The organism is Geodermatophilus sp. SYSU D00742 (assembly GCF_054049935.1).
Genome location: NZ_JBJGYJ010000011.1, coordinates 57,672 through 114,234 on the forward strand (window position 1 = coordinate 57,672; position 56,563 = coordinate 114,234).

A 56,563-nucleotide genomic window follows, 5' to 3' on the forward strand; every position below is an offset into this window, starting at 1 on the left:
GACATGGAGCTCAGCGCGCCGCGCTCGACGCACGCCTGGGCGTAGTCGGCCCAGCGCGCCTCCTCGCGGGCGTCGGTGATCTCCCGGATCTCCTCGCCGACGGCCGCTTCCAGGCAGGGGCCGTAGCCACGGCCGTACTGCGACTCGTCGAGGTCGAGGGCCAGCTTGCCGGTGAAGGCGGCGGTGGTGGCCTTGTCGTTGACCACCAGGCTGACCGAGGCCTCCGCGACGCCGGGGATGACCCGCTTGGCGAGGTCGGCGACCTTCTGCAGCATCCCGTCCAGGGAGGTGTCGCCGAAGGACAGCCGGCCGAGTTCGGCGAAGGCGTCATGGACGTCCATTGGTCCAGACGACCCCTGGTCGTGGACGGGGCTCATGGCGGTCCGCTCTGGTCGGGTCCGGCCGGTCGACGAAGGGTCTCGACCCCGGAGTGAGTCGCCCGTGGCGGGTGGCCCGTGATCCGCTGGGCCAGCCGGATGACCTGTCAGGAGCCGCTGGTGCGGCCCAGCCAGCAACGTACTCGCCCGTCGAGGTCCCGTCCCGGAGCGGATGGAGCCTCGCGGCACATCCGCCGGGTCCGCCCCCCCCCGCGGATGTGCCATCTGCCCAGGTCACAGGTGCGTAGCGTCCACGGTCCGTCCCGCCGGGTACGGTTTCACCCGAACGGCGCGGCTGGACCGGTTGCTGTAGCGCTTCCTGCGCCGGCCCCGGCCGTCAGCCGGGCAGCCCGGCCAGGAACTCCTCCGCCTGCTTCCGACCCGCCTCGAACAGCTGGCGGATGAACGCCGGCCGGCGGTCCAACTTGCTGGCCAGATCGAGGTCGATGCCGAGATCGAGCGTGAGCTCACGGATCTCGATGCGCCGGTACGGGGCTCCGAGACGATCGGCCCACTCGTTGACCTTGCCGATGAAGTACAGCTCCTGCTCCAGCGAGAGGTTGCCGGCCAGCTCGTTGCGCCGGTCGGCGATGTCGCCCACCGTCTTGGGCACGGTGGCCCGGCCGCGCGGATTGATCCGGATGACCCAGAGCTCGTCCGGGCGGGCGTCGGGCAGCTCGCGCAGCGGCGGGTTCTGGCTGAACAGCCCGTCCCAGTAGTACCGGCCCTGCTCCTCGACGGCGCGGAAGAGCAGCGGAACGGCGGCCGAGGCGAGCACGGCGTTCACGGTGATCTCCCGGCGCCGGCTGGAGAAGGCCGTGAAGGCGCCGGTGAGGACGTCGGCGGCGCCGACCAGCAGCAGCGGCTGGTCCTCCGGCGGGGACTCCTGCAGCCGGGCCAGCCGCTCGACGTCCACGTGATCGGTCAGCAACTCGGTGAAGGCGCCGCCGACGACGTCCGGATAGGCGTAGGGACTGACCGTCGGGAGCGACACCCGTCCCTCCAGCCGGGCCAGACCGACCAGCCAGGCATTCGCCACCTTCCCGCTCACCGTGGTCGCCGCGTTGGCCTCCCAGAAACGCTCCAGCAGCCGGCCGGCCTCGACCGCGCCACCGGTGAGCAGGCCGTACCAGGCCAGCAGAGCGCAGACCGCCCCACCCGAGGTGCCCGACAGCGCTACGACCCGGTGGTCGGTGTCGGCCAGCAGACGCTGCAGCACTCCGCCGGTGAACGCGGTGTGGCTGCCACCGCCCTGACAGGCGATCGCGACCGTTCTCATCTGTGCCGCCTCCCCCGGTTGGGGATCCACCATCTCGCGGACGGCCGCGTCCTGGGGCATCAGTCGCCGCCGAGGAGGTCCGGCGGTGGTTTCCGCCCTGGAGCGCTCACTGCTCGACGGCCGGGTCCGCGCACCGGAACGGCGCACCGTCCGAGACCGCCGTGCTGGTGGTCGAGGACCGCTGCCCCGGCCGCTGTCGACCCGGCCCTTCGGGCGACCGCTCACCCGTGGCTGTGCGTGACCAGCGCTCAGGAGGTCTGACAGGAACGTCAGCCCGAGCCGGTGGGTCCAGAGCCGTTCTCGCCCCGATCGACCGCGCGCGGTCAGCCGGTGGCGAGGCGCACAGGCTGGTCGATGCCCGTGAGGGCGTGTCGCGCCGCGTCCTGACTGTGTCCGCGGTGCGCGGCCGTCATGCGAAGCGTCAGAGCCCGGTCCTGAGCCGCGAGGGCGTCGACCAGCTGCTCGTGCTCCTCGGTGATCCCGGCTGCGTCCGTGGTCGCGACGTGCAGCATGCGACGGGGCGCCGACGAGGCCCAGCAGCGCTCCGCCTCCGCCAGGTACAGATCCGGTGGCGACAACCGCAACGTCCGCAGGTGCAGGTCGCTGTTCAGCCGGTTGACCACTGTGAGGTCACCCGCCGCCGCCGACCGCGCCATCTCGGCGTTGATCGCCCGGAGCTCGGCGACCTCGTCGTCCGTGGGCCGGCGTGCCGTCCGCAGCAGCTCGGTCTCCAGGAACTCGAGCAGGGTCGGGCTCTGCGCGAGGGGTCGAGGGAGCACGTGCCGTCGACCCTGACCAGGCACGGCGACACGGCGGCCCCCGATGGACCAACGGACAGCAACGCGGAGACGACCAGCTCCCCACCTCCCGGGCCAGACACCGCAGGCGACCCGTGCGCACGGAACCCCGCAGTTCCGCCGGTGGGACCGCGGCGTGGCCGTGGTGCCCGGCGGCGTACGGTCCGGCCATGCCCGATCCCCTCGCGGGCGCGGACCCGGCTGCTGCCCGGGGAGCAGCCGACCCGCTGGACGCCCATCCTCTGGTGGCCGGTGCCCGCCACCTCGCCGGCGACCTGCTCGGTGACCTCGGCGACCGGTGGCGTCACACCCAGGCCGTGGCCCACCGGGCGACCACCGCAGCGCCGGCCGTCGACCCCGGTGATCGGCCGGTGCTGATCGCGGCCGCGTGGTTGCACGACATCGGCTACGCCACACCGCTGCGCCGCAGCGGCTTCCACCCGCTCGACGGAGCCTGGCACCTCGCCGACCACCACTGGCCCGCACTCCTCACCGGCCTGGTCGCGCACCATTCCGGCGCCCGGTTCGTCGCGGCGGTGCTCGGGCTCGGCCCGTACCTGCAGCGCTTCGACGACGGGCGGTTCACCAGCGGGCCGCTGGCCGACGCCCTCGTCTACGCCGACCAGACCACCAGCCCCGCCGGCGAGGCGGTGGACGTCGACGAGCGGCTCGAGGACATGCTGCACCGTCACGGAGCCGACAGCCCGAACGCCCGCGCGCACGACCAGCGGGCCCCGGTCATCCGCGCTGCCGTCGAGCGCACCCGTACGCGTCTCCAGCTGCTCGCAGGTACCGGGGCGGGCGCCACCCGCGGCGACCGGAGGGGCGCGCGGATGAGGGCAGCGACGCACAGGCGGTGACGCGGGGCTCATCGGCGGCGTCCGGACGGCCGGTGCGATCGCGTGCGGCCCGGACCGCCCGTCCTCCCGCGCGCCGACCACCTCGGCCACGCCGACACCGCGATGACCACCGCCTCCCCACCGCCGGGCCCGGGGTGAGGTCGGGCAGAACGGCGCCCGGGTCGCCGGGGGCATGCCGCCGTCAGGTCGGGCAGCACCGGCACTCCTCCAGCCCTCCTCCGGCGCGCGTCGGGGGACGTGACGGCCGTCGAGCGCTCGGCCCGACACGCCGCGACATCCCCGGCCCATCGCCGGATCGCCGCCCGGAGTTTGCGGTGCCGACATCTGACGGGCCGACCCTTGTGGCATGACGGCCAACCCGTACGTGATCGGCACGCATGTCGCGTCCCTGGAGCACGACCCGCGCCGAGACGGCCGGGACCTCGATCGCAGGGTCGACGTGGCTCACGCGGTGGCCCGGCCGGTCGTGGACGGCCTGGCAGCATCGATCTGCGGCGTGCTCGTCACGGCGATCGCGGACATGGACTGGCGCGACATCCGGACGGTTCCGCGGTGCGGGGAATGCGAGCGGATCACCGCATGACTGCGACGGGCGGCCACTCACCCTTCGCCGGACTGCAGCGGCAGGAGCTGCTCGTGCACGGGCGGGCTGCTCGCCGGAACCGGCCCTCCAGCGGGGCGGCGTCGCCCACCACGTGAAGGGACGGGGCGCCGTCCGCACCGAGCCGACCGGACGGCTCGACCCGGTCGCGGTCCGGGCACGGGCGGACCGGGGGCACACTGACCGAGTTCCAGCCGACCAGCCGCTCCCCCGACCACCGGACGACGATGTCGTCGGTGTCGCAGTGGCACTCGAGGTCCTCCGCTCGCGGGGCACCTCATGACCTCGCGGCCCGCGCGATGGGCCCGGATGTGACCGACAGCGTGGACGGGAGGCGGAATGGACGGCGAGGCGCTGCTCGACGTCGCGGAGCACACGGCCATGGAGCTGGCGTCCACCTCCTGGGAGCAACCGTTCGGCCCGGACTGGGACGTCTTCAAGGTCGGCGGGAAGGTCTTCCTGCTCACCACCCAGGTGCCCGGCCGCGCGGTGGTCACGGTCAAGTGCGAACCGGACGTCGCAGCGGAGCTGGTCGCCGCACATCCACACATCTCTCCCGGCTACCACATGGACAAGCGGCACTGGCTCAGCGTCTGGGCGGGTGCGGACGTCGCGGAGGACCTGGTCTGCGACCTCGTCGAGAACTCCTACCGGCTGGTGGCCGCAGCCCTGCCCCGCGCCCGTCGGCCCGCCACGGCCGCCGTCCGGCCCAGGACGGACGTCTTCAGGCTCCGCTGACCACGCAGGTCGCCGGAGCGCCGGGCGCATCGTCGACCGGTGCGGGAGCGCCGCACCGGGCCCCGGTGTCCGGGAGGTGGCCGGCGACGTGCCGCCGAGCGGACCGAGGTGGACGCCGCCGCTGCCGCAGGAACAGTGCGGTCGCGGGGCCGACGGACGAGCGCCCCACCGTGGTGCTGTGGCCCGACACGTTCACGAACTCCTCCGCCGACGCCCCGGGACGAGCCGCCGTCGAGGTGCTCGAGGCCATGGGGTCCCGCGTCGTCCTGCCGGCGGACAGCGTGTGCTGTGGGCTCACCTGGCACTCCACCGGCCGGCTGGACAGAACGCAGAAGGTCCTGCGCGACACGCTCGCGGTGATGGAACCGCTACTGGAGGCGGGGTACCCGGTCATCGGGCTCGAGCCCTCGTGCATCGTCATGCTCCAGGAGGAGGTCCTGGGGATGCTCCCCGACGATCCCCGCGCCGGCGGGTCGCCGACGCTGGCCACGACGTTGGGCGCCTTCACCGCGCGGCACCTGGACGCCGGAGGGCCGTGCCCCTCCGGCACCCTGGGGACCGATGCGGGAGCGGCCGCGGCGGTCTGCCAGGTGCGCTGCCACCAGAAGGCGGTGCACGGCTACGACGCCGAGCTGCGGGTCCTCGCCGAGTTCGGCGTGGACACCACGGTGGTCGGCGGCGGCTGCTGCGGTCTGGCGGGGAGCTGGCGCTTCGAGCCGGGGCACTACGACGTGTCGCAGGCCCTGGCCGAGCGCGCACTCTTTCCCGCCATCCGGGCCGCCTCCATCGACACCATCGTGCTGGCCGACGGCTTCAGCTGCCGCACTCAGATCGCCCAGGGCACCGACGCGGAAGGTGTGCACCTGGCCCAGGTCCTCGCAGCCGCCCTCACGACCGAGCCCACCGACGCTCACCACCGGAAGGGGAGACGGCGTCCGGGGCGCAGCCGACGGACGACCGCCTCCTGGGCCGAGCGGCAGGCACCGTGCCTGCTGGCGGTGGTCACACCGCCTCGGGAGGCGGTCAGGGGCCGTTCCCGATCTCTCCGGACACCGCCTCTGAGCTGCGGTCTTCCGCTGTCGGGCTGGCAGGGTGGCGGCCCGGGTTGCGGAGACCGGGCGAGAGCTGGGGTATCGGCTCGACGCTGGCGGGCATGGCTGGCTCCTCGCGCCGACAGCGATGCAGGCGGCACCGGCACCGTTCGACGCGATCGGTTCGAGCCCCCCAGCGATCGCGGTCAGGTCGTGGCTCCGGTGGATCCGGCCGAGTAGACGCACACCGCTGGCATAGGGTGCCCGGAGATCAGCTTCCCTCCCAGGGCTGGAGCCCCGTTGGACACAGCTCTCACCGATCCCCATCAGGCTGTGGTGCTCGTCGTCGACGTGCAGAACGACTACTGCCACCCCGAGGGCACGCTCGGCCGGCGCGGGGTGGACTGCGCGCAGGCGCTGGCCGCCGTCGAGCGGATCGGCGCACTGCTGCCGGCGGCCCGGAACGCCGGCATCCCGGTGCTGCACGTGCACACCCAGCACTCGCGGTGGACCGACACCCCGGGGTGGCGCCGCCGAGGACTGGGCGGCACGACCATCGAGCCCGAGACCGACCCGATCGTGGCGGCGGGGGGCTGGGGCGCCGAGCCGTACGGGGACCTGGTCGCCCCCGAGGACTTCACCTTCGTCAAGCACCGGTACTCCGCATTCGCCTTCACCCCGCTGGAGCTGGTGTTGAGCGCGCTGGCCCGCCCGACGCTGGTGCTGGTCGGGCTCACCTCCGACGTCTGCGTCCGGGCCACCGGCGTCGATGCGGTGTCCCGTGGCCACCTGGCCGTGCTCGTGGGCGACGCGACGGCCACGGTCGGGGTGATCCCGCAGGCCACCGCCTGCGCCGAGTTCGCCGCCACCATCGGGCCGGTCGTCACCAGCGCCGACCTGCTCGCCTCGTGGGCCCTTCCGACGGAGTCGGCCGCCGGCGCTCCTTAGACTCGGCCTGTGGCGATCAGCGAAGATCGGGCGGCACAGACTGTCGCCCCTCACCTCGCCCACCTGCCCGGCCACCTGATCCGCCGGGCCAGTCAGGTGCACAACGAGATGTGGACGCGCTATGTGCCCGGCCCGGTCTCGTCGGTGCAGTACGCCGTCCTGTCGACCCTGGCTCGCCACGAGCCTCTCGACCAGGCCAGCGTCGCCCGACTGACCGCGCTGGACCCGGCGAGCACGCACGCCGTGGTCCACAGGTTGAAGGCAGCCGGTCACCTGACCATGCAGCGGTCCACCGAGGACGGCCGCCGCTTCGAGTTGCGGCTCACCGACAGCGGTCGGGTCCTGTACGGAACGGTCGAACCGCGGGTGCAGGAACTCGCCAAGGCGCTCAGGGACCGGTTGCCCCCGGCGAAGACCACGGCCTTCCTCGAGCTCCTCGAGGAGTTCATCGCCGCTCCGTGAGGCCGGGCTTTGAAGATTTGTTGACGTACGAACCTTCGACCTGTTCAATGAGCCGCGTCACACGACGGGCCCTGATGAGACGCGGCCGACAGGCCGATCCATCTACCGCAGTGTCGGCAGCCCCGCCCGAACGAGCCCCCGCTCGACCGCTCGCGCGCCTGTCCATGTCCCCACCCAGGAGGGCCCACGACGATGTCCACACAGCCGGCTGACCGGGACTCCCTGCACGACCTCGAGTTCGGTCTCTTCGACTGGATCGACGCACACCCCGGGATGACGGCCGCCGAGGTCTACGACGCCCGGCTGCGGGTGCTCGCCGAGGCCGACCGGAGCGGGTTCTCCACCTACCACATCGCCGAGCACCACGGGACGCCGCTGGGCCTGGCGCCGTCCCCGTCGGTGTTCATCGCCGCCGCCGCCCGCGAGACCGAGCGCATCCGGCTGGCACCGACCACCTTCATCGTGCCGCTGTACGACCCCCTGCGGCTGGTGCAGGAGATCGGCATGCTCGACCAGCTCAGCCACGGCCGGCTGGACGTCGGGGTCGGGAAGGGCTCCTCCCCCATCGAGGCGGCCATGTTCGGGCTGACCGCGCCGGAGACCGCGGAGCGCTTCGAGGAGCTGTTCCCGGCCATCGTCGAGGCGATGGAGACCGGCCGGTTCCGCCGTCCCAGCGCCGAGGGGGCTGCGGGCGAGGAGATCCCCCTGCACGTGCCGGTGTACCAGCGCCCGCACCCGCCGCTGTGGTACCCGTCGTCCAACGCCGCCTCGATCCCCCGGCTGGGCGACCAGGGCTACAACGTGCTGTTCGGGTTCGGCTTCGCCTCCCCGCCGTTGGACGTCGTCCGCGAGCAGAGCCGGGTCTTCTTCACCCACTTCCGGGAGTCCGCCGAGCGCGGCACCGTCCGCTACAGCCTGCCCGGGGTGACGCCGCGCTTCGGCATGCTGCGCCACGTCCTCGTCGCCCCGACCGACGAGCAGGCCGCCGCCATCGCCCGGCCGGCGTTCGACGCCCACTACGAGAGCTTCACCCACCTGTGGCGGCTGCACGGCAGCGACCGCTTCACCGGCCCGCTCGACTTCGACCAGCTCGTGGCCGAGCGCAAGCTGTTCATCGGGTCCCCCGAGACCGTCGCCTCCCAGGTCACCGAGGCGACGACCGTCGGGGAGATCAACTACCTCGCCGGCGCCTTCGCGTGGGGCTCCCTGGACGTCGACTCGGTGCTCTCCTCGGTGCGACTGTTCCGCGACCGGGTCATCCCGGCCGTCCGGTCAGCGAGCGCGCGAGAGGCCGTCCTCACGCACCCCACGTCCGGCACCGCCTGAACGCCTCCGCCGGAGTCCGCTCCACCCCGGCTCGACCGTCACCCGCACCACACACGCCATGCGATCCGCCCACCGTCGAGAGGCTCTCCATGTCACGTCTGCGCCTGACCGTCCTCCTGTCGTGCTCGGTGCTGCTCGCCGCCTGCGGAGGCGGTGACGACGGCGAAGCCAGCGGCGCCGGGACCGTCGACTCCCCCCGCCAGGTCACCGTCGGCGTCATCCCCATCGCGGACGTCGCCCCCCTCTACCTCGGCGTCGACCAGGGCTTCTTCTCCGACCGCGGGCTGGACGTCGAGCTGGTGACCGGCCAGGGCGGCGCCGCGCTGGTGCCCGCCGTGGTGAGCGGCGAGCAGGACTTCGCCTTCAGCAACACCCTGTCCCTGATGGTCGGCCGGGAGGCCGGGCTTCCCCTCCGCGTCGTCGCACCGGGCAACGCGTCCACCGGCGACCCCTCGACCGACTTCGGCTGCGTGCTGGTGCCGCCGGGGAGCCCGCTCCAGTCCGTCGCCGAACTGGCCGGCAAGCGGGTCAGCACCAACACGCTGAACAACATCAACGTCGCGGTCATCCGTGACATCGTCGACCGTGCCGGAGCCGACTCCTCGACCATCGAGTTCCTCGAGATCGCCCACCCCGACGTCCCGCAGGCCATCGCCGGCGGACAGGTGGACGCCGCCACCTCCGTCGAGCCGTTCAAGACGATCGCGCTGCAGCAGGGGGCGCGCTGCCTGTCGAACGTGTTCGCCGAGGCCCAGGAGGAGCCCCTGCTCATCGGCGCCTACTTCACCTCCGAGGAGACCGCGCAGTCCGACCCCGAGCTGGTGGAGGCCTTCGTGGCCGGCCTGCAGGAGTCGTTCGCCTACGCCACCGAGAACCCCGAGGAGGCGCGCGGGATCCTGGGCAGTTACACCGAGCTGAGCCCCGAGCTCGCCGACGCCATCACGCTGGCGACGTGGCCGCAGGAACTGGAACGGCAGTCGTTCGAGTACATGTCGGAGGTCGGTGCCCGCTACGGGATCCTCGACACCCCGGCCGACCTCGACGCGCTCCTGCCGGCCGAGTGACACGCCGCGCGCAGCCGGTCGTCGGCGACGGCGACCGGGAGGACCGTCGAGTGACCACCACAGCGTGGACGACCACCAGGAGGACGCCGTGACCGAGCCATCCCCCGCGACCGTGGACCCGGGCACCGTCGTCGTCGTGACCGGTGGTGCGCGCGGTATCGGCGCAGCCCTGTGTCGGCACCTGGCCGCGGAGGGCGCGGTCGTGGTCGTCGCCGACCTGGCCGACGGGACTGCCCTCGTGGACGAACTGACCGCGGCCGGGCTCGAGGCGTCCTCCGTCCGGACCGACGTCGGCGACGAAGCGGCATGGAGCCACCTGGTGGACACCGTCGTCGAACGCCACGGCCGCGTCGACGCCCTGGTCAACAACGCCGGGGTCTACCACGACCTGGGCGGGAAGACCCCCTTCACCGACATCGCGGTCGAGGACTGGGACCGGGTCATGGCGGTCAACACCCGCGGCGTCTGGCTCGGGATGCGCGCCGTCCACCCGGTGATGAAGCGGCAGGGCTGGGGGCGCATCGTCAACATGGCGTCCTCGACCGTGCACATGGGCGTCCCGTACTTCGCCCACTACACCGCGTCCAAGGGAGCGGTGATCGCCCTGACGCGGAGCGTCGCCCGGGAGGTGGGGGCCGACGGCATCACGGTGAACGCCGTGGCCCCCGGCCTGGTGGAGACCGAGGCGACCCGCGCGCTCAACGATCCCGACTACCTCGCCGCATCCGCCGGCAGACGGGCCATCCCGCGCCCCATGGTCCCCGAGGACCTGGGGCCCACGGTCTCCTTCCTGTGTTCCCGCCGGAGCGACTTCATTACCGGTCAGACACTGGTCGTCGACGGCGGGGTCACCTTCGTCTGAACAAGATCCGTCCCACTCCCCGGAGAGGTGCTGCTGGCAGCACCACCACCGGAGAGAGACCGGTCGCCGAAGGCAGGCAGGTGTTCCCGTCACTGGCTGCCGCCGTCCAGCTCCGTGGGACGGCTCCGGGGACTGCGAGTGGGATCCGTCACACGACAGACAGCACGAGCCTGAGCGATGAGGAAACGCATGACGACGCCCGACCTCCCGAAGTCCCCTCTCGGGACGCCGTCCCTGCCCGGCAACCCGGGTGAGCCTGCCGAGGGTCACCGTCCGGTCGACGGGGTGACGGTGTACCGCGACGTCGTCTACGCCGAGGTGGCCGGGCTCGAGCTCCGGTTGGATCTGTACCTTCCCGACGCCCGTCCCGCTCCACTGTCCCTGTGGCTGCACGGTGGCGGCTGGATGCGTGGTTCCCGAACGGATCGGGCCGAGGAACGTCTCGTTCCCATGGCCCGCACGGGCGTCGCGGTGGCCGCGGTCCAGTACCGGCTCAGCGGTCAGGCCGTCTTCCCCGCACAGCTCGACGACGTCCGTGCAGCGATCCGGTGGCTTCGGGCACACGCCGGCGAGTACGGCCTGGACGCCGGCCGGATCGGGGCGTGGGGCGCCTCGGCCGGCGGCCACCTCGCCTCTCTGGTGGCCCTCGTCCACGACGAACGGGACGCCGAACTGGGTGACTCCTCCATCCAGGCCGTCGTCCCGTGGTTCGCCCCGTCGGACCTGCTCCGGATGTCCACCGACGTCCCCGAGGGGCCGCGACCGCCGTTCCTGAGCGGACCGATGCCGGAGCCGCCGCACGAGGCGCGGCTGCTGGGCGTGGAGGCTGCGGCGTCCCGGCCGGATCAGGCCCGCGCGGCCAGCCCGGTGACCCACGCCCACGCCGGAGCGCCGCCCTTTCTCCTGGTCCACGGAGACAGCGACGGCCTCATCCCGTCCCAGCACAGCCGCCGCCTGTACGAGGCGCTGCGCGCGCAGGGCGCCGAGGCGAGCCTGTGGCTGCTGCACGGTGCCAACCACGAGGACCCAGGCTTCGAGGAGCCGGCGAGTCTCGCCGCGGTCAGCGGCTTCCTGCGGGCCACGCTCGCTGCTGACGGACAGCCCTCGTGCGAGGAGCGGTAACGGACGGCGCCGATCACGCGATGCTGCAACGGTCAGCGCCTCCGCCTCCCTGTCGATCCACCCGCCGATGGTCCTGGTCTCCCTCGACCGGGGCTCGGACCTACCGGCTGTCGTCCGCGACACAGGACGTGTTGGCGTCCTGACCGACCTCGGCGCCGTGCGCCAGGCCCCGCAGTCCTACGAGGAGCCGCGCAAGCCGCACACTGCACGCCGGGTCCAGCGGGCGTGGCTGCTCGACAGGGTCTTCCACCACACCCCGCGCCGCTGCGGCCGATGCCGGACGTCGTGGTCGCCCACACGCCCTCCCTGCAGAGGGCCGCCGGCCACTCCAACGCACGCGAGATCAACAAGCAGCTGGCCCTGATCGAGGACTGAGGCCGTGCGCATCGCCATCGGAGACACCACCGCCGCGACGAGCTCGTCGCGGCAGCCCGCGCCGTCGCCACCGCCACCCGCGGCGCCTGGCCTACTCGTTCGGTGACGACCTCGGGGGCCCGGACCGCATCCTGGGCCTCGAGACCCGGGCCGACCGGGCGGCGCTCGACGAGCACGTGGGACACGACCACACCGCGCAGTTCCTCGACGTCACACCCCCGCCTCGTAGCCGGCGAGCCAGCCATGGCCGGTCACGAGGTCGAGGGCACTTCAGGACCCGGTAAGGAGTGCAGTTCGATCGCGATCACCGGCGGGTGACGTCCCGCCCGGTGGTGTAGCTGGTGGGACGTCACCCGCAGCGGCCGCTCCGGTCACGGACTCCCGGGCCCGCGACATCGATCAGCATGGCCACCGGTGTTCGCTGGTCCCGGAGGCTACTCAGGCCTGCACAGCGGCCCTCCGCGACGCCAGCGCGGTGACCGCCACCGCGGCCAGGCCCGCCGCCGCGAGCGCTGCGAGGCCGGGCTCGCCGGCACCCGACGTCGACACGGCGACGCCCAGCAACGCCCAGCCCGCCGCGAGGGTGAACCCCAACTGGCCGCCGAACAGACGTGCCCCCGCGCAGGCGGTCAGCGCGGCACCGGCCACCAGCAGCGCCCAGGCGGCGGTGGCGTCACCGGGCAGCAGCGTGGCCGCGTTCAGCCACACAGCCGCCGCGCTCCAGCCGGTGTAGACGCCCAGCGTCCCGCCGAGCAGCACCCGTGTCAGGCGGTCGGCCGGTGTGCGCAGCACCGCCCGTAGGCTCCACGTCAGCACGCCGAGCATCACAAGGAACACCGGGAGGGTCAGGGCCGGTGCCGTGGCGGCGGCCAGCAGCCAGACGACGAAGCCGATCTGGGCCAGCGCCACGGGTACCTGCACCGCCGGCCACGGCGCCCGGGTGGCTCGACGCAGCGGCAGCCCCCACAGCGCCGCGGCGACCGAGCCGAGGACGACCACGCCCCAGACGGCGAAGAACGGGCCGGGCGGCACGACCACCGGATCCGTCCCGCTCCCCTGGTCGAACCCGGCGACCAGGGGGCTCCCCGCCTGCACCAGGGCCGTGCCCAGCAGCAGCCACCGTGCCCGACGACCACGACCGGCCGGCACGGACTCCTCCACAGCCCCTCCCCTCACCCGAGCGGTCCGGGTACCCGCTTCCTCTCTCCTTCGCACGGCGACGGGTGCACAGATGCACGTGATCTCGCGGTCCGTGGCACGAGCGCCAACGGTGCAAGGGCCTGCATCGGGCCCCGGTCGGTGGGGCTCAGCGCCGCAACAGGGCGCCCGGCGCGGTCTCGGTGACCGACCGCTGGGCGTCGGCCGGCGCCACGCGGCGGGTGCGCAGGGCATCCGCCGATCCGACGATGAGCCAGGCGAGGGCGACGACGGCCCGGTCCGCGGGAAGGTCCACGCGGAACTCGCCGGCCTCCTGGCCGCGGCGCACCAGCGCGCGCAGCCGGTCCTCGGTGCTGCGGGCCTGCTCCAGCAGCCGGTCCCCCACGACCTCCTCGGCGGCTGCAGCACCAGCAGGCCGTACCGGGGAGCCAGGGCCACCAGGTGTGCGAGCACCCGGCGAGGGCCTCGGCCGCCGACCCCCGTTCGGGCTCGGCCCGGTCCATCCCCTTGGTGCAGGCGTCCAGGTCCCGCCGGGACAGATCGGCCACCAGCTCGGCCCGCGAGGGCCGGCCGGGGGCCAGGTGGGGGCCGAGGCCGCCGTGGGCGGCGCCCCGGTCGACGGCCGGGGTGGGTGACCGGTCGACGGTGGCGTCGCTGACATGCAGCAGCCGCCCGGTGCCGGCGGTCTCGGCGGTCACCCGCACCGGCGGCCGGCCGGGCCGCGGTCCGCCGGACGCCAGCTCCGCGAAAGCCAGCAGCAGCCGCTCGATGTCGTCGGCGCCGCCCGCGTCCCTGCAGGTCATCGATGCCACGACCGGCCGACGCCGAGGATCCGCGGTCCACCCCGCCGAGGGGCCGCCGGTGGGCACGTGGAGGTCAGCGCCGCGGCGGGTGGCACGACGTCGTGCTGTGCCGTGCGGATCACCCGGGACATGACCGGCCGCCGGACCGCGCACAGGAGTCGTGGGGAGTGCGTCCGCCGCCGCCCGGCTGCTGCGGCGGAGCCCGGCCGAGCCGGTCGACCGCAACATCTGGATCGCGCTCCCCGAGCTGGGCGGCAGGATGTTCCACAGCTTCCTGCTGCCGACGACGACGAGTTCGACGACGACGATGCGGACCGGGACCGGCTGCGCTTCCTGGCCGAGGTGAGCGAGGCCCTGATCAGCACGCCGGACAGCCGCGAGTCGGCGACGAGGCTCGCCGAGCTGGTGGTGCCGCGGCTGGCCGACCGGGCGATCGTGGCGATGCTCGGCGAGGACGAGCGACCCACCGGGGAGGGGGCTCGCGCCCACCGGGACCCGGCCCGCCGCGCCGACCTCGACACCTACCTCGACGGCCGGGGTGCGCGGCACTGCCGACGACTTCCCGCTGCCCGCCGCGCTGCTCACCGGCGAGCTGACCGCCGAGGAGCTGCCCTCCGATGGCCGGTGGCACGGCCGGAGCCCGGTCCGGATGTGCCTCGTCGCCCGCGTCAACGAAGGCACGTCGAAGGCAGGATCGGGAGCAAGAGCCCTCTGACCAGGGAGAGGTGACGCAGGGATCCCCTGCCGTCAGGCTGATCGTGCGGATCCGATCCCCGTCACCCGCGGTGGTGCAGGCACCGTTCACAGGTCTCCCGCGACACGTTGCACGTTCGGGTGTCTGCGGCGCCGCCCGCGCAGGTTCAGTCCCTGTGGACGGCCGGGGTGTGCGACGACATGTCCGGTCCCTTCCTGTGCGAGTCCTCTGCGACGGCGTCCGGATGTTGCGGTTCGGGATCGGCAGCTGCGGCAGGCGGCATCCGCTGCGTGTCGAGTGCGGCGTCCAGGATGGTGCTGCCTGGGCCGCGGTCGGGGATGCCGGCGCCGCACCCAGTCGGTGCCGGTCGCGCAGCTGCCCGGGTCAGACGAAGCGAGTGTGCGCTCGGGGCAGGGTCACACCGTCGACCTCGATGTCGACCTTCTCGTTGTAGAAGGCGACGAGGCCGGCGATCGGCAGGAGCTGTCGGGTGGGGAAGGAGTAGGACCAGGCGATGTCCTGGTAGGCCTTCGGGGTCTCACCCTCGACCCGCAGGGACCAGTAGTCGGAGGTGACTCCCTTGTACGGGCATGCCGTCCGCGTGTCGGTGCCGACGAGTTGCTCGAGGGCGACATCGGTGCGGTGGATGTAGTAGCGGGTGAGCAGACCGGTCTCGAAGACCAGCACGGGCCTCGTGGTGTCGGCGAGCAGGTGAGCGTCCAGGTGCACGCGGACGTGGCGGTGCGACGGCAGCGCGTCCACCCGCACGTACGGATTGCGGGGATGGACGAAGACCTGCTCGTCCTCCTCGTACCAGGCGTCGAGGGCGTCCCAGTCGAAGCGGGCGGTGCCGGCGATCCCGCAGACCGCGTCGGCGCCGTAGACGCGCACGCTGGCTGGACGTTCCTGGCTCCCCGCCCGCAGACCGTACCGGCGGGCCGCACCGCGCTGGAGGCGCAGCTCTCGGCCCTCGTCGACCAGCACCGCGTCGTCGACGTCCTCCAGCGGGATGTAGTACTGGGGATAGTAGGGGAACTCCCAGACATAGCGCGCACGGACGGAGTCGAGGACGGTGCGGCCACCCAGGGTGGCCCTCACCCGCCGCGGTGCCGGCTCGATGCGGCCGGCCTCGGCGGCCATGACGGGGTAGTCGCGAGCTGGTGTTCCTGACAGGTCAGGCATGACTCCTCCAGGAGGTCTGCTCGTCCCGCGGCCCGGCGAGCCGCGGTCACGTCGACGGGTCGAGGTCGGCCGCGCCGAAGGGGACGTCGAAGCGATCGCACCAGACGACGACGCTCGTGTAGGCGGTGCTGTCGACGTCGGAGGGGACGGCGTAGTTCTGGTTGCCGACGTTGCCCTTGAGCGGGCCCAGGCTGACGTGGTCGTCGTCGAAGGCCTCGTCCGGGCCGAGGGCCGGGTTCTTGGTCAACCAGACGACCAGCACCGGGCCGTTCGACGTGGCGAACCCCTCGAACCGGACCATCACCCGGCCGTCGGGCAGGCGGAGGAGGCGAGCGGTGCCGACGGTCTCGTGCTCGCGGGAAGCAAAGCTGCCCGAGGCCAGTTGCAGGGGCCGTGCCGCCGCTGTCGAGGCGGGCGATCCCGCAGCCGGCGACTCCGTGGCGGCCACGCCGGGCAGCACCTCGTCGACCCGCTGGTCGTACAGGAGCCTCTGGGGCTGGAACCAGACGAACGTCGCGGCAGCGAGGACGGCGAGCGCGCCAGCCAGCCACCCCCATCGCCTGCGCCGCACCGGGAGGCGGTCCCGGGGTCTGCCGGAGCGGGTGGCCGGCTGCTCCATGCGGTCGGCGACTTCATCGGCACGGGTCATGACCGGTGTCCTCCGCTGGGTGTTCGGTGTCGGGACAGGCGCACTCGGTGAGGCAGGCGCCGCGCCGGGCGTCGAAGGGTCAGGCGGCCTGCAGGATGTCGCCCGACGGGACGCCGGAGGCGGCCGCGAAGGCGTAGGGGTGCGCGAAGGCGTAGCCGGCCCGATCGGGATCGGCCTGCAGTTGGAGGCACACCCCGGAGCTCCAGTTCCAGACGACGACCACCGCGTCGCTGGTGCGCTGGTCCCAGAACAGCGCCACCTCGACGGCGCCCTGCTCGCGGCGGGCCAGCTCGAGGAGCCCGGACCCCTTGCTCGTGCTGCTGGACATGACCACCACTCCTGACCGTCTTCGACGCTTGCCCGTGGCGACGCTGCCTTTCCACTTCGTGAGTCGGAGCACCAGCGCGGTGGTTACACGACCGGGCCGCCGAGCTCTCCGCTCGTCCCGGCCCACCGCAAGCCCCGGCTCCCACTGCCGCGCGTGGACGTGGGGGCCCGACGAGTCGGGGCGCTCGAAGGGCGAGAGCGCCCGGTGGTGATGAAGGGTTCCGGACCCATCCCCGATCCAACGGGCGTTGCGACGGCGGGACGGGCAGGCGGCGGATGTGCCGGTCACGCAGGACGACACCGCACCGACGCTGTCGTCCGCGCGGGCCGCCCTCGCGGCGATCGCAGCGACAGGCCAGCACGCGAAACGCCCGCGATCGAGCCTGGACAGCACCCGTACGGACCGCCGACCGGCGGCGTGCACGGGAAGGGGCGCGAGCGTGAGTCACCGTGACACCGAGCGGAGCACAGTCCGGACCGCGGAGGGTGCGGCGGACCGGATCGGCCTCCGGTGACCGGCCTGCTGGCGGACGCCTTCGTCCCCGCTGACGCCGGCTTCGCCGCCGTCGTCGGCGCCCGTCCGGCGCTGTCCGTCCTGGCCCGGTGCGACGCGCACGAGGGCCCGACCTACCGTCCCGAGGACGACGCGCTCTACGTGACCACGGTGCCGAGCGGCCGGCCGCCCGCGGCACTGATCAGGCGGATCGGTCTCGACGGCGACCGGGCGGACCTCGGAGCCGAGCGGGGAAGGGCCGTGCCGGGGACTGCCGTCATGCCGAACGGCATGACCGTGTGGGGATCCCGCCTGCTGGTCTGCGAGCAGGGCAGTCCGGACTCCCCGGCGCGGCTGTCCGCCCTGGACCCCCGGAGCGGCGCCACCACGGTCGTCGTCGAGGACTGCGACGGGCGTCGCTTGAACTCCCCCAACGACGTCGTCGTGCGCCGAGACGGGACCATCTGGTTCACCGACCCGTCGTACGGCCACCTGCAGCACTTCCGGCCGACCCCCGAGCTGCCCGATGCGCTGTACCGGTGCGACCCGGTGACCGGGCGGCTGCAGATGGTCGCGGACGACCTCGACAAGCCGAACGGGCTGGTCTTCTCCCCTGACCAGGCCATCCTCTACGTCGCCGACAGCGGGGCGGTGCAGGAGCCGGGCAGCTTCTACCCGGACCGGCCTCACCACGTCTACGCCTACGACGTCGTCGGGGGGAACGCCCTCGGTTCCCGGCGGGTCCTCCACGTGACCAGCACGGGCACCCCCGACGGGCTGGCCGTCGACGAGGACGGCCGCATCTACGTGTGCTGCGCCGACGGCGTCCGGCTGCTCACCCCCGACGGGACGCTGCTGGGCCGCATCGCCGTCCCGGGCGGCGCGGTCAACCTCACCTTCGGCGGTCGTGATCGCGACCGGCTCTTCATCACCGCGGACACGGCCGTCTGGGTGGCCGTCCTGAACACGAGAGGAGCGTGACCGCCATGACCACGGTCGGCACGCGCAAGGTCCTGGACGGCGGCGGTGTCGACGCCGTGCTGACCGCCGCGGAGAAGCACGCGACGGAGCACGGCTACCGGGTCGTCATCGCGATCGTCGACGCGTCGGGGCGGTTGCTCGCCCTGCGGCGCACCGAAGGCACCCAGGCCGCGAGCGACCAGGTGGCCATCGACAAGGCCCGGACCGCCGCGATCTTCGTCCGGCCCAGTCGGGAGATCGAGCAGCAGGTGAGCGACGGGCGGCTCGGTGCGCTGGCCCTGCACGGCGCCCGGGCACTCACGGGCGGTGTGCCGCTGACCGTCGACGGCGAGGTGGTCGGCGCGATCGGCACCAGCGGCGAGACCCCGGACCAGGACGAGTCGGTCTCCGCGGCGGGCGCCGCCGCGGCGGTGAGCGCGCGCGAGGTGCCGGCGTTGAGCCGCGCAGCTGCGCAGGTTGCCGTCCAGGCGATCGCCGACGCGGCCGCGGCCCGCGGCGTGTCCCCGGTTGCTGCGGCGGTCGACGCCGGCGGCGACCTGGTCCACCTCTGGCGTCCTGACGCGGCGCAGGTGGCCAGCGTGGCCGTGGCCACCGACAAGGCGCGCACCGCGGCGATCTACCGTCGGCCCAGCCGCGACTTCGAGCGGCAGGCCTCCGGCGGGCGCCCCTCGGCCCTGCACCTGGCCGGCGCCGTGCCCCTGCAGGGCGGCATGCCGATCGTGGTGGACGGCCACGTCGTCGGTGCGGTCGGCGTGAGCGGCGCGTCCTCCGCGGACGAGGACCAGGAGCTGGCCGAGATCGGCCGGGACGCGGGGCAGCGAGCCGCCTCCGGCGCGGGCGTCCAGGATGCCCTCCACATCTCCGCGGAAGAGCTCGACGAGAGGTTCCGGCAGGGTGGCCTGCTCCTCGACACCGACCGCTACAAGGTCGACGCCGGGCGGCGCGCCGCACCGGGAGCGGTCGAGTACCACGCCGCCGTGGTCGACGTCATGCGGGTCGTGCAAGGCAGGGCCACGGTGGTCACCGGCGGCACGATGCGCTCCGCTCGTGAGGTCGGCCCGGGTGAGCTGCGCGCCGAGTCCATCGACGGTGGGACCGCGCACGACCTCCGCGAAGGCGACGTCCTCGTGGTGCCGAACGGTGTGCCGCACCAGTTCATCGACGTCACCGACCCGTTCCTGTACTTCGTGACCAAGGTCGTGGCGTAGCCATGGCAGCTCCCCCGCTACCGATCAGCCACACCCCGACGGGCAACCTCCCCCGACCGACGCAGCTCCTTCCCGGCGCCCCGGCCGCGGTGGTCGACCTGCAGACCGACGAGGGCGCCGCATCCACCGGGACGACCTGGCGGTACAGCGACGCACGGGTCGAGGAGATCGACTTCGTCGAGGTGGGTTCGCCGACGGACCCGCTCGGCCCGGGGGACACCCCGAACCGGACCTTCGACGTGCTCCCGCACGGCGGAGCCGCCGACTTCGACGACTCGGACTGGCGCGTGCTCTCCCCCGCCGACACCCGGCTGCGTCTGGCCGGTGGGAGGGTCTGCTTCAACTGGTACCGGCTGAGCGTGACCGTTCCGGAGCGGATCGGGGACCTCGACCCCATCGGGTGCACCGTCGTCTTCGAGGTGGTGGTCGACGACTACGCCGAGGTGTGGGTCGACGGGCGGCTTCCCGTCGCCCTCGGCGACGCCGGTGGTCAGGTGGTGGCCGGCTTCAACGCCCCCAACCGGGTGCTGCTCACCGACGACGCGCGGATGGGGCAGACGTTCCGGATCGCCGTCTTCGGCGCCAACGGTCCCATCTCGGCGTCCCCCCGCAACTACATCTGGCTGCGGAGCGCGACGCTGGACTTCTACCGCCCCGAGCAGGCACGGCGGACCGATCCGGTCGGCTACCGGGTCACGCGGGCGGACGCCGCCCTCGACGCGATCCTGGAGCCCGGTGCCGAACTCGAGCGCGTGGCCGGCGGTTTCGAGTTCACCGAGGGCCCGGTGTGGACGGCGGATGGCGCGCTGCTGTTCAGCTCGCCCAACACCAACCAGATCTACCGCTGGAGCCCCCGCGGCCAGGTGACGGTGTTCCGCTCGCACAGCGGCTACACCGGCGCAGACATCGGCCGGTTCGCGCAGCCGGGATCCAACGGCCTGGCCTTCGATCCGCAGGGCCGCCTGACCATCTGTCAGCACGGCAACCGGCGGGTACTGCGCGTCGAGCCGCACGGCGACCACACCGTGCTCGCCGACCGGTACCAGGGGAAACGGCTGAACAGCCCCAACGACCTCGTCTACCGCTCGGACGGCACGCTGTTCTTCACCGATCCCCCGTTCGGGCTGCCCGGAGGCGCCAACGACCCGAAGAGGGAGCTGCCGTTCAGCGGCGTCTTCGCCGTTCGCGACGGGATCGTGCAGCTGGTCGCGGACGGTCTCTCCGGCCCCAACGGGATAGCGCTCTCCCCCGACGAGCGGCACCTCTACGTCGGCAACTGGGATCCCGCCGCCAAGGTGGTCATGCGGTACGACGTGGCCGCCGACGGCTCGCTGTCCGGGGAACGGGTCCTCGTCGACATGACCGACGCCGACGGGGAGGACGCGGTCGACGGGCTCGAGGTCGACCGCAACGGCAACGTGTACGTCTGCGGGCCGTCCGGGATCTGGATCCTCACCCCCGACGGCCGGCACCTGGGCACGCTCCACCTGCCGGAGAGCCCGCACAACCTCGCGTGGGGCGACGCGGACGGCCGCGGGCTCTACGTCACCGCGCTCACCAGCATCTACCGCATCCGCACGACGGTCGCCGGCGTCCGTCCCGGCGCGGAGGAGAACCGATGAGCACGGGTCTGGACGTCGGCGCCACGCTGCGCGACTTCGAGCTGCCCGACGAGAACGGCACGAAGTGGCGGCTGTCCCAGCTGCAAGGGTCCGACGCCATGGTGCTGCAGCTGGGCCGCGGCGAGCACTGTCCCCGGGAACGCGCCTACCACCGGGAGCCGCTCGAGCTGCAGGAGATCTTCCCGATCGCCTCCACCTCGCTGGTGACGGTCCTGCCGGACGACCCGCACGACACCGACAAGATGAAGAGCTCCACCGATGAGGCGCGCGCGGCCTGGAGCCGGGCGCGGGCCTCCCGCTGACCCGGGGTGTCCGGGCCGCTGCCATGTCGGACATCTGGGGCCTGGACGTCCCCGCGGCCGAGAAGGTCCTGCGCACCGTCGCCGTCTACGCCGCGCTCGCCTTGCTGCTGCGGGTCGCCGGGAAGCGGAACCTCGCTCATCTCAACTCGTTCGACCTCGTCGTCGTGCTGCTGCTCTCCACCGTCGTCCAGAACGCGCTCATCGGGCCGGACGACAGCGTGACCGGAGGGGTGCTGGCCGCCGCCGTGCTGGTCGCCACCAACGCGGTGGTCGTCCGCGTCGTCTCGCGCTCCGAGCGGGCGGTGCGGGTGTTCGAGGGGGCCGACGTCCCGCTGGTCCGGGACGGCCGGTTCCTGGATCGGGCGCTGCGGAGGGAGGGGCTGCGGCGCGCCGACGTCGAGGCCGCGCTGCGGGCGCAGGGCGCGGACGGTGCCGGCGACGTCGCCGAGGCCGGTCTGGGGCCCGGCGGCAGCATCGTCGTCTGGCTGAAACCGACGCGGATGGCCGCGACCCGCGCGGACATCGACGCCGTCCACCGGCGGCTCGACGGCATCCAGCGCGCGATCGAGGACGTCGTTGATGCGCCGGGCGGCGCCTCAGCCCTGAGGGAGGCGGGGGACTGACCGTGGGCCGGGCTCGGGGTGGAGGTCGAGGTCGGAGGACTCCACCCGGAGCAGGTCCAGGCCCAGGTCGCGGAGGCGGTCCAGTACCCCGTAGAGCGCGGCGGAGTCGACGCAGACCCCGGCGAGTGCAGTCCGCCCTCGGTCGACGCCGTCGAGGCCCAACGGCTCGAACGCGGCCGCGAGGCGGTCGCCGAGGACCCCGTCGACCGTGATCCGGTAGAACCGTTCCGGCATGCCGCCAGGGTGCCCCCCGCGCGTCCCTGAGGCATCCACCCGGCTCCCATCTCACCCGGGTGAGATCGGCCGCGGGGGGAGGCATGCCCCTCCCCTGCCGCACGAGGCTGACTCCCATCCAGTCCGGGGAGGGACGATGCCAACGCTGCGCCGCCACGCGCCGGTCGCCGGGGACACCGCCGACCGGGCGATCGCCGAGAGGGAGACCCTGCCCGACGCGGACGCCGCACTGCCGGGAGCCGACCCTGCGGAGGCGGAACTGCTCGACCGGCTGCGCGCCGGGGACGCCGCTGCGTTCGCCGCCATCGTCGACGCCTGGTCCCCCGTGATGCTCTCCGTCGCCCGGCGTTACGTCCACGACCGGCACGCCGCCGAGGACGTCGTCCAGGAGGCATGGCTCGGGGTCATCAGCGGGATCGCGCGGTTCGAGGGCCGTTCCTCGGTCCGGAGCTGGGCGTTCTCCATCCTGATCAACCGGGCGAAGAGCCGGTGGGTGCGGGACGCGCGGGTGCTTCCCTCCGCCGACCTGACCGGCTCTCCGCCGTCCGGACCCACGGTCGACCCGGCCCGGTTCCGCGGGCCGGACGACGCCTACCCCGGGCACTGGACGTCGACCGGCGCACCCCGGCCCTGGGACCAGCCCGAGAGCGGGGTGCTCAACCAGGAGGTCGGGCAGCAGCTGGAACGTGCTCTGTCCGGATTGCCGGAACGGCAGCGCCTCGTCGTGGAGCTGCGGGACGTGCAGGGCATGTCCGCCGAGGAGACCTGCGCGGCGCTGCACCTGTCGGCCGGCAACCAGCGGGTCCTGCTGCACCGCGGCCGTGCCGCGCTGCGAGCCGCGCTCGAGGAGTACTACGGCCGGTGACCGGCGGTCCATCCTGAGGAGTCCGACGAGACCTCACCGACGTGCCCGGGAGCGCCCATGGACGACCTTGCCGGCAACGTCGCGCTGGTCACCGGGGCGGCGTCGGGAATCGGCCGGGCCAGCGCGGTCCTGTTCGCGCGGTCCGGTGCCGCCGTCGCGCTCGTCGACGTGGACGAGGACGGCCTCGCGGTCACCGCCGCCCTGGTCCGCTCCTCGGGTGCGCAGGCCCAGGCGATCGTCGCCGACGTGGCTGATCTGTCCGACGTGAGCCGCGCGGTCAGCGACACCGTGGACCGCTTCGGCCGACTGGACGCCGCGCACAACAACGCCGGTGTGGCCGGCCCCTTCCTGCCGTTGGACCGGTACCCACCCGAGGAGTTCCTGCGGGTCCTGCAGGTGGACCTGATCGGCGTCTGGCACTGCATGCGCGCCGAGATCGCACAGATGCGCCGTCAGGGCAGCGGCGCCATCGTCAACACGTCGTCGATGCTCGGGGACGCGGCGATGCCGGACAACGGCGCGTACATCGCGGCCAAGCACGGGGTGAACGGCCTGACGCGGGCGGCCGCTGTCGAGCTGGCCGGGACCGGCATCCGGGTCAACGCCGTGGCGCCGGGCGTGACCAGGACCGGCATGACCTCCGAGGTGAGCGCAGAGCTGCTGCAGCGGGTCCCGCTCTCCCGGATCGCCGAACCGGAAGAGATCGCGGCAGTCGCGGTGTGGCTGTGCTCGCCGCAGGCGAGCTACGTCACCGGGTCCGTCGTGGTCGCCGACGGCGGATGGCTGGCCGGATGACCGCTGGGGGGACGCGCGCCGGTCCCCGGCTGCCGGCGGTCGTCAGAGCAGGTCCAGCGACCGGGCCCGCAGCACCGCGTCGTCGCGGGACTCGGCGCCCAGCTTGCGGTAGATCGACCGCAGGTGCGTCTTCACGGTGTTCGCGCTGACGAACAGCGAGCCGGCCATCTCCCGTTGCGACATGGTCGTCGGGAGCAGGGCCAGGATGGCCGACTCGCGCTCGGTCAGCGGCTCCGTCAGCCCCGCGGCGGACGGACGGACCCGGCGGGCGCGCTGCTCGCGGCCGAACCAGTCGCGGACGGTCGGCCCGGGATCCGCACAGTCGCGGAGCGCCGCGGCGGCGGCGTCCAGCCAGCGGTCGGCGTCTGCCCGGCCCTCCGGACCGGCATGGCGCGCCGCCTCCGCCGCGGTGACGAAGGCGGCGGCCTGCTCCACCCGCCCCGCGCCGCGGCGGGCGAGCTCGGCGGCCCGGCCGGCGGCGACGAGGGCGTCGTCCCAGCGGCCACGGGCCACGGCCAGCCGCGCCGCGGCCAGGGCAGGGAACATGGCCACGAAGTGCGCGTCGACGCGACCGTCCGTGACGACGGCCTCGGCACCGGCGAGCACCTCCTCCGCCGAGCGCAGATCTCCGGTCAGGACCCCGACCAGCGCCTCCCCGCCGAGGGCGTAGATCCGCGCGAGCCGGTTGTCGGTGTCCTCGGCATGGGCGGCCGCACGCCTCAACCGCTCCCCCGCCTGCTTCAGGTCGCCGAGCCACAGTGCACAGATCCCGCTCACCAGATCCTGGACGGTGACGAGGAACGGATCGGCTTGCCGGCCGCGCAGGCCGCCGAGCCGCTGCACGGCCCCGGGCACGTTGCCTGCCTTGAAGGCGTGCAGGGCCCGCAGCACGCCGACGTGCACGTCGTCGGCGGCGGCGGAATCGGCAGCCACCAAGGCCGCGCCGGCCTCGTCGAGCCGTCCGCGGTCCATGAGCAGCCACACCCGGGCCACCGTGAGCCGAGGGTCGGCGGCGAGCCGAGCAGGCGGCAACGCGTCCAGCCAGCCCTGGACGGTCTGCAGGTGGCCGCGGTTGAACTCCGCCCGCCACGCCTCGCCGATCAGCGCGCCGGCCAGGCCCGGATCCGGCGACGCAAGGGCGTGCCCGATCGCCTCAGCGGACTGACCCTGACCCCGGAACCACTCGGCCGCCCGCCGGTGCAGCACGGCCGGGTCCGCGCACCGGGAGCGGTCCAGCTCGTACCGCAGCAGGTCCCGGAACAACTGGTGGTAGCGGAACCACCGGCCCTCGTCGTCGAGCGCGCTCAAGAACAGGTTCGCCCGCTGGATCTCGTCCAGCAGGCGCACGGCGTCGCCCCGGCCGGTCACCGCATCGGCCAGCGGCGCGCACAACCGCGGCAACACCGAGGTCTGCAGCAGGAACTCCCTCAGCGTGGACGGCAGCGAACCCAGTACCTCCTCGCCGAGGTAGTCGACGATGTGCCGGTCGGCGCCGGTGAACCGGTCGATGAAGTCCTCGCGGGCCGACCGGTCGCCCCGGTCGGCCAGACGCAACGCCGCCAGCTGCAGCCCGGCTGCCCAGCCCTCCGTCCGGACGACCAGCCGCTCCACCTCGTCGGCGGAGAGCTCGGGCACCGCGGCACGACCGAGCATGAGGGCGGCCTCCTCGGCGGTGAAGCGAAGCTGCTCGGCCCGGATCTCGACGAGGTTCCCGGCGACGCGGAGCCGGCTCAGCGGCAGTGGCGGATCGGTCCGGGAGACGACGACGAGGTGCAGCCTGCCCGGAGCGTGGTCGAGCAGGGCGGCGACCGACCGGTGCACCGGCGGACCGCCGAGGACGTGGTAGTCGTCCAGGACGAGCACGAGGTCCCCGCCGGCGTCGGCGAGCTCGTTGACGAACACGGGCAGGACGTCGCGTTCGACGTCGGCGCCGGCGGCGTCCAGCCGGCGCAGCGCGGCAGCACCGACCGAGGCGTCGGCCTGCTGCACCGCCAGGAGCAGGTACCGCCAGAAGCGGGCCACGTCGCTGTCGGCGGCGTCCAGGGACAGCCAGCCGCTGGGGACGCCGGACCTCCGCAGCCACTGGGCGACCAGGGTGCTCTTCCCCCATCCGGCCGGGGCGACCACGAGGGTCACCCGGGCCTCTGGAGCACGCGCGAGCCGGTCGTACAGCCGCGGCCGCTCGACCGGGCGCGTCCTCAGCACGGGGACGAACAGCTTGGTCGTGATGATGGGCTCGCGGGAGGCGTCGTCGTGCCGCGGGGTGAGCAGGACCGGTCCGCCCCGGGTGGCGGAGTCGGCGAACGGCTCCACCGACGACAGCCTCATGGCGAGTCCCCTCCCGGTGCGCGCCGCTCCGTGCGCCTCCGTCGGGTCGAGGAACAGCCTGACAGGCGCGCCGACGGCTGCGAAAGGGATCTGGTGGCCGCAGCGGCACGGGCCCCGGCGGGACCGGCCGGAACCGAGGCCGTGCTGGGGTGTAACGCCACGCACCGCGGGTGGGACCGCGGGGCATGACCATGACCGCACCGCTGGTCCTGGCGACCACGCGGACGAGCTGGCACCGGGTGGCCGAGCACGTCCTCGCCGCGGGCCAGTTCGCCGCCAGGGGCACCATCCGCCTGCGGGCCCGTCCCGGGGGCTTCGCCACCACGGTCGGGCTCGGCGATCGGCAGCTCGCCGTCGTCGGCGACGAGCTCCTGGTCATCCAGGACGACTCGATCCGCGCCGAGCCGCTGACCACCCTGGGCCGCGCCGCGCGGTTCGCGGGTGTGCAGCTCGGGCTGCGCGGCAGCTACCCCCCGGTCACGTCGGCCGACCCGGATGCGCCGCTGCCGGCGGATCCCTCCGCCGCCCACCGGCTCTCCGACTGGTTCGCCCTGGGCGAGGCTGCCCTGCGCCGCCTCGCCGCGGAGCTCGGCCGGCCCATGGACCCGGTGCTCTGGCCGGAGCACCTCGATCTCGGTGTCGTGCTGGACGCGGTCAACTACGGCTGTTCACCCGGTGACGCGGCCATACCGGAGCCCTACCTCTACGTGGGGCCACACGAGGGACCGCCCAGCAGCCACGGCTTCTGGAACGCCTCGTTCGGCGCTGCGGCGGGCGTCTCCCGGATCCGCGACGCGGCGGACGCGGCCGAGTTCTTCGTGCAGGGACGCATGCGGGTACTCGAGGACAGGAGTCGGACGTGAAGGGTCTGCAGGGCAAGAAGGCGCTGGTCACGGGCGGGAGTTCGGGCATCGGCCAGGCGATCGCCATCCGGCTGGGCGAGGAGGGTGTCGACGTCGCCATCAACTACGTCGGCCCGCGGGAGGGCGCCGAGGAGACCCGGGAGGCGATCGGGCACGGCGTCGAGATCTGCATGAAGGAGATGTCGGCCGCGGGCACCCGCCCGATGCTCGTCGCCGCGGACGTCTCCCAGGAAGATCAGGTCACCGCGATGTTCGAGCAGGTGCACGCGGAGTACGGCCGGATCGACCTGCTGGTCAACAACGCCGGTATCCAGATCGCCGGGGACAGCGACGAGCTCCCGGTCGCTGCGTTCGACAAGGTGCTCGCGGTCAACCTGCGCGGCGCGTTCCTGTGCGCGCAGCAGGCGATCCGGTCCTGGCTGCCCGCGGGGAGCGGCGGCTGCATCGTCAACGTCTCCAGCGTCCACCAGCTGATCCCGAAGCCGCGGTTCGTCGGCTACTCCGTCTCCAAGGGCGGGATGCAGAACCTGACCCGCACGCTCGCGCTGGAGTACGCCGCCCGCGGCATCCGGGTCAACGGGATCGGCCCCGGCGCCACGATCACGCCGATCAACCGCTCCTGGGTCGACGACCCGGTCAAGAAGCGGATGGTGGAGAGCCACATCCCGATGCGCCGTGCCGGCGGCGCCGAGGAGATGGCGGCGGCGACCGCCTTCCTGTGCTCCGACGAGGCCGCGTACATCACCGGGCAGACGCTGTTCGTCGACGGCGGGCTGACCCTCTACCCGTCCTTCGAGACCACCTGGTCGTCGGAGTGACGGCGGTGTCGCCCCCGCCGTCCGTCGACGAGCGGACGGCGGGGTGGTTCCCCTCGCGGTGGGGCCCCGAGGATGCGGCCGGAGCGTTGAACGAGATCACGCCCGCCGTGGTCCTGGACGCCGTCCGGCTGGTGCGCACCGGCCGCGTCCTCGACCTCGCGCACGTGCTGCACGCCGACGTCCCCGCGTTCCCGGGCCGCACGTACCGGTCGTACCTGACGACCAACTACCACTACGTCAACCGCCGGCGGGCGGACGGGAGTCCGGAGGGCTGGGGCCGCAACGCGGTGAACTGGGTCGTCGAGCAGATCACCGCCACCCAGCAGATGGGCACCCACCTCGACGCGCTGAACCACCTGCAGGTCGGCGACCGCACCTACAACGGGCACCGGCTGACCGACATCGCCGAGGACTGGGGCACCAACCGGCTCGGCGTCGACACGCTGCCGCAGGTCGCCACCCGGGGCCTGCTGCTCGACGTCGCCGCGGTCCGCGGCGTCGATCGGCTGGAGCCGGGTGACGTCGTCACGGTCGCCGATGCCGAGGCGGCGCTGGCGGGCCGGTCGCTGCGTCCCGGGGACGGGGTGCTGTTCCACACCGGTTGGGGTGGCTGGTGGGGCGTGGACGACGACCGGTACTCCGCCGGCGAACCAGGGCCCGGCCGGGAGCTGGCCGAGTGGCTGGCCGCTCACCGCGTCGCGCTGACCGGCTGCGACACCTGGAGCTACGGCCCGGTGCCGGCGGAGGACCCGGCCGAGCCGTTCGTCGTCCCCCAGACCCTCAATGTCCGGCACGGCGTCGTCGTACTGGAGAACCTGCGGCTGGCCGAGGCCGCAGCGGCCGGGCTGCGCGAGTTCCTGCTCGTGGTCAGCCACGCCAAACTGCGCGGCGCCACGGGTGCGTGGGTGACGCCGCTCGCGATCACCTGACACCGCGCCACCCGAGACCTCCTGGAGAGGCACCATGACCGAGCACGCCGACGTCATCGTCATCGGCTCCGGAGCCGGCGGCGGCGCCGTCACCTGGGCCCTGGCCCCCACCGGCAAGAAGATCCTGCTGCTCGAGCGGGGCGACTGGCTCCCCCGGGAGATCGAGAACTGGGACCCGCAGGCGCTCTGGGCCGACCAGCGCTACCACAACAGCGGACAGTGGAGCGACGGCGCCGACGGCCACCGGTTCTCCCCCAAACAGCACTACTACGTCGGCGGCAACACCAAGTTCTACGGCGCGATCCTCTACCGCTTCCGGGAGCGCGACTTCGACGCCGTGCAGCACGTGGACGGCGTCTCCCCCGCCTGGCCGATCTCCTACGCCGACCTCGCGCCGTACTACGACCGCGCCGAGCAGCTCTACCAGGTGCACGGCACCCGCGGCGAGGACCCGGACGACCCGCCGGCGACCGGCCCCTACCCGTGGCCGGCCATCAGCGACGAGCCGCGGATCGCCCAGCTGCGCGCCGACCTGACGGCCGCCGGCCTGCATCCGTTCTCCCTGCCCAACGGCATCCTCCTCGACGAGGCGCGGCCGCACGTGTCGGCCTGCATCCGATGCGCGACCTGCGACGGCTTCCCCTGCCTGGTCAACGGCAAGGCAGACGCGCAGGTCATGACGGTGGAGCCGGCCCTGCGGCACGCCAACGTCGAGCTGCGGACCCGGGCCCGCGTGCTGCGGCTCGAGACGGATCCCTCAGGGCGCAGCGTGAGCCGCGTGGTCGTCGAGCGCGACGGGCAGCGGGAGGAGTACACGGCCGACGTCGTCGTCCTCGCGGCCGGTGCGATCAACTCCGCCGCCCTGCTGCTGGCGTCCGCGAGCGACCGGCACCCGGCCGGCCTGGGCAACGGCTCCGGGCACGTCGGCCGGCACCTGATGCTGCACAACAACTCGGGACTGGTCGCGTTCTCGAAGACGCCGAATCCGACGCGGTTCCAGAAGACCCTCGGCGTGAACGACTTCTACTGGTCCGACCCCCTCGACGCGGACTGGGAGTACCCGGTCGGCTCGATCCAGATGAACGGCAAGAGCGACGCCGTCCTCATCGGCTTCGATGTTCCCGACGCGCGGGACCCGGCTGACCTGGCCCGTCACTCCATCGACTTCTGGCTGACCACCGAGGACCTGCCGCTCGACGAGAACCGGGTGACTGTGGGCCGGGACGGCGCGATCACCCTTCGCTACACCCGCACCAACGCCGCCGAGGTGACCCGCCTGCGCATGCGGCTCCAAGGCATGCTCGACTCGATCCGGTGCGAGCCGGACGTGTACGACAACCGGCAGTACGCCGGAGGTCAGCTCGGCATCGGCGGCGTCGCCCACCAGAACGGCACCATCCGCTTCGGCCCCGACCCCGCGACGGCGCCGCTGGACCTGACCTGCCGCATGCACGAGGTCGACAACCTCTACGTCGCCGACTCGAGCTTCTTCGTCTCGAGCACCGCGGTGAACCCGACGCTGACGATCATCGCCAACGCGCTGCGGGTGGCCGACGAGATCGCCGACCGCCTCGGGGTCCGGATGGCTGCTTCGTCCGACCTGCCGACGCCGCGGCAACCGGACCCGGCCGGCATCCCGGTCCGGTGACCCTCGGGCGGGGCCGCGTGCTGCCGGGGTGCGAGTGTGTGCCGTGAGCACCGACGACCCGGCGGGACGAGACGTCCAGGACGGCGGCGAGGCAGACGCAGCCGCGGCCACTGCGGTCCGGAGCCGGAGCACTCCAACAGCCGCTCGACGGCTCAGCGCGGTGGGATGGCTGGAGCGGCCCCAGGCGAGCCGGTCCGGTGTCCGTGGGGGCCCGTCCCTCAGAGGTGGACCCGGGGAGCCGGCTGGCCACGCCGGGCGGCCTCGCGCTGCAGCCGCGGCCGCAGCGTCTTGCCGTTGGCCAGGAAGCCCAGCGTCCGGCCCAGCCGGGAGCCGGTGAGACTCCAGTCGGTGAGCGCCCGGTCGATCCGGAACAGCACCCGGCCGTCGTCGGCCGGCGCCGCGGTGCCGACCAGCACCACGTTCTCCTGCTGACTCATGTCGGGCTCGTGCCGGTGGGCCGTCAGGCACGCCGGACCGCCGCTGAGGCGAACCCCGGTGGGTGGCTCCAGGAGGTAGCCCTCCGGGGCCCGTTCGGCGCTCCGGCAGCGCACGGGCAGTGGCCACCGGTCCGGGCCCACCACGGTGAGCACCGGAACACCCAGCCGCTCGATCCGGTCCGCAAAGGGTCGTGAGTCGACCGGCGGCTCCGAGCGTGACGGAAGGGCCGGACCCACGGGTGCCGGGTCCGAGGGCGGGGCTCCGGTGGCCGCGGGTGCCTCCCAGAGCTCCGGTTCTCGGTCCAGGCGGCCGCCGGGCCAGGTCAGGACCCGCAGCGGCGTGACCTGCACCCAGATGCGCGCCAGGTACCAGTCGAGTCGGCGGATCAGGAACGCCGGCATCCCCTTGTACGCCTGGGGCACCTTGGTCCGGCTGTCCCGCAGGTAGCGGTCCGTGTTCGCCTGGAGATCGGCATCGCGGACCGTGGCGAGGCCCTGCACCAGCACCGTGGGCGCGCCGGGCAGCTCCGCCTCGCCGGCGGACGAGAACAGCAGGGCCACTCGCGGGTTGCGGCGGGCGCGCTCGGCCTTGGCCGGGTAGGTCAGCCCGGTGGAGACGTCGACCGTGGCGCCGTCCTCGCCGGGGTACGGCGTGACCGGCCAGGTCACCGGCCGCCCCGCCGCGGTGCGGGTGGCGTACTCGCACACCAGTGCACGCCGAGCGAGTTCGGTCACGTGAGCGGGCGGCTCCGCCGCCGACAGGGCGGAGTGCTCGGGGAGGTCGGAAGCGGCTGTCATGGCTGGCTCCTCGACGAGGGACGGCGGGAGCAGTGTGGCGCGGAAGCCCGTGCGGCACCACGAGGTCGCCCGCGTCCGGAGCGGGCGCCGCCGCGGCCGGCGTCGCGCTGGCAGGAGAGCTCCTTGCCCTGGCCACGGACGACGGTTTCACTTGCTGGGCACCCAGGCCGCCGCGGAACAGGGGGCATCATGGCGGATCGGGCGATGGTCGCGGCGGCGACGCTCTTCGCGGCGACGACAGCGATCACCACGAGCGTCTCGATGGGCCAGCAGCACCTCCCCGACGAGCCGCTCGGCCTCCGGTTCCCCGGCCGGGTCCCCGTCCACCTCGCCCTGGGACTGGGGTCGGGGGTCGCCGCGCCCTGGCCGATGCCGGTGATCGCGGTGGCCGCGGCAATGCGTGCCGAGCCCGGCAGGAGATGGCCCGGGCGGACCTGCGCGATCCTCGGCGCCATCGTCCTCGTGGGAACGCTCGTCGAACCTGCGTCGTGGGGACTGCGGCCCCGGTCATCAGCGGCGAAGGCAACGGTCGCCATGCACTTCCTGTCCGGCGCGGCGCTGTTCCTCGCGGGTACACGAGACGCCAGGCACCCATAGCGTCGACCAGGCGTCCACACCCCGTCAGTACCTGTCCCGCGACGCTGCCGTCCGAGGCCTCTCAGCAGTCGCCACGAGCAACGTCTCTCGCCCATCGACGACCGCCCCCGGGACGGCGGAAGTCGCCGCGCCTGGCGCAGGAAGCAGGTGACCTCAGGGCTGGGTGACGGTCTCGACCCGCCCTCCTCGCCAGGGGAACCGCCCGCGGGCAGCCCACGGAGACGGCGAGCCGGCGACCGGAGGGTCATCGGGGCATGGGGCGGCAGCGTGGATCGGCTCGGCGGTGCGGGTCCCGCCGGACTGTGCTCGGCGCGGGTCGGGCACCGGGGTGGTCCCGGCACGTCCCAGGACGCGGAGCGCGACAGCCGGGAAGACCAGCACCGACAGCAGGCCGGCGAACACCAGCGCCGCGGCCGTGGTGGGCGACAGGCGCCCGGTCTCCTCGCCGATCTGCGCGGTCGTGACCAGGAACGGCAGGGAGGTGGCCTGCAGCAGTCCGGCAGCGAGGGACCCGGCCCGTCCCAGCGACCGGCGGTACAGCACCGCCGGCAGACCGCGGACGACCAGCAGGGCGAGCAGGAAGACAGGCACCTGCAGCAGCGCAGTCGGCTCCTCCAGCAGCCCGCGCAGGTCCAGCCGCACGCCACTGCTCACGAAGAACACCGGGACCAGGAACCCGTAGCCGATGGCATCGAGCTTGGCTCGGAAGCGCGGGTGGCTGGAGGAGTCGCGGTCGACCAGGCCTACGAGCGCACCGGCGAGGAAGGCGCCCAGGATGGTCTCCAGCCCCAGTCGCTCGGCGAGCGCGACGAAGGCGATCAGCACCAGCACCACCAGGCGGATGCGGATCTCGGCCGTGGTGTCCTGCAGCCGGACGAGCACGTCGCCCACCCGCAGCGACATCCGCACCCGCCCGGCGCCGAGCGCCAGCACGACGACGAGGATGCCGAAACCGGTGAGGACGGCCGCCGTCGTCCCGGCGCCGCCGCCGGCAGAGGAGAAGAGCAGCGACAGCAGCACGATCGCGGCGAAGTCGGCCACCGATGCCGCCGCGATGACGGTCCGCCCGACGGCGTCCCCGGCGCGGCCGGCGTCCTTGAGCACCGGGACGATCAGCCCGAGTGACGTCGCGGTGAGGGCGAGGGCGAGGAAGAGCGGGGCCGACGTCCACCCGGCGGCCTGAGCCCCCACGCCCACCGGCACGGCGAGTACGAGGCCGACCGCGTAGCCGAGGCCGGTGACGGCGAGCAGCCGTCCGCGCAGGTCGCGCAGGTCGATCTCCAGCCCCGCGAGCATCAGGAGGAACGCCAGCCCGAACAGGGCCAGCACCTGCACCGGGAGATCGGCCTGGACCCATCCGAGCACCGACGGGCCGAGGAGCACGCCGGTGACGATCTCCAGGACCACCGCGGGAACGCGCAGCCGTGGCGCCCAGCCCAGTGCCAATGGGACCGCCGCCGCGACGGCGACGACGATCAGCAGGTTCGCGAAGCTGAGGTCAGGCACCGAGGGCCTCCAGATCCGGATCAGAGACCGGCCGCTTCGAGGGCGTGCAACCAGACCTCGGCGACGGTGGGGAAGGCCGGGACGGCGTGCCGCAGCTCGCTCAGCGGTAGGCGCCCGGCGACCGCGACGGTGGCCGAGTGCAGCAGTTCCTGGACGCCGTTCCCGGTGATCGTGGCGCCCACCAGCACGTCGGAGGTCTCCTCGACCACCAGGCGGGTCGTGCCCTCCAGCCCGTCGCCCAGCACGTAGGAGCCGGGCACATCGCCGGTACCGACATCGATGACACGAACGGTGATCCCCCGCTGCTGCGCCTCGGCTGCGGTCAGGCCCACCGCGCACACCTGGGGATCGGTGAAGGTCACCCGGGTCACAGCGTCCCGGCTGGCGCGGTCGTGGACGTCCCGGCCGGTGATGACGTCGGCGGCGATCCTGGCCTGGTACTTGCCCATGTGGGTCAGCGGCGCCAGACCGGTGCAGTCCCCGACCGCGTAGAGCCAGCCGCCGGGGACCCCGGTGGCACGGAGCCGGTCGTCGACCTTGACCGGCCTCCCCGGCTTGAGCCCCACGCTGCCCAGCCCGAGGTCGTCGGTGCGCGGGCGCCGACCGACCGCCACCAGGACCTCGTCGGCGGTCAGCTCCCGGCCGTTGCTGAGCGTCCCGTGTACCGGCCCGTCGGTGCCCTCCCGGCGAACCGCGGCCAGCCGCGTGTTCACCAGCACGGCGATGCCCTCCCGCTCGAAGGCTGCCCGCACCTGCTCGCCGGCGAACGGCTCCTCGCGGGGCAGCAGTCCGGGGCCGCCCTCGACGAGGGTCACCTCCGCGGCGCCCAGCCGGCGGAAGGCCTGGGCCAGCTCCACCCCGACGGCTCCGCCACCCAGCACGAGGAGCCGCTGCGGCACCTCCTTCGCCGACGTGGCAGTCCGGTTGTCCCAGGGACGCACCTCGGCCAGCCCGGGCACCGGCGGCAGCACCGCGCCGCTGCCGGTGGCCAGTACGACGGCGCGGCGGGCCACCACCTGCGGGCCACCGTCGACTCGCACCCGCCGCGTCCCGGCGAGCCGCCCGGTCCCCCGCAGCAGCCGGACGCCGTGATCGGCCAGCCAGCGCTCCTGACCGTCGTCCCTCCAGTCGGAGGTCATGTGGTCCCGACGGGCCAGCGCAGCCGTCACGTCGACGGGGCCGGTCACGGCCGCCGCGGCGCCCGGCACCCGAGCCGCCGCCGCCAGCACGTCGCCCGGCCGGAGCAGCGTCTTGGTCGGGATGCAGCCCCAGTAGGAGCACTCTCCGCCGACCAGTTCTGCCTCGACCAGCACGGTCTCCAGGCCCCGGCCGGCGCAGCGGCCTGCGGCCACCTCCCCCGCGGGACCTCCGCCGATCACGACGACGTCGACCTCGAGAGCTGCGGGGCGGATCTCGGACATGTGACCTCCTCGGACTCGCCGGCGTCGTCCGCGCTCACCCGCCCGGCGTTACGCGTAACGGTGGGCCGGTCGGGAGGGACGGAAGCAACGAGACCCGATCGACCTCCGGGAGATCCCCATGAGCTCCACCCCCATCGCCGACCACGCCTTCCTGTCCGACCGGCACTCCTGCGCTCTCGTCGACCGCGCGGGGAGCGTCGTCTGGTTGTGCTTCCCGCGCTTCGACGGTTCGTCGGTCTTCGCCGCGCTGCTGGACGACGACGCCGGCCACTGGTCGGTGCAGCCAGAGGTGGCGTGGACGGCGACCCGCCGCTACGCCGGGCGCTCGCTGGCTCTGGAGACGACGTTCCGGACGGCAGAGGGGGAGCTGCGACTCACCGACGCCTTGGGCCTCGGCCCGGAGAACGAGGGACACCGGCTCGGCCGAGACGTCCCGCACGTCCTGGTCCGCCGGCTGGCCTGCACCTCGGGCGAGGTCGACGTGCTCGTCGACTACCGGCCGCGCCCGGAGTACGGGCTGATCGTGCCGCTGCTCTCCCACCTCGACGGCGGAGTCGCTGCCCGGGGCGGGGCGGACTGGCTGGTGCTCACGCTGCCCGGCGAGGCGACGCTGCAGGACGGGCGGGCGCGGGCGCGGCTGCACCTGCGGGCCGGTGACGTCGTCCACCTGGCGTTGCAGCGCAGCACCCTCGGCGACCCGGTGTCCGCACACGTCTGGGCCCAGGAGGAGCTGGCCGAGCTGCTCGACCGCACTCTGGCGTCGTGGGAGTCCTGGTGCGACCTGCACCAGGCGTACGACGGGCCGTGGGCCGACCTGGTACACCTCAGCGGCCGGGTGCTGCAGGGGTTGTCGTACCAGCCCAGCGGCGCGGTGGTCGCCGCCGGCACGACCTCGCTGCCCGAGGGCGTGGGCGGCGAGCGGAACTGGGACTACCGCTACGCCTGGGTGCGTGACGCCAGCTTCACGATGGAGGCGCTGTGGGTGGCGGCCTGCCCGGACGAGGCGGAGGACTTCTTCGCCTTCATGACCACCGCGGGTGCCGGCGGCATCGGCCCGGACATGTCCCTGCAGATCATGTTCGGCCTGGGCGGTGAGCACGACCTCAGTGAGCGGACCCTCGACCACCTCCGGGGCTGGCGCGACAGCCGGCCGGTGCGGGTGGGCAACGGCGCGTGGAACCAGCGGCAGGTCGATGTCTACGGGGAGCTGCTGGGTGCGGCCGCCCGCCTGGCCGACCAGCTGTCGACGCTGGACGACGAGACGCGGTGGTTCCTCGCCGCCTGTGCCGACACCGCCGCCGTCCGCTGGCGGGACGAGGACCAGGGCATCTGGGAGGTACGGGGCGAGCCGCAGCACTTCCTGTACTCGAAAGTCATGTGCTGGGTCGCACTGGACCGGGCGATCGCGCTGGCCCCCCAGCTGAACTGCGAGCACCGCGTCGACGAGTGGGTGAAGGTCCGCGAGGAGATCACGGACACCGTGCTGCAGCAGGGCTGGAACGAGCAGGCGGGCGCGTTCACCCAGTACTTCGGGTCCACCGCGCTGGACGCCTCCAACCTGATGCTGCCCATCGTGGGATTCATCCCGGCCGACGACCCGCGGATGCTGGCCACCATCGACGCCATCGCGGAGCGGCTCACCGACGACCGGGGGCTGGTCTACCGCTACCGCACCGAGGACGGGGTCGACGGTCTGGCCGGTGAGGAGGGCACCTTCCTGCTGTGCACCTTCTGGCTGGCCCAGGCGCTCGCGCTGTCCGGTCAGGTGGACCGGGCTCGCGAGGTGTTCGAGCGGGCCGCCGCGTTCGTCAACGACCTGGGTCTCCTGTCGGAGGAGGTCGCCCCGGGCACCGGCGAGCTGCTCGGCAACGTGCCGCAGGCATTCAGCCACATCGGCCTGGTGAACGCAGCATGGGCGATCGACCAGGCGCAGCGCGGTCGATGATGAGAACGGTCGACGCCGATGGACTCCGTGGGCTGCCGCGCGTGCTGTGCATCCGCGTGTCCTCCCCCGCTCTCGCCGACGCCGGGATCCGGTCGCGCCTCGATACGGGCGCCGCCACGGATCCGCCGGACGGCGGCCGCGCGAGGCCGGAGCGCGTGTGCCGCTGCGCAGCGGGGGAAGGAGAGCACCGTGGCTGAACCCCCGGGGTCACGACCCACCGCCGATCACGACGTCGTGGAGATCGCCTGCCAGGAGTTCGTCGAGCTGGTCACGGAACATCTCGAGCGGACCCTTCCCCAGGACGTCGAGAGCGCCATCGCCGCGCACCTCGAGCTGTGCGAGCCGTGCCACATCTACCTCGCGCAGATCCGCAGCACCGCTGCCGCGCTCCACAACCTGCCCACCCCCACGCTGCCCGAGCCCGCGCGGAAACGACTGCTCGAGGTCTTCACGACCCTGCACAAGGACACCCACGGCGAGAGCCCGTAACGGCCCAGGACCGGTGGATCCCCTCCCCTCGGCGACTCGACGCCGGTTCAGGTGCCAGCCGGCTGCGTCCCGACAGTCTCTGCGGCCGCGTGCCTGCGCTCACCTGCGTGCTCATGACGAGCTGCAACGAGCAACGGGAGTCGATCATGAACACCTACGACCCGGCGGACTACATCACCTACGTTCCCATGGATCGACAGCACCGTTCGCCCGCCAGCGCCCCACCGAGCGAGGCGATCGAGAACCCCCTGCCTCAGGGGTACCCGAACGCGTCCCCGAAGACGCGCCTGCGGAGCCGCGCTGCGATTCGGGCTGCCCAGTCCGATGGGCAGCCTCTTCTGGGACTCGCGGCTGGAACCGGTCCCGGGCGACACCATGTGGCACCGCGGGCCAGCGGTACGGCATGAGGCGAGACACGTGCGCGGGGCCAAAGCTGGCCAGCGGACGTTGACGGACAACCCGAGACCGTGCCGAACGAGGTTCTCGCGCAGCAAGCCGGCCTGCGCGGCGTCGCCCTGCACACCTGCGGCACTCCGCCGCCGGCTTTCCTGCTCGCGGCCGGCACCCACACCGAGGTCGTCCAGGAGCACCTCGGGCACTCGTCGTACGCCATCACCGCCGACATCTACAGCCACGTGGGCCTGGCGCAGCAGCGTGAGGCAGCCGACCGGCTCGACCAGGCTCTCCGCTGGTGACCGTTGCTGTACGCCGGCGGCGTTGCTGTACCCGTTGCTGTAGTCCTACAAGAGGCGGGTCGGCCTTCTCGGCCGACCCGCCTCTGACCTGTGGTTCCACTGTCGGGCTGACAGGATTTGGACCTGCGACCCCTTGACCCCCAGCTGACGGCAGCGGGTCCACCGCCGTTCACCGAAGTCCGTCTCCGCAGGTCAAGCGGCATACGGAACGACGGCGAACAGCAGCGAACCGCGCCGAACAGGGTGCAATGGTGGTCAAAATGGTGGTCAAAATGGTGGTCAAAATGGCCGCACGGACCTGTCCGGACAACCCTCTCGCACCGCCGCACCGCCAGTCGCCGAGCGTGACGCGCCACCGGCCGGAGCCGTCAACCGAGCCGCTCAGCGAGAGCCGGTACTGACGGCCCAGCCCTGCGCTGCCGCGCCGACTACCGCCAGACACAGCGTCACTGCGGGGGCGACCACGCCCACGAGCGGGGCCGCCGACCACGCTGAGCCGGAATGGTCGTGCCCCGCAGGCATAGACAAGGGCACGAGCACCCGGTGTGCCGCCAGCATGCCGACGGCGAGCACGCCCGCGTGCACCCACGTCCGACGCGAGGGTCCCAGGAGGAGGTGCGTCGCGCAGGGAAGGCACACCATCGCCATGGCGAGCATCAGGAGGACGTGCGCGTCCGATCCCGCTGGAGCGCCCGAAGCCGCGACCAGGTGCAAGGCGGCACAGAGGCCCATCATCGCCGCCAGGACCAGCCGCAGTACGCGCAACCTGAGCCGTCTGCCGCTCGGAAATCGAACAGGCCCTTCACATGCCGGACTTAGGTCTGTAACGTGCGTCACGCAGTCTTTCTACACCCGTAGAACGAAAACTGGGAGACCCCATGACGGCCACCCCCGCCGCCCCTGCCACGACCCACCCGCTCGCCCAGCTCACCGCCGCGGAGATCTCCACCGCACGCGAAGTCCTGGCCGAGGCCGGGGTGGTGGTCGAGTCCAGCCGCTTCGTCCACGTCGGCCTCGAGGAGCCCGACAAGGCTGCGATCTACGGCGGGGAGCACGTCCCGGACCGTCAGGTCAGGGTGCTGCTGCACGATGTCGAGAGGCCGGCCGCCCGCGACATCGTCGTCTCGGTGACCAACCGGCAGGTCGTCTGCGACCGACAGCTGGACACCGCGGTCGACGGGCAGCTCCCCGTCCTCGACGAGGAGTTCGCCCTCGTCGAGCAGGTGCTGGCGACCGACGAGCGCTGGTTGACCGCCCTGGCCGCCCGCGGGCTGGATGTGGCCGACGTGCGCGTGGCGCCCTTGTCGGCCGGTGTCTTCGAGTACCCCGAGGAGGAAGGCCGTCGCATCCTGCGCGGTCTCGCCTTCCGTCAGGACCACCCGGCCGACCACCCGTGGGCCCACCCGATCGACGGGCTGGTCGCCTACGTCGACGTCATGAACAAGTCCGTCGACCAGGTCATCGACCTCGGTCCCGTGCCCGTTCCCGAGGAGTCGGGCAACTTCAACGACCCAGCGGTCACCGGTCCGCTGCGCACCACCCAGAAGCCCATCGAGATCACCCAGCCCGAAGGACCGAGCTTCACGCTCGACGGCAACCTGCTCACCTGGGAGGGCTGGCAGCTGCGGGTCGGCTTCGACGCCCGCGAGGGCTTGACGCTGCACCAGATCGGCTTCGCGGACGGCGGCCGGCTGCGGCCGATCATCCACCGCGCGTCGATCGCGGAGATGGTCGTTCCCTACGCCGACCCCTCCCCCATCCGCTCGTGGCAGAACTACTTCGACACCGGCGAGTACCTGGTCGGCCGCTACGCCAACGCGCTCGAGCTCGGGTGCGACTGCCTCGGCGACATCACCTACATGAACGCCGTCATCGCCGACGAGCGCGGCAACCCCCAGGTGCTGCGCAACGCCATCTGCATGCACGAGGAGGACTTCGGCGTCCTCTGGAAGCACACCGACCTCTGGGCCGGTTCGTCCGAGACCCGCCGGCAGCGCCGGATGGTGATCAGCTTCTTCACCACCATCGGCAACTACGACTACGGCTTCTACTGGTACCTCTACCTCGACGGCACGATCGGCTTCGAGGTCAAGGCCACCGGGATCGTCTTCACCTCGGCCTATCCGGGGGCGGACTACCCCTACGCCTCCCAGCTCGCCCCCGGGCTCGGTGCGCCGTTCCACCAGCACCTGTTCAGTGCCCGGTTGGACATGATGGTCGACGGGCCGACCAACACCGTCGAGGAGCTGGACTTCGTCCGGGTGCCGATGGGTCCGGACAACCCGCGCGGCAACGCGTTCGCCCAGCGGAGGACGACGTTGCGCCGCGAGTCCGAGGCTCAGCGGATGGCCGACCAGGGCGTCGGCCGCGTCTGGCACATCACCAACCCGGAGAGCCGCAACCGCCTGGGCGACCCGGTCGCCTACGCGCTGCTGCCCGAGGGGCAGCCGACGCTGCTGGCCGATCCCGACAGCCCCATCCACCGGCGGGCCACATTCGCCACCAAGCACCTCTGGGTCACGCGCTACGACCCCACCGAGCGCTACGCGGCCGGCGACTTCGTCAACCAGCACAAGGGCGGCGCGGGCCTGCCCGCCTACGTCGCCGCGGACCGCGAGGTGCAGGGCACCGACCTGGTGGTGTGGCACACCTTCGGCCTGACGCACGTCCCCCGGCCCGAGGACTGGCCGATCATGCCGGTCGACTACACCGGCTTCCGGCTCAAGCCGGTCGGCTTCTTCGACCGCAACCCGACCCTCGACGTCCCGCCGAACGCCAGCGCCCACTGCCAGTCACGGTCGGTCGGCACGGAGGCCAGCCCGGCGGCGGACAGCTGCTGCCATGGCTGAGCGCGTCGTCGGGGACAACGAGCTCACCGACGAAGGGCTGGCACCTCGACGAGGCGCAGCCGCCGTCGCTCACCGTCGCCCGGTTCCGGGAGGCCGGCCACCACCGCCCTTCCCGTCCGGCATGTCGTCGAACGAGGGACATGCCTGGGAAGACCAGGAGGAAGCAGGCTGCCATCCAGCCCCTCCTCTCCGTCGACACCCGCACCACCTCGGAACGCGAGCCGTCACGACCGCCTGAGCGTTCCCCGCCGATGCCCCTCCCCGCTCCCCCGAGAAGGCGGAGGCACCGACCGGCACCACAGCTCATCGTCCTGTCGAAGGGCGGCCTTTCCCTCTCGCTGCGGGGTGCTCCGGCAGATGACCGGGTTCTTCGCCTTCCTCTTGGAGCGACCATGTCCCACTCCACGCAAGCCACCGAGCCGCCCAGTCACGACCGAGCCGGCAACCGCCAGCTCAAGCGGGGCGCGATCGGCGTCCTCGGCATCCTCTTCTTCGTCGTGTCCGCCCAGGCCCCGCTGACCGGCATCGGCGGCGCCCTGCCGCTGGCCGTCGCGCTCGGCAACGGCGCCGGCGCACCGGCGGCGTACCTGGTCGTCGGCCTGGTCATCGCGCTGTTCGCGGTCGGCTTCATCGCGATGAGCCGGCACGTCACCGAGGAGGGCGCGTTCTACGCCTACATCGGCCGAGGCCTCGGACGTCGCCCGGGCACCGGCTCGGCGGTCCTGGCCCTGTGGTCCTACAACGCGATCCAGGCGTGCATGTACGGCCTCTACGGGTTCATCGTCTCCTTCCTCTTCGACACCTACCTGGGCTTCGCCCCGCCCTGGTGGCTGTGCGCGCTGGTCACCATGGCCGCGGTCCAGGTGCTCGGCTCGCTGAACATCGAACTCGGCGCCCGCTTCCTGGCGGTGCTCGTCGCCGCCGAGATGGCCATCCTGCTGGCCTTCGCCCTCGTCACCCTCTTCTCCGGCGGCGGCCCCGAGGGGCTCGACCCCGGCGCCAGCTTCACGCCCAGCGCACTGCTGGCCGGCGCGCCCGGCATCGCGCTCACCTTCGGCATCGCCTCGATGTTCGGCTTCGAGTCCACCGCCATCTACTCCGCCGAGGCCAAGGACCCCGCCCGCACCGTGCCCCGGGCCACCTACCTCGCCGTCGCCACGATTGCGCTGTTCTTCGCCTTCGTCTCCTGGATGGTCGTCAGCCACTACGGCGCCAGCCAGATCATCGACGCCGCCGGCAGCGCCCTGGAATCCGGCGACGGCACCGTCCTGCTCTTCGCCGCCATCTCCGACGCCATCGGCCCCTGGGCCGCCGAGGTCGGCGGCGTCCTCCTGGCCACCTCGCTGCTCGCCGGCATCCTGGCCTTCCACAACGCCTCCAACCGCTACATGCACTCGATGGGCACGACCGGCGTACTGCCCTCTGTCGTCGCCCGCACGACGCGCCAGGGCGCGCCCCACGTCGCCAGCGCGCTGCAGACCGCGCTCGCACTGCTGCTGGTCATGCCGTTCGCGATCCTCGGGCTCGACCCGGTCCTCACACTGTTCGCCTGGTTCAGCGGTGTGGCCGTTCTCGGCCTGGTGGTCCTGTACTTCCTGACCTCGATCTCGGTGGTCGTCTTCTTCCGGCGCACCAAGCTGGACACCCGCCCGTGGCAGACGGTCATCGCGCCGGTCCTCGCCGCCGTGCTGATCGCCGCCCTGACCTACCTGGTCCTGTCCAACTTCACGCTGCTCATCGGCGGCTCGATGGGGACCGCCGTGCCGCTGATCCTCACCGTCCCGCTCGCCCTGCTGATCGGCATCGTCCTCGATCTCACACGCAGAGGCTCCGCAACAGCGGAACCAGCGACGGCTTCGACCGAGGCTCCATCGCGCTCGAGGGCCGGTTCCACGACCTGAGCCGAACTCCGCACACGCGTATGCGTCGGCGTCCGGGCCCGCCTGCGGAGCCCGGACGCAGACGGCGTCACACTCGTCCGTCGGTACCGACGAGAGGACGGGCAGACGGCCGGATCGAGTCGGATCCGTCCCCCTTCCATGACCCACACTCGTCGGTGCCGACGAGGAGACGGGAGCCCTGTGCCGAAGATCGTGGACCGCGACGGACGACGCCAGGAGATCTTGGAGGTGACCTGGCGGCTGATGGCCACTCGAGGTGCTGACGCAGCCACCATGCGAGAGATCGCCCGGGAGGCCGGGTACGCCAACGGTGCGCTGGCGCCGTACTTCGCGAGCAAGGACGAACTGGTCGAGGCGGCCTACGTCTACGTCTTCGACAGGACGAACGAACGGATCCGCACTGCGGTCGCCGGCAAGCGCGGTCTCGCCGCACTCCGGGCACTCCTCGTCGAGGTCCTGCCGACCACCGAGCTCACCCGCCTCGAAGCGCGGATCGTGCTGCCGTTCTGGAACCGCACGGTCACCGACGAGCGGCTCGCCCAGCTCAACGACCGGGCCATGCGGCGATGGCGGCAGGACCTACGCACCCTTGTAGCCCAGGCACGCGAGGACGGCGACATCACCGTGGCCACGGCCGACGACGTCGTGGTCGAGCAGCTCCTGGCGACCGCCCTGGGTCTCCAAGTGCTGGCCCTGCTCCCTGACGCTCCGACGTCCCCGGCCACGCAGTTGGCCATGCTCGACTCCGCCCTCGCCGCACTCGCCTCTCGCTGAGGAGGATGGGCTGGATGAGCGACCGGAGCAGGTCTCGGAGCCGCTCGATCCCCGCACCGGTGGCTGCCGGGTCGCCGAGAACGACCTGCTGGAAGAGCAGCCCGTCGACGGCCGCGAAGACGAGGGGGACCAGGGCATCGTCCGCACGGATGCTGGCGGCTTCCAGTTCGACCTTCAGCACCTGGCGGAAGCCGGAACGGCTGACTTCCCGCACAGCCGGTGTGGACGGTCGCGGTGACGGATACGCCTCGGCGCGCGTGCGAGTAGCTGGGCCGACTACCGCCACGGCCCTTGCCGTGACGGGTTCGCCCCCGCCGCTGACCGATGGTCAGGCGACTACGAAGAACTTCTTGAACGGCGACAGGGTCCGCCAGGTAGCGGTGAAGCCGTCCGGAAGTGAGACCACGTCGCCCGGGGTGAGTCGGATCTTCTCCCCATCGGAGGTCTCCAGTTCGGCCTCACCTTCGAGGACGTGGATGGTCTCGCTGCCGGCCACCGCGTAGGGCAGCTCGGCGCCCTCCTCGGGGCCGATCCGCCAGATGCCCGCGGCCAACACGCCCTGGGCGCGCTGGCTCTGCACCAGCCAGTGGACCTCGCCGAGCTCCTGGCCCTGGACGACGAACGGCTCCCAGGTCTCGGGGGTGACGGTGGCCTGCGGAACGGTGCTGGTGGTCATGTTCTTCTCCTTGTTCTCCGGGGTGGGGGTGGTGCCGGTTGGGTCGGCCCAGGAACGGACGGTGGCCGCCGCGTCGAGACCGCTCTGGATGGCGCCGTCGACGAAGCCGGCCCAGCCGTCGGCGTAGTCGCCGCCGGCGAACAACAGCCGCCCGTGCGGACAGCGCAGCTTCGCCCATCCACCGGTCAGCTGGCCGGTGCGGAAGGTGGCCCAGGTCTCCCGGCTCAGCGGATCGGCAACCCAGTCGTAGGTGACGGACTCGACGACCTCGATGTCGGGGATCCAGCCGCGCAGGATCTCCTGGACGGCGGCGGCGTCGTTGCCGTCGAACGCGGCGGCGTCGGGCCCGAAGCCGACGATGATGCTGGTGCCGTCGTCGAGGTAGTACTCCGGCCAGGCGAAGTTCAGCGGGTGGCCGGAGGGGGCCTGGGCGAGGAAGGAGCGGTGCCCGCGGATCCTGGCCCAGATCTTGGTGCCAGTGGAGTTGAGGCCGGTCTCGACGAACTCGGCCTCGGCAGTGGGCAGCGGCGGGTCGAAGGTGATGCCGCGCAGCGCGTTCACCGGTGCGGTGACGATGACGGCGTCGGCGGCCAGGACCTCCCCGTCGGTAGTCCGGACCCGAGCGCCGTCCTCGCGGTAGCTGATCGCCTGCACCTGGGTGCCGAGGGCGACGGTACCGCGGACGTCGGCGGCAATCCGCTCGTACAGCCCACGCATCCCGTCGACGAGCTTGTAGGCCAGCGTCGTGTCGTTGAGCAGGGCGCAGTCGTTGCCGGCGAGGGCGAACCAGCGCAGCGCCATTGTGGCCGAGCCGGTCTGCGAGCTGCCGTTGAAGCACGCCGTCCAGAAGGCGTCGGCGAGATCGATCTCCTCCTGGCTCAGACCCGCCTCGCGGAGACGCTCGATGAGGGGCTGCTGATCGAGGGCGAGGAACTCCTCGCGACGCTTGCCCCCGTCCTCGTCCGCGGCGTCCAGGACGGCGAGGACGTCGTGGGGCTGCGGGAAGTAGGTGGTTGAGCCGGCGACGACGGCCTCGTGCGCCCGGGCGCCGCGCTCGGCGAGCTCCTCGGGCGAACCCTCGACGAGCTTGCCGTCGGCGATCCAGTAGGCATGCTCGGGGATCGGGTTGCGCACGATCTTCAGCCGGTAGCGGGTGATCTCGGCCCAGACGTGCGGCTGGAGCCAGTGCACCCAGGTGCCACCCATCTCCAGCTGGTGGCCGAGGCCGTGGTCGGTCCACGCCCGGCCGCCGATGCGGTCCCGGGCCTCCAGCACGGTCACCCGGTGACCGGCCGCACCCAGCTCCCGGGCGGCGACCAGCCCAGCGAATCCGGCGCCCACGACGATGACGTCCACCTGCGTGTCCATCACGGTCTTTCTCGGGCCGGTGGGTCGATCGACCGATGGTTCGTCGCCCGGCCTCGTGGGCGAGGTGGTGGTCATGCCGCTCCCTCCGTGGTCGGAAGAGGCGCGTCCGGGAGGAAGGCGAGGCTGCCGGCGTCCATGGCGGTGCTGCCGCCGTCGACGGGCAGCACGGCGCCATGCACGTAGGAGGCGGCCGGGGACAGAAGCCAGGCGATGGCGTCGGCGATCTCGCCGGGTGCGGCGGCGCGCCGCTGGGGAACGGCGGCGGTGACCCGCGCGTACGTCTGCTCGAGGTCGAGGCCGAGCGGGCCGCCGAAATCGGCCATCTCCTGGTCCGCCATCTCGGTGCGGACCCATCCCGGAGCCACGCAGTTGACGCGCACGCCACGCGGCCCGAGGTCGACCGCGAGGTCCTGGGTGAACATGTGCAGCCCGGCCTTGCTGGCTCCGTAGGCGACGTAGGCGGGGGCCCCTCGCAGCCCGGCGACCGAGCCGACAGTGACGACCGCCCCGCGACTCGCAACCAGCGCGCCGACGGCGGCGCGGACCATGAGGAACGGCGCGGTGAGGTTGATCCGCAGCGTCTCCTCCCATTCCTCCACCGTCGTCGAGTCGACGGTGCCCAGGTACGCCACACCGGCGTTGAGGACGAGGGCGTCCAGGCCGCCGAACCACTCCTGCGCGGCGGCGACGGCCGCCGCGGCACCCTCGGGGGTGGCCACGTCGCCGGGCAGCGCTCGGGCACCGGTGCGAGCGGCGACCTCGTGCAGCGGGCCCGACCGGCGCCCGCAGGCCACCACCTGATCGCCGCGGGAGGTGAGGGCCTCGGTGACGGCAGCGCCGATCCCGGAGCCCGCGCCCGTCACGACGACGACGCTCACGGGGTGCCGCTCGACAGGTCCGTGGAGAAGTCCACGGAGCGCTTGACCGTCGCCCGCGCCCACCCGGCAGCGGCGCACACCGGGATGCCCAGCAGTAGCCACTTTCCCGCACCGGTCCCGCCCAGGATGTCGTAGTTGGCAATCGCCAGGTACAGCACGGTGGCGAAGCCGATCAGGGCGATGGCCGGTGCGACCTTCGTCTGCCAGGCGCCCTCCTCCACCTCGGTGCGAGAGAAGAACGCGAGCATGGCCACGCAGGTGAGGACGAGGACGGCGATCAACGCGACGGTGCCCAGCGCCAGCAGCCAGAAGAAGGTGATGCCGATCGGATCGGCGCCGGCGAGCTCGAACCCGGTCAGCACGACGATCTCCATCACGCCGATGGCGATGGCAGCCACGGCCGGCGTGCCGTTGCGTGCGGTAGTACGTCCGAGAGACGCGGGAAGGACTCCGGCGCGGCCGAGGGCGAAGAGGTAGCGGGCGAACATGTTCGCGAAGCCGATGAGCATCGCCAGGAAGCTGGTCACGACCAAGACGTCGAGCAGGGTGACGAACCAGCCGCCCACGTACTCGCCGGCCAGGTCGGGAACGAAGGTGCCGGTGGCGAGCTTGTCGCCGGCCTGCTGCTGGACCGCGTCGAGCCCGGCCGCATTCGACAGGCACCAGGTGGTGAAGGCGTAGAAGATCCCGATGAAGGCGATGGACAGGTAGGCGGCCCGCGGGATGGTGCGGCGTGGGGTCTTGGCTTCTTCGGAGAAGACCACGGTCGCCTCGAAGCCGGTGAAGCACGCGAAGGCGAACAGGAACGCCACGCCGAGCCCGGCATTGAAGACGTTGCCGGGGTCGAACCCCGCCAGGGACGCCCCCGAGGTGCCGCCGCCGTCACCGAGGATCGCCAGGTCCAGAACCACGAAGGTGAGCACCTCGATGGTCACCAGCACACCCAGAACGCGCAGGCTCATGTCCACTCCGCGCGCCGTCAGCGCGGTCACCAGGATGATGGAGAGCAGCAGGATGATCTCGCGGGGGATGTTGAGCCCGAGACGGACGGACAGCAGCTGCTCCGCGAAGACGCCGTACTGGCTCAACAACCCGCACAGCAGCGACACGTAGCAGAGGACGGTCACCCCAGCAGCAGCGGTGCCCGCACGAGCGCCGAGGCCGCGGGCGATGTAGGCCACGAATCCGCCGGCGTTGGTGATGTGCCGGCTCATCGTCACGTAGCCCACGCTGAAGACGGCGAAAAGCAATGCAGCCAGGAGGAACACCGCCGGTGTGCCGGGACCCACAGTGGCGAAGACGACGGGAGATCCGCCGACGATCGCTGCCATGGGAGCGACGGCCGCGATGACGAAGAACGCCACGCCGAACACCCCCAGCCGATTGCGGCGCAGCCCGCTGCCCTGCGTGAGGGTGGCTGTTGGGGTAGGGCTCTGGCCGGTCGGCCTGTCCTGCCTGCTGGGGGCAGGCTGGCTCGGCCTGTCGAAGGAACCGGTGTTGACCATCGAAGGTCCTTCCTGCAGAGCTTCCGAGGAAGTCGCGAGGGGCGTCGGGGGGCGGTGGCAGAGCCGGACGCAACAGGGGTCCGCGCGATCGGGGACCGGCAGCGCCGTGGAGCCCGCCCTGGCCCAAACTGGCCAGTTGGACAGTGACGGGTGACACAGAATGGTGCCGGTCACGGCCGGACTGGTCAAGTGGATAGCGAGAGTTTTTTGCGAAGCGCTCGACGCGACTCGGAGGGAGGCTGCGTCAGCGGCCTACAGCCCTGCCGCTTCCGGTTCCCCGGCGGAGGACTCCCTCAGAGACCTCGCGCGACGAGCGCCTCGAGGCGGACGCGCGGGACCACAGCAGTCCGAGTCGCGATGATGGAACGATCCCCCGGACGCGGAAGCCGGCGGCGGCGGCGCGGTCGCCGGGTGGTAGCTGCCCCTGCAGCCAGACCAGGTCCCCTAGGCAGTGGGCCGAGAGCGCTCCTCGACGCGCTCGACACAGCCCGGGAGTGCGAGCCCAGCTACCTCAGCGCAACCGGCCGAGCAGCCCGCGCAGCCGGTCGAGCGCCCCCTCCGTCGCCTCGGTCTCACCGAGGCAGACCTGCTGGAACACGAGGCCATCCAGCGCCGCGAAAACCAGATGCACCAGGTCCGGATCGTCGGGCAGGCCACAGGCTTGCAGCTCGGTGCGCAGAGCCTCCCGATACGCCTGGTAGAGGCGCTCCACGTGAGGGCGGAGGGCCGGTCGCCGGCGCGATTCGAGGATGAGCTCGTACTGGAACACCGCGTCGTCGGTCTCCTGCTCGAACCACGTCTGGACGCCCACGAACAGCGCCTCGACGTCGCCACTTCCGGGGGCCGAGCTGAGCGAGGCCACGCCGTGCTCGAGGGAGTACTGCAGGGCCTCCTCGATCAGAGCGTCCCGCGTGCCGAAGTGGTGGGCGACGAGCCCGTGGGCCACGCCTGCCTCTGCCGCCACCGAACGGTACGTCAGATGACGCAGCCCCTGGGTCGCACCCACATGCACCGCGGCGGCCAGCAGTGCGGTCCGCCCCTCGCCGTACCGAGGTCCCTCCCGCTGGGGCGAGGTCCTGGCGACAGTCATGGCGTAGCTCCCGGCGACGAAGTTCCAGTTCGGTGATGCCACAGGTCCGCGGCTCGCTGCAACGAGCCTCGCACGACCACGAGGACGTCCCCGACATCGAGCGAGCGTGCCCTCGCGGAATCTCGCTGTCCACTTGACCAGTTCTGTGGACTTCGTGCATCGTGTGCCAGCGGTCACTCCCGCCCGGAACGTTCGGAGTCCATGTCGGCGGGACCGTCGCGTTCGACCGCGCTCACCAGTGGATCTCGACCGGCCGCAGCCGCATTCCCTCGACAGGAGTACCCGTGGACCTGCACCTGACGAACCGCGTCGCGCTCGTCACGGGCGGCGCCTCGGGCATCGGGCGCGCCTGCGTCGACGCCCTGCTCGCCGAGGGCGCCCGCGTGGCCGTCCTCGACCGCAGCGCCGACGGCAAGACCGTCGTAGACGGGCTGCGGCAGCGAGGGCTCCCCGTCGAGTTCGTCCAGGCGGACGTCACCGTCGAGGCCGAGGTGGCCGACGCGGTGGCTCGGACCGTCGACTCCTTCGGCCGGCTGGACACCGTGCTCGGCTGCGCAGGCGTCTCCGGTCCGGTCGGGACCCTTGCGGCCGATGTGTCCGAGCGGGACTGGGACCGGGTGATGGCCGTCAACGTCAAGGGCAACTTCCTCGTCGCCAAGCACAGCATTCCCCGGCTGGCCGGCAGTGACGTCGGGACCATGGTCTTCATTGCGTCGGATTCGGCTCTCGTCGGGTTCGAGGGCATGACGCCCTACTGCACCTCCAAGGGCGCGGTCCTCCAGCTCACCCGGGCGTTGTCCGTCGATCACCCCGGCATCCGCGTCAACTGCCTGTGTCCGGGCGTTGTGGACACCCCGATGTCCCGCGCAGACCTCGGCCGCCCGCAGGGCTTCGCGGGGGCCGGCCTGCCTGTGATGCAGCCCGAGCAGATCGCGGCGCACGCCGCCTTCCTCGCCTCGCCCGTGAGCGCGCCGATCAACGGGTCACCGATCGTCTCCGACTTCGGCTACGTCGCCCGCTCCGCGCTGCCCCCGCTCGACTTCGACACCCCCTGACCGAATCCCCATGGAGGACCTGACATGACCACCACCCCCGCCTTCAGCTGGGCGAAGGACGACTGGGCGTCGTTGACCGAGATGGCCGACGGATTCGACGAATACCGCCCACCGCTGTCCGCTGCGCTCGCGGGCCGACGTCTGGAACTGCGATGCCGCGTTCCGGGCGAGGCTGGCACGGACTTCACGCTGATCCACGAGTTCGAGGGCGAGACCCTGCGATGGACGGTGCAGGACGGCGCCGGGACACGCGAGGGATCCGAGACCTACGAGCTGTTCGAGATGCAGCCGGGCCTGTTCTTCCTGCACTACCGACGCAGCGGTGAGGACCACCCGGTCGTCGTCACCATGGCGCTCGACACCGACAGCGGCCAGGCCACCGGCGCCGTCGGCGAACTCGGCCTCCGGCCGGAGCCTCACCTGGCTCGTCAGCGGTGGTTCCAGGGGCAGCTCGCCGGAACCGACGCCACTGGCAACGGTGCGCACCAGCGAACGACCGAGCTGATCGGCCACCGAGTCCGGTACGCCTACAGCAGCGACGACGTCTACGACCACGTCTACCTCAACGAGAACCTGTTCACGTGGCTGTGCCTCGGCGGCGCCGAGCTCGGCGTCGGGGACACCGACAGCGCCACGTACTGGAAGCTGCGGGACGAGACCTATCTGTTCTCCTGGCTGGAGAAGAACGTCGGCGTCGAGGGCATGGTTCTCATCGACCTGGCCGCCCTGCGCACCGTGGGCATCCAGTTCGGCCTCGATCAGCAAAGCGGTGATCTGGTGAACTTGACGATGGGGGCCTACGCGCAGGACTTCGGCCGGGTGCCCGGGGTGGACGAGAGCCGCCCGCGCCCCGCCTGACCGGCCCCCGTCACGAGTCGGCGCTGCGGCCGCACCGGTCGCACGCCGGCCGTGGCGCCGTCGCCGCGATCATCCCTGGCTCGTCGCCGTACCGGTCGTCGGAAAGAACCAGGACGGCTCGTGGGACCGACGTCTGGTCTACGACAGCCTCGAGCAGGCCGAGGCGGGCAACGCACAGGGCGCCGAGATGCCTGGTGCCAGCGCATCGCCGCCGTCCCCGAGACCGTCTCCATCGACACGCCCTGGATGCCGGTCGACTGACCACCTTCCAGGTCAGCCACGCCCGGGTGCCCAGCACGCGCTTGGCACCCGGGCGTCGCCGTCTCAGCGACATCGGAATCCCACCCCTTGTGTCCCAGGCCACTCGCCCGTACCGTTGGACCGGTAAGAGAACGCATCGTTCGACTATCGAGCAACTGCGGATCAGGAGATCCCCTCATGGCAACCAAGCCCTTCGCTTCTTCCGCCGACCTGGGCGTCAAGGAGCAGACCCTCGAGGTGCTCGCCGACGGCGTGTACGCGCTGACCGCCGAGGGCGACCCCAACCTCGGTGCCATCGAGGGCGAGGACTTCCTCGTCTGCTTCGAGGCGCTGGCCACCCCGGTGGCGGCCCGCCGCTGGCTGGACAGGCTGCGCGAGCACACCGACAAGCCGGTCCGCTACCTGGTGCTCAGCCACTACCACGCCGTCCGGGTGCTCGGCGCCAGCGCCTTCGACGCCGAGATCATCGTCAGCTCCGAGCAGACCAAGCACCTGATCGCCGAGCGCGGCCAGCAGGACTGGGAGAGCGAGTACGGCCGCATGCCACGGCTGTTCGAGGAGCCCGAGTCCATCCCCGGCCTCACCTGGCCGACCATGACCTTCCGCGACAAGCTCACCATCGACCTCGGCGGCGACCGCGGCGAGCTGGTCCTGGAGTTCCTCGGCCGCGGGCACACCGAGGGCGACATCGTCGCCTGGATCCCCAAGCACGAGATCCTCTTCGCCGGCGACCTGGTCGAGTCCCAGGCCGCGCTCTACACCGGCGACGCGTTCCACTTCGACTGGGCGTCCGACACCCTCGACCGGGTCAAGGCCCTCGGCGCGCAGCAGCTGATCGGCGGGCGCGGCGCCATCGCCCGCGGCCGCGACCAGGTCGACGCCGCCATCGAGCAGACCCGCGACTTCCTGCTCACCATGCAGCGCACCGTCGGCGACGTGCACCGCGCCGGCGGCACCCTCAAGCAGGCCTTCGCCGCCACCCACACCGCCCTGGCCCCGAAGTACGGCAAGTGGCCGATCTTCGAGCACTGCCTCCCCTTCGACGTCCAGCGGCTGTGGGACGAGTTCTCCGGCATCGAGCGCCCCGTCATCTGGACCGCCGAGCGCGACCGCGCTGTCTGGGCCGAGCTGCAGGGATGAGGCCCCCGATGACGACCCCCTCCACGAGCGCACCGGTCCTGGTGCTGGGTTGCGGTCCGGTCGGCCAGACCACCGCCCTGCTGCTGGCCCGCTGGGGCCTGCCCGTCGTCGTCCTGGACGGACGCCCCGAGCGGGACGTGATCGGCAGCAAGGCCATCTGCCAGCAGCGCGACGTCCTCGACGTCTGGGACGCCGTCGGCGTCGGCGCGGAGGTGGCCCGCCGCGGCGTCACCTGGACGACCGCCCGGACGTTCCACCGCGACAAGGAGCTCTTCAACTTCCAGTTCGCCGACCGCGGGAAGTCCCCCTTCCCCCCGTTCGTCAACATCTCGCAGTGCGAGACCGAGCAGCTGCTCGACGAGCGCATGGCCGCCGAACCGCTGATCGAGGTCCGCTGGGGGCATCGCGTCACGGCCATCCAGCAGGACGAGTCCGGCGTGACCGTCACGTGCGCGACCGCGAGCGGCAACACGTCGGTGCGAGGCTCGTACACGGTCGCGTGCTCCGGCCCTCGCAGTGACGAGGTCCGGGCGGCCCTCGGGCTCACCTTCGAGGGCGAGACGTTCGACGACTACTTCCTCATCTGCGACATCCGCACGGACATGCCCGGCTGGGAGACCGAGCGGCGGTTCTACTTCGACCCGGAGTGGAACCCCGGCCGCCAGGTGCTCATCCACCCCTGCCCGGACTCCACCTTCCGCATCGACTGGCAGGTCCCGCCGGACTTCGACCTCGCGGCGGAGGAGGCCTCCGGCGGTCTCGACCGGCGGATCCGGCAGGTGATCGGCGAGCAGCCCTACGAGATCGTGTGGAAGTCGGTCTACCGCTTCCACTCGCGAGTCGTCGACCGGATGCGGGTCGGCCGGGTGCTCGTGGCCGGCGACGCGGCGCACCTCGTCTCCCCCTTCGGGGCCCGGGGCCTGAACTCCGGCGTCCTCGACGCCGAGAACGCCGCGTGGAAGATCGCCTTCGTCCTCCGCGGCTGGGCGCCGGACTCGCTGCTGGACAGCTATCACGACGAGCGGCATGCCGCGGCGGAGGAGAACATCGCGGTCACCGGCGACACGATGCGGTTCCTCGTGCCGGGCAACGATGACGAGGCCCGCCGCCGCCTCGACGTCCTCGAACGGGCAGCCACCGACCCGCAGGCCCGGGCCCAGGTCGACTCCGGCCGGCTCGCCGAGCCGTTCTGGTACGTCGACTCACCGCTGACCACCCCGGACGAGCGCCGTCCGTTCCCGGGCCGGCCGGCCCGCGGCGACGTCCCCGTCCCCGCGCCCGGGGTGCTCGTCCCCGACTGCCCGGTCACCGTGCCCGGCCGGCCCGACCTCGTGCGGCTGCGGCAACTGGCCCGCGAGGGGGTCACGGTTCTGGTCGGGGACGACGCTTCCGTCCCCACCTTGCCGGAGTCCCTGCCGGCGGACCTGCCTGTCGCCGTGCACCGCATCAGCGAGCTGGACGCAGGTCCCACGCTGCGCGAGGCGCTGGGCGCCCGCCCGGACGAGATCTGGGTCCTGCGCCCGGACGGTCACGTGGCGGCCGTCCTCACGCGCTCCGCCGACGTCGCACCCGCGGTGGCCCGTCTGCTCGACCGCTCCGTCCCCAGCCCCGTCCTGGCCTGACCCTTCCTGGAGGCACTCCCATGGCGTTCTACAAGCAGGTGGGCAGCATCCCGCCGAAGCGGCACACCCAGTTCCGCGCCCCCGACGGCAGGCTCTACTCCGAGGAGCTGGTCGGTGAGGAGGGTTTCTCCTCCGACTCGTCGCTGCTCTACCACCGCGGCGTGCCGTCGGCGATCGTCGATGCCCGCCCGTGGGAGCTGCCCGACCAGACGCTCACGCCCAACGCACCGCTGACGCCACGGCATCTGAAGCTGCACGACCTGTTCCCCGGGGAGGAGCACAAGGCCACCGACGCGGTCACCGGCCGGCGACTGGTGCTGGGCAACGGCGACGTCCGGATCTCCTACGCCGTCTCCTCGGCGACCTCACCGTACTACCGCAACGCGACCGGCGACGAGTGCGTCTACGTCGAACGCGGCACGGCGACGGTCGAGACGTCCTTCGGCGCCCTCGAGGTCGGTCAGGGCGACTACGTGATCATCCCCCGCACCGTCACGCACCGCTGGGTCCCGACCGGCACCGAGCCGCTGCGGACCTACGCCATCGAGGCCAACAGCCACATCGCCCCTCCGAAGCGGTACCTGTCCAAGTACGGGCAGTTCCTGGAGCACGCCCCGTTCTGCGAGCGCGACCTGCGCACGCCCGCCGAGCCGCTCCTGGCCGAGGGCACCGACGTCGAGGTGTACGTCAAGCACCGGGGGAGAGGGCCGGGTGGGCTCACCGGCACCATCCACGTCGTCCCCGAGCACCCCTTCGACGTGGTCGGGTGGGACGGCTGCCTGTATCCCTACGCCTTCAACATCGCCGACTTCGAGCCGATCACCGGCCGGGTCCACCAGCCACCGCCGGTCCACCAGGTGTTCGAGGGCCACAACTTCGTCATCTGCAACTTCGTGCCCCGCAAGGTCGACTACCACCCGCAGGCGGTGCCGGTGCCCTACTACCACTCCAACGTCGACTCCGACGAGATCATGTTCTACGTCGACGGCGACTACGAGGCCCGCAAGGGATCCGGCATCGGCAAGGGCTCGATCTCGGTGCACCCGGGCGGGCACAGCCACGGCCCGCAGCCCGGCGCGGTCGAGCGCTCGCTGGGCATCGAGTACTTCGACGAGACCGCCGTCATGGTCGACACCTTCCGGCCGCTCGACCTCGGTGAGGGCGGGCTCGCCGTCGACGACGGCAGGTACGCCTGGTCGTGGGCGGGACGAGGGCCATCGGCGTGACCACCCTCTTCGACGGGCTCTTCGACGACGCGGCCCTGTTCCCGCCCGGCGACGCCCCGATGGCCGCCGCCGTTCCCGCGCACCGGGAGCTGCGCGAGCGGCTCGGGCGACTGGTCGGCCCGTTCGTCGTGCCGGCCGCCCGGCTCGACGGGCTGAGCGCGCACCTCGACGCCGGCCCGGCGTTCGGCATCTCGCTGATCGTGGCGGCCGGCGACCTGCGGGCCGCCGTGCGCCGGGTCGAGGACGACCCGGGCCTGTCCCTGGCCGCGGTCGAGGTGCCGGTCGTCGCCGACGCGGAGGCCGCAGCCGAGGCGGTGCGCGCACTGGACGAGCTGCTGCCCGCCACCGTGCCGGCGGCGGTCGAACTCCCCCGGTCTGCCGCGCGGGACGAGGTGCTCGACGTCCTCGCCGGCACCCGCTACCGCGCGAAGCTGCGCACCGGCGGCCTGCGTCCCGAGCTGTTCCCGTCGGCCGCAGAGCTCGCCGAGACCCTGCACGCGTGCGTCGCCCGCGACGTCGCCTCCAAGTGCACGGCCGGCCTGCACCACGCCGTGCGGCACACCGATCCCGCCACGGGCTTCGAGCACCACGGCTTCCTCAACCTGCTGCTGGCGGTCTCCGCGCTGTCGGCCGGGGCACCACCCCGGATCGCCGCCGAGCGCCTGCGTGACTCCGACGCGGGCGCCATGGTCGCCGCGCTGCGGACGTGGCCGCCCCACCGCGCCGGCCGAGCGCGGGCGCTGTTCACCTCCTTCGGAACCTGCAGCGTGCTCGAGCCCGTCGAGGACCTCGTGCGCCTGAGCCTGCTGCCCTCCCAAGAACGGATCCACGCGTGACCGCGAACGCACAGACCTGGCTCGACCTCCCCCCGGACACCGGCTTCGGGCTCGGCAACCTGCCCTACGGCGTGTTCTCCACGCCGGGTTCGCAGCCCCGCACCGGGGTGGCGATCGGTGACCTCGTCCTCGACCTGTACGCGCTCACCGGCGACGACGTCCACGCGACGGGTTCGCTCAACGCGTTCATGGCCCGGGGGCCCCAGGCGTGGCGGGCCCTGCGAGCGGACCTGAAGACGTGGCTCACCGACACGGCGCACCGGCACAGGGTC

Annotated in this window: 54 protein-coding genes and 1 pseudogene (2 of these 55 only partly in view); 37 read left to right on the plus strand and 18 right to left on the minus strand. The window is 72.5% G+C overall.

Annotated features, from left to right (window positions below):
- The 3 genes from ACI78V_RS09880 to ACI78V_RS09890 all read right to left on the minus strand — a co-directional run.
- Positions 1–341: the 5' portion of a GAF domain-containing protein gene (locus ACI78V_RS09880; protein ID WP_456850722.1), read on the minus strand. Its footprint begins 112 nt before the window's first position; 341 of the gene's 453 nt are visible here — the first part of the coding sequence; it begins with the start codon at positions 339–341; the stop codon falls past the left edge of the window.
- A 373-nt stretch (positions 342–714) separates the two neighbouring features.
- Positions 715–1,656: a patatin-like phospholipase family protein gene (locus tag ACI78V_RS09885; protein ID WP_456850723.1), complete on the minus strand. Its 942-nt coding sequence runs from the start codon at positions 1,654–1,656 to the stop codon at positions 715–717.
- A 323-nt stretch (positions 1,657–1,979) separates the two neighbouring features.
- Entirely contained in the window at positions 1,980–2,435 is a 456-nt protein-coding gene (locus tag ACI78V_RS09890; protein ID WP_456850724.1) for an FCD domain-containing protein, read from the minus strand.
- A gap of 188 nt (positions 2,436–2,623) precedes the next feature.
- Here ACI78V_RS09890 and ACI78V_RS09895 point away from each other — a divergent pair, with 188 nt between their 5' ends.
- The 10 genes from ACI78V_RS09895 to ACI78V_RS09940 all read left to right on the plus strand — a co-directional run bounded on the left by ACI78V_RS09895 (position 2,624) and on the right by ACI78V_RS09940 (position 11,467).
- On the plus strand, positions 2,624–3,313 hold the full coding sequence (locus ACI78V_RS09895) for a hypothetical protein (protein WP_456850725.1): 690 nt from the start codon (positions 2,624–2,626) through the stop codon (positions 3,311–3,313).
- A gap of 346 nt (positions 3,314–3,659) precedes the next feature.
- Positions 3,660–3,896: a hypothetical protein gene (locus ACI78V_RS09900; protein WP_456850726.1), complete on the plus strand. Its 237-nt coding sequence runs from the start codon at positions 3,660–3,662 to the stop codon at positions 3,894–3,896.
- Between the two features lie 357 nt (positions 3,897–4,253).
- Positions 4,254–4,652 carry an MmcQ/YjbR family DNA-binding protein gene (locus ACI78V_RS09905; protein WP_456850727.1) on the plus strand — a complete coding sequence of 133 codons (399 nt, stop codon included), beginning with the start codon at positions 4,254–4,256 and terminating at the stop codon, positions 4,650–4,652.
- Positions 4,653–4,822: 170 nt separating this feature from the next.
- A complete protein-coding gene (locus ACI78V_RS09910) occupies positions 4,823–5,923 on the plus strand; it encodes a (Fe-S)-binding protein (protein WP_456850728.1) in 1,101 nt (366 codons plus the stop codon).
- 93 nt (positions 5,924–6,016) lie between these two features.
- A complete protein-coding gene (locus tag ACI78V_RS09915; RefSeq protein ID WP_456850729.1) occupies positions 6,017–6,631 on the plus strand; it encodes a cysteine hydrolase family protein in 615 nt (204 codons plus the stop codon).
- Between the two features lie 9 nt (positions 6,632–6,640).
- Complete coding sequence (locus ACI78V_RS09920; protein WP_456850730.1) at positions 6,641–7,093, plus strand: MarR family winged helix-turn-helix transcriptional regulator; 453 nt, start codon at positions 6,641–6,643, stop codon at positions 7,091–7,093.
- Positions 7,094–7,285: 192 nt separating this feature from the next.
- Entirely contained in the window at positions 7,286–8,419 is a 1,134-nt protein-coding gene (locus tag ACI78V_RS09925; protein WP_456850731.1) for an LLM class flavin-dependent oxidoreductase, read from the plus strand.
- Positions 8,420–8,508: 89 nt separating this feature from the next.
- Positions 8,509–9,483 carry an ABC transporter substrate-binding protein gene (locus ACI78V_RS09930; RefSeq protein WP_456850732.1) on the plus strand — a complete coding sequence of 325 codons (975 nt, stop codon included), beginning with the start codon at positions 8,509–8,511 and terminating at the stop codon, positions 9,481–9,483.
- Positions 9,484–9,571: 88 nt separating this feature from the next.
- The gene (locus ACI78V_RS09935; protein WP_456850733.1) at positions 9,572–10,345 is read left to right on the plus strand and encodes an SDR family NAD(P)-dependent oxidoreductase; all 774 of its coding nucleotides are present in this window, start codon (positions 9,572–9,574) and stop codon (positions 10,343–10,345) included.
- 189 nt (positions 10,346–10,534) lie between these two features.
- Positions 10,535–11,467: an alpha/beta hydrolase fold domain-containing protein gene (locus ACI78V_RS09940; RefSeq protein ID WP_456850734.1), complete on the plus strand. Its 933-nt coding sequence runs from the start codon at positions 10,535–10,537 to the stop codon at positions 11,465–11,467.
- 813 nt (positions 11,468–12,280) lie between these two features.
- On the opposite strand, the gene ACI78V_RS09945 is transcribed toward ACI78V_RS09940, so the two are convergent.
- On the minus strand, positions 12,281–13,003 hold the full coding sequence (locus ACI78V_RS09945) for a hypothetical protein (protein ID WP_456850735.1): 723 nt from the start codon (positions 13,001–13,003) through the stop codon (positions 12,281–12,283).
- Positions 13,004–13,148: 145 nt separating this feature from the next.
- A complete protein-coding gene (locus tag ACI78V_RS09950; RefSeq protein WP_456850736.1) occupies positions 13,149–13,385 on the minus strand; it encodes a hypothetical protein in 237 nt (78 codons plus the stop codon).
- A gap of 578 nt (positions 13,386–13,963) precedes the next feature.
- Here ACI78V_RS09950 and ACI78V_RS09955 point away from each other — a divergent pair.
- Positions 13,964–14,149: a hypothetical protein gene (locus ACI78V_RS09955; protein ID WP_456850737.1), complete on the plus strand. Its 186-nt coding sequence runs from the start codon at positions 13,964–13,966 to the stop codon at positions 14,147–14,149.
- A 192-nt stretch (positions 14,150–14,341) separates the two neighbouring features.
- The gene (locus tag ACI78V_RS09960; RefSeq protein ID WP_456850738.1) at positions 14,342–14,518 is read left to right on the plus strand and encodes a hypothetical protein; all 177 of its coding nucleotides are present in this window, start codon (positions 14,342–14,344) and stop codon (positions 14,516–14,518) included.
- A gap of 363 nt (positions 14,519–14,881) precedes the next feature.
- Here the strand turns inward: ACI78V_RS09960 and ACI78V_RS09965 are convergent, their stop codons facing one another.
- From ACI78V_RS09965 to ACI78V_RS09975, 3 genes are all read right to left on the minus strand, one after another.
- Positions 14,882–15,679 (minus strand): DUF427 domain-containing protein, encoded by a 798-nt coding sequence (locus ACI78V_RS09965; RefSeq protein WP_456850739.1) that lies wholly within the window; start codon positions 15,677–15,679, stop codon positions 14,882–14,884.
- A 46-nt stretch (positions 15,680–15,725) separates the two neighbouring features.
- On the minus strand, positions 15,726–16,328 hold the full coding sequence (locus tag ACI78V_RS09970; RefSeq protein ID WP_456850740.1) for a DM13 domain-containing protein: 603 nt from the start codon (positions 16,326–16,328) through the stop codon (positions 15,726–15,728).
- Positions 16,329–16,407: 79 nt separating this feature from the next.
- Positions 16,408–16,656, minus strand: coding sequence for a hypothetical protein (locus ACI78V_RS09975; RefSeq protein WP_456850741.1), 249 nt, complete (start codon positions 16,654–16,656; stop codon positions 16,408–16,410).
- A 510-nt stretch (positions 16,657–17,166) separates the two neighbouring features.
- Between ACI78V_RS09975 and ACI78V_RS09980 the strand changes: the two genes are divergently transcribed.
- The 5 genes from ACI78V_RS09980 to ACI78V_RS10000 are packed head-to-tail and all read left to right on the plus strand — an operon-like array spanning position 17,167 to position 21,884.
- Positions 17,167–18,129: an SMP-30/gluconolactonase/LRE family protein gene (locus tag ACI78V_RS09980; RefSeq protein ID WP_456850742.1), complete on the plus strand. Its 963-nt coding sequence runs from the start codon at positions 17,167–17,169 to the stop codon at positions 18,127–18,129.
- A 5-nt stretch (positions 18,130–18,134) separates the two neighbouring features.
- Positions 18,135–19,337: a heme-binding protein gene (locus ACI78V_RS09985; protein ID WP_456850797.1), complete on the plus strand. Its 1,203-nt coding sequence runs from the start codon at positions 18,135–18,137 to the stop codon at positions 19,335–19,337.
- A gap of 2 nt (positions 19,338–19,339) precedes the next feature.
- Positions 19,340–20,959, plus strand: coding sequence for an SMP-30/gluconolactonase/LRE family protein (locus ACI78V_RS09990; protein ID WP_456850743.1), 1,620 nt, complete (start codon positions 19,340–19,342; stop codon positions 20,957–20,959).
- Positions 20,956–21,261, plus strand: a complete 306-nt coding sequence (locus tag ACI78V_RS09995; RefSeq protein WP_456850744.1) for a hypothetical protein — start codon at positions 20,956–20,958, stop codon at positions 21,259–21,261. Before ACI78V_RS09990 ends, ACI78V_RS09995 begins: the two co-directional genes overlap by 4 nt.
- 23 nt (positions 21,262–21,284) lie before the next feature.
- Positions 21,285–21,884 carry a YetF domain-containing protein gene (locus ACI78V_RS10000; protein ID WP_456850745.1) on the plus strand — a complete coding sequence of 200 codons (600 nt, stop codon included), beginning with the start codon at positions 21,285–21,287 and terminating at the stop codon, positions 21,882–21,884.
- Here the strand turns inward: ACI78V_RS10000 and ACI78V_RS10005 are convergent.
- Positions 21,858–22,118, minus strand: coding sequence for a hypothetical protein (locus tag ACI78V_RS10005; RefSeq protein ID WP_456850746.1), 261 nt, complete (start codon positions 22,116–22,118; stop codon positions 21,858–21,860). The genes ACI78V_RS10000 and ACI78V_RS10005 overlap by 27 nt on opposite strands.
- A 136-nt stretch (positions 22,119–22,254) precedes the next feature.
- Here ACI78V_RS10005 and ACI78V_RS10010 point away from each other — a divergent pair, with 136 nt between their 5' ends.
- Positions 22,255–22,983 (plus strand): RNA polymerase sigma factor, encoded by a 729-nt coding sequence (locus tag ACI78V_RS10010; RefSeq protein WP_456850747.1) that lies wholly within the window; start codon positions 22,255–22,257, stop codon positions 22,981–22,983.
- Positions 22,984–23,040: 57 nt separating this feature from the next.
- Positions 23,041–23,778, plus strand: coding sequence for an SDR family NAD(P)-dependent oxidoreductase (locus ACI78V_RS10015; protein ID WP_456850748.1), 738 nt, complete (start codon positions 23,041–23,043; stop codon positions 23,776–23,778).
- Between the two features lie 42 nt (positions 23,779–23,820).
- On the opposite strand, the gene ACI78V_RS10020 is transcribed toward ACI78V_RS10015, so the two are convergent.
- Positions 23,821–26,106, minus strand: a complete 2,286-nt coding sequence (locus ACI78V_RS10020; protein WP_456850749.1) for a LuxR C-terminal-related transcriptional regulator — start codon at positions 26,104–26,106, stop codon at positions 23,821–23,823.
- 185 nt (positions 26,107–26,291) lie between these two features.
- On the opposite strand from ACI78V_RS10020, the gene ACI78V_RS10025 reads away from it, so the two are divergent.
- The 4 genes from ACI78V_RS10025 (at position 26,292) to ACI78V_RS10040 (ending at position 30,364) form a co-directional block, all read left to right on the plus strand.
- Entirely contained in the window at positions 26,292–26,969 is a 678-nt protein-coding gene (locus tag ACI78V_RS10025; protein WP_456850750.1) for a hypothetical protein, read from the plus strand.
- Positions 26,966–27,787 carry a glucose 1-dehydrogenase gene (locus tag ACI78V_RS10030; protein ID WP_456850751.1) on the plus strand — a complete coding sequence of 274 codons (822 nt, stop codon included), beginning with the start codon at positions 26,966–26,968 and terminating at the stop codon, positions 27,785–27,787. Before ACI78V_RS10025 ends, ACI78V_RS10030 begins: the two co-directional genes overlap by 4 nt.
- Before the next feature lie 86 nt (positions 27,788–27,873).
- Complete coding sequence (locus ACI78V_RS10035; RefSeq protein WP_456850752.1) at positions 27,874–28,716, plus strand: cyclase family protein; 843 nt, start codon at positions 27,874–27,876, stop codon at positions 28,714–28,716.
- A gap of 34 nt (positions 28,717–28,750) precedes the next feature.
- On the plus strand, positions 28,751–30,364 hold the full coding sequence (locus tag ACI78V_RS10040; protein ID WP_456850753.1) for a GMC oxidoreductase: 1,614 nt from the start codon (positions 28,751–28,753) through the stop codon (positions 30,362–30,364).
- 218 nt (positions 30,365–30,582) lie between these two features.
- Here the strand turns inward: ACI78V_RS10040 and ACI78V_RS10045 are convergent, their stop codons facing one another.
- Positions 30,583–31,599 carry a hypothetical protein gene (locus ACI78V_RS10045; RefSeq protein WP_456850754.1) on the minus strand — a complete coding sequence of 339 codons (1,017 nt, stop codon included), beginning with the start codon at positions 31,597–31,599 and terminating at the stop codon, positions 30,583–30,585.
- 189 nt (positions 31,600–31,788) lie between these two features.
- Here ACI78V_RS10045 and ACI78V_RS10050 point away from each other — a divergent pair, with 189 nt between their 5' ends.
- On the plus strand, positions 31,789–32,196 hold the full coding sequence (locus tag ACI78V_RS10050) for a hypothetical protein (protein ID WP_456850755.1): 408 nt from the start codon (positions 31,789–31,791) through the stop codon (positions 32,194–32,196).
- 153 nt (positions 32,197–32,349) lie between these two features.
- Here ACI78V_RS10050 and ACI78V_RS10055 read toward each other — a convergent pair whose 3' ends face one another.
- Both ACI78V_RS10055 and ACI78V_RS10060 read right to left on the minus strand, forming a co-directional pair.
- A complete protein-coding gene (locus tag ACI78V_RS10055; protein ID WP_456850756.1) occupies positions 32,350–33,702 on the minus strand; it encodes a cation:proton antiporter in 1,353 nt (450 codons plus the stop codon).
- A 20-nt stretch (positions 33,703–33,722) separates the two neighbouring features.
- The gene (locus tag ACI78V_RS10060) at positions 33,723–35,123 is read right to left on the minus strand and encodes a dihydrolipoyl dehydrogenase family protein (protein ID WP_456850757.1); all 1,401 of its coding nucleotides are present in this window, start codon (positions 35,121–35,123) and stop codon (positions 33,723–33,725) included.
- A 118-nt stretch (positions 35,124–35,241) separates the two neighbouring features.
- Between ACI78V_RS10060 and ACI78V_RS10065 the strand changes: the two genes are divergently transcribed.
- The 6 genes from ACI78V_RS10065 (at position 35,242) to ACI78V_RS10090 (ending at position 43,776) form a co-directional block, all read left to right on the plus strand.
- Positions 35,242–37,068, plus strand: coding sequence for a glycoside hydrolase family 15 protein (locus ACI78V_RS10065; protein ID WP_456850758.1), 1,827 nt, complete (start codon positions 35,242–35,244; stop codon positions 37,066–37,068).
- A gap of 189 nt (positions 37,069–37,257) precedes the next feature.
- On the plus strand, positions 37,258–37,557 hold the full coding sequence (locus ACI78V_RS10070) for an anti-sigma factor family protein (RefSeq protein WP_456850759.1): 300 nt from the start codon (positions 37,258–37,260) through the stop codon (positions 37,555–37,557).
- A 467-nt stretch (positions 37,558–38,024) separates the two neighbouring features.
- Positions 38,025–38,252 (plus strand): hypothetical protein, encoded by a 228-nt coding sequence (locus tag ACI78V_RS10075; protein ID WP_456850760.1) that lies wholly within the window; start codon positions 38,025–38,027, stop codon positions 38,250–38,252.
- An 878-nt stretch (positions 38,253–39,130) separates the two neighbouring features.
- The gene (locus ACI78V_RS10080; protein WP_456850761.1) at positions 39,131–41,101 is read left to right on the plus strand and encodes a primary-amine oxidase; all 1,971 of its coding nucleotides are present in this window, start codon (positions 39,131–39,133) and stop codon (positions 41,099–41,101) included.
- A 392-nt stretch (positions 41,102–41,493) separates the two neighbouring features.
- Complete coding sequence (locus tag ACI78V_RS10085; protein ID WP_456850762.1) at positions 41,494–43,002, plus strand: APC family permease; 1,509 nt, start codon at positions 41,494–41,496, stop codon at positions 43,000–43,002.
- Between the two features lie 180 nt (positions 43,003–43,182).
- On the plus strand, positions 43,183–43,776 hold the full coding sequence (locus tag ACI78V_RS10090; protein WP_456850763.1) for a TetR/AcrR family transcriptional regulator: 594 nt from the start codon (positions 43,183–43,185) through the stop codon (positions 43,774–43,776).
- 22 nt (positions 43,777–43,798) lie between these two features.
- Here the strand turns inward: ACI78V_RS10090 and ACI78V_RS10095 are convergent.
- From ACI78V_RS10095 to ACI78V_RS10115, 5 genes and pseudogenes are all read right to left on the minus strand, one after another.
- Positions 43,799–44,062 (minus strand): annotated as a pseudogene (locus ACI78V_RS10095) (hypothetical protein); the annotation flags it as partial.
- Between the two features lie 42 nt (positions 44,063–44,104).
- Positions 44,105–45,820, minus strand: coding sequence for an FAD-dependent oxidoreductase (locus tag ACI78V_RS10100; protein WP_456850764.1), 1,716 nt, complete (start codon positions 45,818–45,820; stop codon positions 44,105–44,107).
- Positions 45,821–45,891: 71 nt separating this feature from the next.
- Complete coding sequence (locus ACI78V_RS10105) at positions 45,892–46,698, minus strand: SDR family NAD(P)-dependent oxidoreductase (protein ID WP_456850765.1); 807 nt, start codon at positions 46,696–46,698, stop codon at positions 45,892–45,894.
- On the minus strand, positions 46,695–48,203 hold the full coding sequence (locus ACI78V_RS10110; RefSeq protein ID WP_456850766.1) for an APC family permease: 1,509 nt from the start codon (positions 48,201–48,203) through the stop codon (positions 46,695–46,697). The genes ACI78V_RS10105 and ACI78V_RS10110 overlap by 4 nt, the downstream gene beginning before the upstream one ends.
- 511 nt (positions 48,204–48,714) lie before the next feature.
- Positions 48,715–49,293 (minus strand): TetR/AcrR family transcriptional regulator, encoded by a 579-nt coding sequence (locus tag ACI78V_RS10115; RefSeq protein WP_456850767.1) that lies wholly within the window; start codon positions 49,291–49,293, stop codon positions 48,715–48,717.
- Positions 49,294–49,577: 284 nt separating this feature from the next.
- Between ACI78V_RS10115 and ACI78V_RS10120 the strand changes: the two genes are divergently transcribed.
- The 7 genes from ACI78V_RS10120 to fahA all read left to right on the plus strand — a co-directional run.
- Positions 49,578–50,348, plus strand: a complete 771-nt coding sequence (locus tag ACI78V_RS10120) for an SDR family NAD(P)-dependent oxidoreductase (protein ID WP_456850768.1) — start codon at positions 49,578–49,580, stop codon at positions 50,346–50,348.
- 24 nt (positions 50,349–50,372) lie between these two features.
- A complete protein-coding gene (locus ACI78V_RS10125; protein ID WP_456850769.1) occupies positions 50,373–51,206 on the plus strand; it encodes a MoaF C-terminal domain-containing protein in 834 nt (277 codons plus the stop codon).
- A gap of 438 nt (positions 51,207–51,644) precedes the next feature.
- A complete protein-coding gene (locus ACI78V_RS10130) occupies positions 51,645–52,607 on the plus strand; it encodes an MBL fold metallo-hydrolase (RefSeq protein WP_456850770.1) in 963 nt (320 codons plus the stop codon).
- Positions 52,608–52,615: 8 nt separating this feature from the next.
- Positions 52,616–54,229, plus strand: coding sequence for an FAD-dependent monooxygenase (locus tag ACI78V_RS10135; RefSeq protein WP_456850771.1), 1,614 nt, complete (start codon positions 52,616–52,618; stop codon positions 54,227–54,229).
- Positions 54,230–54,249: 20 nt separating this feature from the next.
- Complete coding sequence (locus ACI78V_RS10140) at positions 54,250–55,455, plus strand: cupin domain-containing protein (protein WP_456850772.1); 1,206 nt, start codon at positions 54,250–54,252, stop codon at positions 55,453–55,455.
- Positions 55,452–56,291, plus strand: coding sequence for a hypothetical protein (locus tag ACI78V_RS10145; protein ID WP_456850773.1), 840 nt, complete (start codon positions 55,452–55,454; stop codon positions 56,289–56,291). Before ACI78V_RS10140 ends, ACI78V_RS10145 begins: the two co-directional genes overlap by 4 nt.
- Positions 56,288–56,563 carry the beginning of a fumarylacetoacetase gene (gene fahA / locus ACI78V_RS10150; protein ID WP_456850774.1) on the plus strand. Its footprint extends 939 nt past the window's final position, so only the first 276 of its 1,215 coding nucleotides appear in the window; the start codon lies at positions 56,288–56,290; its stop codon lies off the right edge, out of view. Before ACI78V_RS10145 ends, fahA begins: the two co-directional genes overlap by 4 nt.

What these genes read in the sequence shown, in the direction of transcription:
- ACI78V_RS09885 (WP_456850723.1), bottom strand. Translation starts at nt 1,656, where the DNA reads ATGAGAACGGTCGCGATCGCCTGTCAGGGCGGTGGCAGCCACACCGCG.
- ACI78V_RS09895 (WP_456850725.1), top strand. Translation starts at nt 2,624, where the DNA reads ATGCCCGATCCCCTCGCGGGCGCGGACCCGGCTGCTGCCCGGGGAGCA.
- ACI78V_RS09900 (WP_456850726.1), top strand. Translation starts at nt 3,660, where the DNA reads ATGACGGCCAACCCGTACGTGATCGGCACGCATGTCGCGTCCCTGGAG.
- ACI78V_RS09905 (WP_456850727.1), top strand. Translation starts at nt 4,254, where the DNA reads ATGGACGGCGAGGCGCTGCTCGACGTCGCGGAGCACACGGCCATGGAG.
- ACI78V_RS09925 (WP_456850731.1), top strand. Translation starts at nt 7,286, where the DNA reads ATGTCCACACAGCCGGCTGACCGGGACTCCCTGCACGACCTCGAGTTC.
- ACI78V_RS09930 (WP_456850732.1), top strand. Translation starts at nt 8,509, where the DNA reads ATGTCACGTCTGCGCCTGACCGTCCTCCTGTCGTGCTCGGTGCTGCTC.
- ACI78V_RS09940 (WP_456850734.1), top strand. Translation starts at nt 10,535, where the DNA reads ATGACGACGCCCGACCTCCCGAAGTCCCCTCTCGGGACGCCGTCCCTG.
- ACI78V_RS09965 (WP_456850739.1), bottom strand. Translation starts at nt 15,679, where the DNA reads ATGCCTGACCTGTCAGGAACACCAGCTCGCGACTACCCCGTCATGGCC.
- ACI78V_RS09970 (WP_456850740.1), bottom strand. Translation starts at nt 16,328, where the DNA reads ATGACCCGTGCCGATGAAGTCGCCGACCGCATGGAGCAGCCGGCCACC.
- ACI78V_RS09975 (WP_456850741.1), bottom strand. Translation starts at nt 16,656, where the DNA reads ATGTCCAGCAGCACGAGCAAGGGGTCCGGGCTCCTCGAGCTGGCCCGC.
- ACI78V_RS09985 (WP_456850797.1), top strand. Translation starts at nt 18,135, where the DNA reads ATGACCACGGTCGGCACGCGCAAGGTCCTGGACGGCGGCGGTGTCGAC.
- ACI78V_RS09990 (WP_456850743.1), top strand. Translation starts at nt 19,340, where the DNA reads ATGGCAGCTCCCCCGCTACCGATCAGCCACACCCCGACGGGCAACCTC.
- ACI78V_RS09995 (WP_456850744.1), top strand. Translation starts at nt 20,956, where the DNA reads ATGAGCACGGGTCTGGACGTCGGCGCCACGCTGCGCGACTTCGAGCTG.
- ACI78V_RS10000 (WP_456850745.1), top strand. Translation starts at nt 21,285, where the DNA reads ATGTCGGACATCTGGGGCCTGGACGTCCCCGCGGCCGAGAAGGTCCTG.
- ACI78V_RS10005 (WP_456850746.1), bottom strand. Translation starts at nt 22,118, where the DNA reads ATGCCGGAACGGTTCTACCGGATCACGGTCGACGGGGTCCTCGGCGAC.
- ACI78V_RS10010 (WP_456850747.1), top strand. Translation starts at nt 22,255, where the DNA reads ATGCCAACGCTGCGCCGCCACGCGCCGGTCGCCGGGGACACCGCCGAC.
- ACI78V_RS10015 (WP_456850748.1), top strand. Translation starts at nt 23,041, where the DNA reads ATGGACGACCTTGCCGGCAACGTCGCGCTGGTCACCGGGGCGGCGTCG.
- ACI78V_RS10020 (WP_456850749.1), bottom strand. Translation starts at nt 26,106, where the DNA reads ATGAGGCTGTCGTCGGTGGAGCCGTTCGCCGACTCCGCCACCCGGGGC.
- ACI78V_RS10025 (WP_456850750.1), top strand. Translation starts at nt 26,292, where the DNA reads ATGACCATGACCGCACCGCTGGTCCTGGCGACCACGCGGACGAGCTGG.
- ACI78V_RS10040 (WP_456850753.1), top strand. Translation starts at nt 28,751, where the DNA reads ATGACCGAGCACGCCGACGTCATCGTCATCGGCTCCGGAGCCGGCGGC.
- ACI78V_RS10045 (WP_456850754.1), bottom strand. Translation starts at nt 31,599, where the DNA reads ATGACAGCCGCTTCCGACCTCCCCGAGCACTCCGCCCTGTCGGCGGCG.
- ACI78V_RS10050 (WP_456850755.1), top strand. Translation starts at nt 31,789, where the DNA reads ATGGCGGATCGGGCGATGGTCGCGGCGGCGACGCTCTTCGCGGCGACG.
- ACI78V_RS10060 (WP_456850757.1), bottom strand. Translation starts at nt 35,123, where the DNA reads ATGTCCGAGATCCGCCCCGCAGCTCTCGAGGTCGACGTCGTCGTGATC.
- ACI78V_RS10065 (WP_456850758.1), top strand. Translation starts at nt 35,242, where the DNA reads ATGAGCTCCACCCCCATCGCCGACCACGCCTTCCTGTCCGACCGGCAC.
- ACI78V_RS10080 (WP_456850761.1), top strand. Translation starts at nt 39,131, where the DNA reads ATGACGGCCACCCCCGCCGCCCCTGCCACGACCCACCCGCTCGCCCAG.
- ACI78V_RS10085 (WP_456850762.1), top strand. Translation starts at nt 41,494, where the DNA reads ATGTCCCACTCCACGCAAGCCACCGAGCCGCCCAGTCACGACCGAGCC.
- ACI78V_RS10100 (WP_456850764.1), bottom strand. Translation starts at nt 45,820, where the DNA reads ATGGACACGCAGGTGGACGTCATCGTCGTGGGCGCCGGATTCGCTGGG.
- ACI78V_RS10110 (WP_456850766.1), bottom strand. Translation starts at nt 48,203, where the DNA reads ATGGTCAACACCGGTTCCTTCGACAGGCCGAGCCAGCCTGCCCCCAGC.
- ACI78V_RS10115 (WP_456850767.1), bottom strand. Translation starts at nt 49,293, where the DNA reads ATGACTGTCGCCAGGACCTCGCCCCAGCGGGAGGGACCTCGGTACGGC.
- ACI78V_RS10125 (WP_456850769.1), top strand. Translation starts at nt 50,373, where the DNA reads ATGACCACCACCCCCGCCTTCAGCTGGGCGAAGGACGACTGGGCGTCG.
- ACI78V_RS10130 (WP_456850770.1), top strand. Translation starts at nt 51,645, where the DNA reads ATGGCAACCAAGCCCTTCGCTTCTTCCGCCGACCTGGGCGTCAAGGAG.
- ACI78V_RS10135 (WP_456850771.1), top strand. Translation starts at nt 52,616, where the DNA reads ATGACGACCCCCTCCACGAGCGCACCGGTCCTGGTGCTGGGTTGCGGT.
- ACI78V_RS10140 (WP_456850772.1), top strand. Translation starts at nt 54,250, where the DNA reads ATGGCGTTCTACAAGCAGGTGGGCAGCATCCCGCCGAAGCGGCACACC.